The sequence below is a fragment of the Paenibacillus sp. GSMTC-2017 genome (assembly GCF_016019935.1).
Classification (GTDB): Bacteria; Bacillota; Bacilli; order Paenibacillales; family Paenibacillaceae; genus Pristimantibacillus.
The window spans coordinates 634387-692057 of sequence record NZ_JAECMT010000003.1; the positions used below are offsets into that span (position 1 = coordinate 634387).

Here is a 57671-nt window from a genome sequence, read left to right on the forward strand (position 1 = left end):
GTCTTGGAACTGGAAAGAACCATCCATAAGTTGACCAGCCGCATAAATGTATGTGCTGTTACTAGCTAGCTCATTATATTCGCCATCAGCACTAATCCAGCCGCTACCTTTGGATGTAATGATCATGACATGTGCATCTGAAAAATGCCGTAACAGTTCCCATTTATCTTCTCCGCGCCCAAGCCGTTCTATCGAACGTAGCTTCCACCACGTCGTATCGAGCACATCAAGCTGTTCACTATGAGTTGCTAGTATCTTTTTGTACATAAGGTAGCTCCGTCCTGCTGATATGGATATACAGTTGCAACATATACCTGAATTTTGATTTAGTCATTTCGTTGGTTTGCACTGTAATACTAAAGGAGCATTACTAAAATAACAAGAGTCCGTTACTTAAAACAAGTTGATGAGAAATATGTCCTAATTTTGTAAAAACAACTATATAGTGTATAGGTAAATTATGCTAAAATTGAGATGATACAAATTAGATCAAATTGGGTAATTTTTTCTGCAATAGGACTACTATAGATAAGAGGAGAAATGAAAATGTTAAAGAGAATGATTGCACTAATACTATTCATGACCATAATGATCAATGGATCTTCTATACATGGAGAACTATACCCACTGCCACCTGCGTACTTGAAAAGGATTTTTAAGGTGCGAGTGTTGCGAAAGTTAGGTAAAAGAAAAAGTACTGAATCAGCTCGCGTATTAATGGGGCATCGGATGGATGTAGGCGGGCAATATCTTTATCCGTTTTACTGGTAATTGCTACGCAATTCGCGAACTGATGAACTTATTATATTTTAAAGTATGATAAACAAAAAGAACCACATGGGCACTTTACTCCAAGTGGTTCTTAACGTTTTAATTAGTAAGCCTGTTTATGCTTTCTCTTCTACAACTTCTTCTTCATCTTCACCCGTCTCATAAAACCACAAAGGATCGTTATTATCGACTTCACCGTTGTAGTTAATAAGAATTTCCTCGCCTGCTTGGATGTCCGTATGAGCATAGAAGTCGATGGAAAGATTGTCAAAGTTAAGCTCAAACGTTGCGTTTGGTGTATAGGAATGGTTGAATAAGCTACCGTACCCTAAGCAAACAGCACTATGATTAGCACCAAAGTTAAAGGAATAATCAGCAATAATTGTTTTCTCAATATGCTCATGATCCTCGTTTAAATATGTGATCACTGGAGCCACATGAAGAAGAGTACCTTTTGAAATTGCTTGTGTTGCAAATACGCCTCTATTGAACTCACCGCTAAGTGGTCCGCTGCTAAGTTCAGAAATTTTAACTTCAATCATGACTACTTGTCACCTGCTCGCTGTTTAATCTTGAGAGTTCATATGGAACTCAAACGTTACAAAATTGTATCGTACCTTGATAAATAGGGCAAGTCCAGTGTACTATTAGGTTCGCTGTTGTAATCGTAGGAATCGTATCATTCACTATAGATGAAGCGAAACAATTACTCTGGTAGTTGCGCACAACACAGTTGTTTTAATGTAGATGTATATCCTCATACTGGAATAGCGCATCTTAACATAAATAAAGCTCTATTGTAATCGATTGCACATGAAGGACTGATTACAATAAATTACCTTTCAAATAAACTATTGTTTTTTCAATTCTGATGCCCTATGATAATAACCAAGTGAGTTGATAGGAAAAACAGGAATTGCCATACAAAGGAAGTGTTTTCACTGATTGAATTGATTGACATTAATAAACAGTACCGTAGGTCCGACAAATCTTATTTCCATGCACTTAGTGGAATTAATCTCAAGATTGAAAAGGGAGAAATATTCGGCGTAATCGGACGATCTGGAGCGGGCAAAAGTACATTGCTGCGCAGTGTTAATTTGCTGGAGAGGCCATCAAGCGGGACGGTAATCGTCGGAGATAATAACTTGATGTTACTTAAGGAAAAGGAGCTTCAAGACAGACGTAAGCAGATCGGAATGATATTTCAACATTTCAACTTACTATCAACTGCCACAGTGCGAGATAACATAGCATTCCCACTCAAAATTTCGAAGAAATCTTCAAACGAAATTGCAGTTCGTGTTGATGAATTGCTTGAATTAGTTGGTCTAACTAACCATCAGCATCAATATCCTCGTCAATTGTCTGGTGGACAGAAACAACGTGTTGGAATTGCGAGAGCACTCGCCAATGAACCGGATGTACTGCTCTGTGATGAAGCAACGTCAGCACTAGATCCTGAGACAACAGACAGCATTTTAACTCTTCTTAGGGACATTAATCGTAAGATGGGGATTACGATTTTACTTATTACACACGAAATGGACGTCATCCGAGCGGTTTGCGACCGTGTTGCCGTTATGGATCATGGACAAATTGTGGAGTCAGGAACGGTTCTGGATATTTTCCTTAATCCGACGAACAAAGTGACGAAGCAATTCGTATCTGAAGTGTTCGACACTTTAGGCGAAGAAACATTTGGTGCTCGTCAAACACAAGGTAAGATTGTCCGCATTGCATTTCGTGGTGAACAAACGTATGAGCCTATTCTTTACGAAGCAGTGCGTGGAACAGATGCAACGTTTGCGATACTGCAAGGTACAGTGTCTAAGATGAAGGATACCCCGTATGGGCAGCTTGTTGTTGAGCTGAGAGGCAGTAATGCTGATGTAAGCCGGATTATTGCTGAACTTGGACAACGTGGACTTGGGGTGAGTGAACTATGAATAATTTTTTTGAAAACGTCCGCTGGGAACAAATTTTAGAGGCATCCCAAGATACGATGTCGATGTTAGTATTTTCTTTGCTCTTTACACTTATATTTGGTCTCCTGCTAGGCATTATATTGTTTCTAACGTCGGCTGGACAGCTTCTGCAAAACAAGATTTCGTATGCCATATTATCGTTTGTTGTGAACGTGTTTCGCTCCGTTCCGTTTATCATTTTGATGATTATCATTATGCCTTTAACGAAAATGCTCGTAGGAACGTCTATCGGCGTTAAGGGCGCTATACCGCCACTTGTCGTGGCAGCAGTTCCCTTCTTCGCTAGACTTGTGGAGTCGGCGCTGCGTGAGGTAGATCGTGGCGTTATTGAAGCCGCAACTGCGATGGGAGCATCCAAAGCGATGATCGTATTCCACGTACTGCTTAGGGAATCAAGAGGTGGATTAATTGCCGCGGCAACAGTAACGGCTGTAACTCTGGTATCCTACACGGCGATGTCTGGTGCGATAGGAGCGGGTGGACTTGGTGCATTAGCACTCAGTTATGGCTATCAACGATTCCAGCTGGACGTCATGCTAGTAACGGTTGTACTGCTACTAATTTTGGTTCAAATTTTGCAAATGGCTGGAGATTCGTTAGTTCGTTACTTTAGCCGGAAGTAGAATTGACATAGAAAACGTGAGAATTTGGAGGGAATAGAGATGAAAAAGAGATCACAAATTTTGATTGCTTTGCTAGCACTTGTCGTAGTACTTGTTGGTTGCGGAGGTAATGGCGGTAAAAAAGAGGCTGAAGGCGGAACAACAGAAAAGCCAGCTGCAAAGGAAGTAACGATTAAAGTTGGAGCATCGCCTGTTCCACATGTAGAAATACTTAATTCCTTAATTCCAGTACTTAAAGAACAAGGCGTAAATTTGGAAGTAATCGAATTTAATGATTATGTTCAGCCAAACGTGCAAGTGTTCGAGAAACAATTGGACGCAAACTTCTTCCAGCACGTACCATACCTTGATCAATTCAATAAGGACAAAGGATATGATCTAGTTAAAGCTGCTGGTATTCACGTAGAGCCGTTCGGCGTTTACTCAAGCAAAATTAAAAAGATAGACGAATTGAAGGATGGAGCAAAAATTGCGATTCCGAACGATCCGTCTAATGGCGGCAGATCTCTTCATCTTCTTGCTCAGCATGGTCTGATTGAACTAAACGAGGGTGCTGGAGTTGAAGCAACTTTAGCTGATATTAAAAACAATCCGCGTAAATTTGAATTTGTAGAACTTGAAGCTGCTACACTTCCACGTGTACTTGGCGAGTTCGATATTGCTGCTATTAACACCAACTACGCACTTGCAGCTGATCTTAACCCGTTAGAGGATGCTTTGCTTATCGAGGACAAAAATTCTCCTTACGTGAACATTTTGGTAACACGTCCTGACAACAAGGACAATGAAGCGATTCAGAAACTTGTAAAAGCTTTGAAAAGTGCTGAAGTTGAGAAGTTCATTAACGACAAGTACAAAGGTGCTGTAATTCCAGCTTTTGATTAGTAAATTGAAAATATATAAATAGGAAACAGTCTATTCTCATTAGAGGGTAGGCTGTTTTTTTGTACAGAGATGAACGCATGATATCAACCTACTCCCAGTTAAAGTATCTATTGATATAACTTTGGGAGACAAATATTTGGAAATCATCTATTCTTAGTGGTAGAACGTATGTAGCTAGAGCGAGCAACATAATGGAGGGGAAAGTATTGAAGTTATTTGACCCAGAACTAGAGGATGAATGGTTGATACCTGAGCCGATCGTTTCTGATTTTTCATTACAATCATTTTTTACACTTTCAGTGCAAGAGATTGGATCGTTATTAACGTTATTAGATGATGCGATAGATAAGATTGTACCGTTAATGGATAGTGCGGATGACGATGACAATATAAAAAAGTTTACTGCTTTGTGGGAACCATTCGTTGAGCAAAATAATTGGTCTTCGAGTGTAATTATTCAACTTAATTTTTATGCAAAGATGTGTCATGCTTCATGGTTGACCCCTACAGATGATCATAGTAATAGTGACAATTGGCGTTCTTCGTTTGCTAATCATATATATCCGTTGGAGAAATTAATTGAGGTAAGGGAGCTAATCGATAATCTGAAGCATCCCCGAATAGTAACGTATAGGATTGAGAAGTATCTTGAACAAATAAACCCGGTAGCATTCGAGGTAGCTTATCAAGCATTCAATACAATAGTTCAAGCATTACCGCAGAAGAAGTTGCATGAAGATCATTCACGCTGGTTGGAATTTCTTATGATGCCATGGAAGACTATGCTTCGAGAAGCGGAATATGATGATGAGTCGTTCAAAAAAAGGTTTTATTCCCTATACAGCTACGAACGAGTTGCTAAACATATTTTTCGTGAGCCAGCGTATAGCATGTATGATGTGATGCGTGCATGTTGTGAAGGACTAATAAGTGAAAACGAACTATATAAACAAGTACTTATTGGCAAACATAATCGCTATTTCTTAAATGAACTTTTCTGTTCAAGAGCAGAAGAGTATGTGAAGGAGAGCAAGCTAGGTCGCATCCGAGACAACATACTTCAATCGCTAATGGATACGGAATTAGAAAGTTCAGATTATCCAACTGACGCAAGCTATCTTTTGATCCACATGCAAGATGTAGAAGGTATGCAAAATTGGATACGGATTATAGCGCTCTTGGGTGATGATTTGCATCATTATTACTATAAAGATCAGAAGTTCAGCACTGATATTTCTACAAAACGAGAGATGCTCATTCATTTGTTCAGACATATTAATTCAGCGTCAGGAGACGATCCAGTTTTACTTAGACAGTTGATACAACAATATGATATATCTCAGGGACAATTGCTTGATGCTGTTATGTTTCAACCGAGATGGTCTACCATTATCGAAGACTACTTGGAATGGCCTACTATGGCCGATGCAGTGGAGTTAATGAATCTTTACGCCTATTGGCCGCCGGAAAGATGGTTAGAGGAGGAAGATGATATTCGGAAATTCCGTGACGTGTATACGGGATTAGGGGAAGTCCGATTTCGAGCATTGCTTGAGAGTGCAGCCCGGAAAATTGGTAGTGGTAACTTTAGTAACTATACGTCATTAAAGCTTAGAATAGATGCGGTTCTAGGTCAATTGGATATGAAGCTCGTTACAGCATCACTATTAAATGATAGAAGCAAAGAGCATCTATTCGTATATAGTGTTATGCCGATTAGTATGGACATGGCGATAGCTGATCTATACGATAGATATGTTGTTATTAATCGTTTCAGAAATGAGAGCGATCCAAGTGATAGCTCAAATTTTGCGGATGATAGTAAAGCAGCAGATACAGCAATGAATCTACTTGCTGAATGCGCAGGCTATGCGAATGCAACACGATTTATTTGGCATATGGAGAGCGTGAAGAAGGACGGAGCTGATCCCGTTATCGATGTAAGTCAAATGATTATTGAGCTGGAACGATCGATGGAATCGCAGGACCCACTTACGATTGATGAGTTGAACGTTTTATGGCGTAATCCACCTAGTCAAGTCTTACTACGATCCATTTTATTTAGAAACGGGCACGTTGCGGGTTTATTAGATTTGGATAAAGGGTGTGTAAGGGCATTAGATGGAGAGGGGGCACCTATTACAGCTCTTGAGAGCATAGTTGTGGAGCATCCTTATTATTTGCTAGAAAATAGCCTGTTAGATGGGTGGAAGAGCAGGCTACGGGAGATGGGCATTACACAGCCTTTTGAACAAGTGCAACGTGATATTTTCCTAAATAAAATGTGTGCAGGAGCAGATGAATTTTTTATAGATACGTTTCTAAATAAGACAGTTAGACTCAAGGTTATGCTAGATTTGTTGAACAATCATTTTTGGAAAAACGAAAAGGAAAACACATGCAAGTTGTTTCAAATGTTTGGTGTTAAAGCTACAATAGAAACGAAATATAATCCCCATGTAGACGAAGATAAAACTAGCTTAACGTTAAAGAGACTCTATTTTGAAAGCTGTACTACGGGTGAACGAATTGCACTAGAACAAGTACCGTCAGTCGTAATCTCCGAGACATTGAGGGATCTCTATAAGATAACAGAGATACAATGCCTTATTTCGCCATAGCCAAATTCAGAGCACTTTTGAGTAATTTACCTATTTTTAAAATGGTATTCGATTTTCGACGCAAACGATGATAAAATGCTTAAAAGAGCTAATCCACGCGCTATGCGATGGCATGTAGGAGGAAAGACAGATGGAGTACATCAGTACCCGAGGAAAAGTTGGCAAAATTGGCTTTATCGATGCATTTATGATGGGACTAGCGGATGATGGAGGATTACTTGTTCCAAGTGAAATTCCGCATATTTCCACGGAAACGTTAAAATCGTGGCAGGAGCTTAGTTACCAAGAGCTTGTGCTTGCTATCTTCTCATATTATACGAATGGTGAAATTCCAGATGAAGACTTGAAAGAGATGGTTGAAGCTAGTTATTCAACTTTCCGTCATCCTGAAGTTACACCTGTAAGACGTATCAATGATGAGCTGTATCTGCTTGAATTGTTCCATGGACCAACCTTCGCATTTAAAGATATCGCGTTGCAGTTTATGGGTCAGTTGTATACGTATGTCGCAGCTAAACAAGGCAAAAAAATTCATATTCTCGGAGCAACATCTGGCGATACGGGTGCTTCCGCTATTCAAGGTGTGAAAGGCAAAGAGGGTATTAAAATTTGTATTCTTCATCCGAATGGTAAGGTCAGCAAAGTACAAGAACTGCAAATGACGACGGTAGAGGAAGAAAACGTTCTTAATCTATCTGTTGAAGGGAACTTCGATGATTGCCAGCGTATGATCAAAGATTTGTTCGCAGATCTTGATTTCAAATCGAAGAACCATCTTGCAGCAATCAATTCCATTAACTTCGTGCGTATTCTTGCGCAGACGGTCTATTACTTCTATTCCTACTTCCAAGTTGCAAAAGCGACAGGTTCCTTCGAAAAGGTTAACTTTAGCGTTCCGACTGGCAACTTCGGTGATATATTTGCAGGTTATTTGGCGAAGAGAATGGGTCTTCCTGTGAACAAGCTTATTCTTGCAACGAACGAAAATAATATCCTGGAGCGTTTCATCCAAGAAGGCGTATATATGCCGGGTGATTTCCGTTCTACGTACAGCCCATCCATGGACATTCAAGTTGCGAGCAACTTTGAAAGGTACTTGTATTATGTGCTTGGCGAAGACGCGGAACTGATCAATCGTTTGATGGCGCAGTTCAAGTCAGAAGGCGAGATTTCGATTTCAGAAGAAGCACTTAACCAAGTTCAAGCCGAGTTCGCAGCACATGGTGTAGAGGGTCAGGAATGTTTGGACACGATTTCTGATTATCAAGCGAAATACCGTTATTTGCTTGATCCCCATTCTGCATGCGGCGTAGCTGCTGTTGAAGAGTGTGCAGGTGACAAAGAGATTACGATCTCTCTCGCAACAGCACATCCTGCTAAATTCGATGAGGCGATTAAGCTTTGTGGAATTGAGCAGTCGTTCCCTGTGGAGATTTCGTCCCTGTTTAATAAACCGCAGCGCCAAGTGTTGGTAGATGGAGTATTAACGGATGTAGTTGTGGAGCTTGAGAAATTTTATAACGCGTAATTAACGACTCAACACTCATTTTAATGCTCTATTTAGTATGAACTTATTCTAAAATGCTCCTTGCAGAACTGCGAGGGGCATTTTTTGAAAACTGTAAGGGTCAAAAGTACCCTTGCAGCTTTTTTATTAACATCTGGTTTTAGCTTCAAGTACAATCACCCAATAATTAAGATTCCCTCAGCTTGGACGGGGGAATTTTTTTATGTTTTTTGAACGTACGACTGAAGTAATAGATATCATTAAAGCCAGATGCCGTTGCAACCTCAGATACGGTTAATGGTGTGTTGCGCAGCAAATAATCTGCTTTGTCCAGTCTAGCGGCAGTAATATATTCTGTAACAGTGCGACCGGTCAGCTCTTTGAACAATCTACTGAAATGAAAGCGGCTAAGACCAGCGATGCTGGACAATTGCTCAACAGACAATTCATTCGTGCAGTGCTCATCAATGTGCCTAAATACCGGTTCGAATCGCTCCACATTTTTCATCCGTTCAGCATATTGATCTTTGGATAGAACAGTTGCAACATAGCCACGTAGCAGCAGCGTGAGCAAACGGTACAACTCGGATTTGATTGCAAGCTCATAGCCAAACTCTCGATTGCCGAGCTCATGGATAAGGGAGAGCATGCAGGCGGTTGTCGCCTTATCACCTCGTATGTGGTTATGAAGAAGCAGACGATTTTGTGTAATTGGCGCTATAAATTTTGTCTCCGCAGCATCTACGAACTGACTATGAAGTAAAGAAATATGTGCAATTAATACATGATATCTTAAATCAGATGATAGGCTCACGCCATAGTGCAGCTCATTGCTATTGATGACGATTAAATCCCCTGGTTTCGCCATGATAGGTGTCGAACCACATTCGATAACCGCTTCACCAGTTTCAATGTATATAAATTCTAGATGCTCATGCCAATGGTGCGGGAATACGACAGTGCCAGCGTGCTCGAAGTGAGACTTATGCATCTTGATGGGGAATCGTGGGTCGGGCATATCCATAGGCTCACGCAAAGCTTCAAACTTAGTTAGCATTCTAATCGCTCTCCTTCAAATAGCACATTTGTACAAACAAACCGCACACCTTTACATGGCTTTAAATATTGAATCCATTATAATACGAAAGTATATACGTGCAAAGGCTTACAATTTTATAATCCCATTTCGACTCGACAAGGAGAGATTAAGAATGAAACCTGTACAAATCGGAGTTATAGGAACTGGTTCGATCTCATCGTTACATCTTGATTCATATAAGAACAATCCAAATGCAAAAATCGTTGCCGTTTGTGACTTAAATGAAGAGCGTGCACGTGAAGCAGCAGAGAAATATGGTGCCGAGAACGTATACACCGATTATAACGAGTTGCTTGCTAATCCCGAAATCGAAGCAGTAAGTATCTGTACATGGAACAATACACATGCAGAAATTTGCATTGCAGCTGTCAAGGCAGGCAAGCATGTACTCGTCGAAAAGCCGCTTTGTCGTACAGTTAAGGAAGCGCTCCAAATACAAGAGGCTGTTCAAGCCTCAGGCAAAATATTACAAATCGGGTTTGTCCGTCGATATGACGCAAATGCTCAGCTTCTAAAGTCATTAGCAGATAGCGGCGAATTCGGAGAAATTTATTATGCGAAAGCGACTTCACTTAGAAGAATAGGAAATCCGGGTGGTTGGTTTGCGGATATTGAACGTTCTGGCGGAGGCCCGCTAATCGATATCGGAGTGCATGTTATTGATCTTAGTTGGTATTTGATGGGGCGTCCAAAACCGGTATCCGTTAGTGCGAATACGTATCGGAAATTAGGCAACCGCGCAAACGTAGAGGGCTTATGGCGTTATAAAGCAGCCGATTATGATGCTTCTAAAAATACAGTTGAGGATATGGGGAATGCACTCATTCGTTTTGAAAATGGTGCTTCTCTCGCTGTAGAAGCTAGCTTTACAATTCATGCGAAGGACAATGAAGGCTTCGTCAAGCTGTATGGAGAGAAAGGCGGTATGGAAGTTGATCCGGAGGTTGTTATCGTAACAGAGAAATACAATACGATTATAAATTCTTACCCGCAAACGGATCACAAAGGGTTCCATTTCGAAAGCGCATTCCAAAACGAAATTAATCACTTTATCGATAACGTAATTAATGGCACGAAACCGATCAGTCCTGTAGAGGACGGCGTAGAAATGATGAAAATATTGTGCGGTATTTATGAGTCGGCAGCTAAAGGTGTAGAGGTGCAACTATGAAACTAGGAGTCAGCACGTACAGTCTGCATAATGCTTATCTATCTGGCGAAATGACATTACCGGGAATTATTGACTATATCGCAAGCATCGGCGCGGAGCATGCTGAGATCGTTCCAATAGACGTTGCGTTGCCAGATAATCCAAAGTTAATAGATGAAATTCGACTAGCCGCTAAACGTAATGGAATTGAGCTTTCTAATTATGCAGTTGGGGGAAATTTCGTTGGTCTTAATGATGCAGACTGGGAGCTTGAGCTGAACAGATTAAAGCGTGAAGTTGATGTCTGCGCAGCACTCGGAATTACTAGAATGCGCCATGATATCGCCGTTCCGAAAGACTTTACAGCTTTGCAAGACCTCTCTATACGTCATTATCTTTCTGAGTTACCTCGTTTCGTTGAGGTTTGCCGTCAGATTGCAGATTACGCTGCCAAATACGGCATAACAACAAGTATAGAAAACCATGGGTTCTTCGTTCAGCAAAGTGATCGTGTCCAAGCGATTGTAGATGCGGTTGATCGGTCGAATTTCCGAACAACACTCGATGTTGGCAATTTTTTATGTGTAGATGAAGACCCAGCCACAGCTGTTGCGAACAATATCAAGCTCGCTTCAATGGTACATGTGAAAGACTTCTATTATCGTCCGTCCTACCGTAATCCGGGTGAGTCATGGTTCAATACGACAAATGGAAATTGGCTGCGCGGTGCTATTGCTGGGCAAGGGGACATCGATATGCCGCATGTTCTTGGAATCGTGAAGAAAAGCGGCTACGACGGTTATATTTCTATCGAATTCGAAGGTATCGAGGAATGTAAGAGTGCAACTAAAATGGCCTTTAATTATATAGAGAAATTATGGACGGAGCTTTAATAGATAAGCGAAGGAGTGAATGAAACGATGTCATCACCTATTATGACGAACAAAATCGGAGTTATCGTAGATAGCTTTCATGTTGGTGTTAAAGAAGGTTTAGTGAAGGCCAAGAAGGTCGGAGCAGATGGTGTACAGATTTATGCGGTAAAAGGAGAACTTGATCCTGCTAATCTATCGCCTGCCGCAAGGAAAGAGTGGAAGTCATATATTGAATCTCTTGGTCTCGAAATTTCTGCGTTAGTTGGTGATCTTGGTGGTCATGGCTTCCAAGACCCTGCTCAGAACAGAGAGAAAATCGAGAAGTCCAAGCGTATTATGGAGTTAGGCTTTGATCTTGGTACCAATATCGTTACGACACATATTGGTATCGTACCAGCAGACAATAATAGTCGCGTATATGAAACGATGCATAATGCTTGTGAAGAGTTAAGTCGTTTCGCAAGCGATATGAAAGGTTATTTTGCAATCGAAACGGGTCCAGAAACATCTGCACAATTGAAATCATTCCTAGATGGACTAGGGACAAAAGGGGTTTCCGTCAACTTCGATCCGGCTAATATGGTTATGGTGACTGGGGATGATCCTGTACAAGGCGTTTACAATTTAAGAGATTATATCGTTCACACACATGCGAAGGATGGAATCAAACTTGGTCATATCGATCCGCGTGACGTCTACGGTGATTATGGTTATGAGGTAGAGCTTGACCATGAAAAGATTGCTATAATGGCAGAATCCGGATCAGCTTTCCGCGAAGTGCCACTTGGTGAAGGTGGCGTTGATTGGAACGGTTATCTAAAGGCCCTTAATGAAATTGGTTATAAAGGATATCTTACAATTGAACGTGAAGTAGGTACAAACCCAGAGGTAGATATTCAGCTTGCAGTTAATTTTTTGAAGCGGTTTAGAGGATAATTATAAAGGCGTTTCACAGTCGGTTTTCGGCTTGTGAAGCGCCTTTTCTTATATAATTTCAGAAATCTGTCATTTTTTTGCGGTTAATTCATTGTAAAGGTATAGGAATAAGATGAACTAACAGTTATAATCGGTTATAGTATACGATTTGTAACTGAAGACCGAAGCGGGACGGACGTTTCTCGGAGGTCAAAAAAACGATTAAGGAGTATTTGAAATGACAAAAACACTTATTTTTGGTCACAAAAACCCGGATACGGATACGATTACTTCGGCTATCGCATACGCAGAGCTGAAAAGCAAACTGGGTGCAAACGTTGAGGCTGTCCGTCTAGGCGAAATTAACGGTGAAACACAATACGCACTAAACTATTTCGGAATTGAAGCACCTCGTCTTGTTGAGAACGTAGCTGACGAAGCAAAAGACGTTATTCTTGTCGATCATAACGAGCGCCAACAAAGCGCTAATGACATTGATAAAGTACGCGTTGTAGAAGTAATCGATCACCACCGTATTGCTAACTTTGAAACGAGCGGTCCACTTTATTTCCGCGCTGAACCTGTTGGTTGTACAGCTACAATTCTTAACAAGCTATACAAAGAAAACGGTGTAGCTATCCGTAAGGAAATCGCAGGTCTTATGTTGTCTGCAATCATCTCTGACTCTTTGTTGTTCAAATCACCAACTTGTACAGAACAAGATGTTGCTGCTGCACGTGAGCTAGCTGAAATCGCTGGTGTTGACGCTGATGTTTACGGATTGGACATGCTTAAAGCAGGTGCTGATCTTAGCGACAAAACAATTGCACAGCTGATCTCCCTTGATGCAAAAGAGTTCTCGATGGGCAATTACAAAGTTGAGATCGCTCAAGTTAACGCGGTTGACACTAACGATGTATTGAACCGTCAAGCTGAGCTAGAGAGCGCTTTGAACGAAATTATTGCAGCTAAAGGTCTAGATCTGTTCGTACTAGTTGTAACAGATATTCTTAACAACGATTCCATTGCTCTTGCTTTGGGTAACAAAACAGAAGCAGTAGAAAAAGCTTACAATGTAACATTGGACGATAACAAAGCAGTACTTAAAGGTGTTGTATCCCGCAAATCGCAAATCGTTCCTGTTTTGACAGAAACACTAAGCGCAATGTAAGATATGAATTAAATTCACTTTGTGTTAGGCAGTCTGGAGCTTCGTTATGAAGCCTCAGGCTGCCTTTACGTATTTTGCTAGAGATAAGGGGTAGATGGATCATGTTTAGCATTCAAGAATTCAGCATCGAGAAGATAAGAGACCCGTACGGCATTTTGTCAGGAGAACGTTTCGAGCTTCTGCTTGATCTAGAGGTCGAAGATGATGACGAGTTGTATTTGGAAGAAGGAGTCAGATTACGTGTCGTCTATGTAAAAGAGGAAGATGGCAGCTCGCGCATTGTGAAATATGAGTTTCTTAACGCCTCTACGAACGGATATGTAGATATGGAAATGGAAGCTGAAGAACAAGCTTTCGTGGATGCTTTTTGTAAGGAGCAATTGGAGTTGCCTCTTGAAGATTAGTTGTAGTTGTATCCGTTAATATAGTTGCGATAATGAAAAAGGACCTCTTCCCACCTTGCAGTGGGTATAGAGGTCCTTTCGCTTATTTTCCGTAACGATTACAGTTTCAGTTTAAACGACTTTTTCGTCAAAGGGTACAGCCACTTTACACCGCTTGGCGTAAGGGTGTCCGCCACAAGATGAGAAACGTAGCCTAACATTGCTGTTACGGCCAAGCCATTTACGGCAAGCTCCTGTTCAAGACCCCATCCAATCCATCCCCAAAACGGGATAATCCAAATCGTATGTGTCATCCCTCTATGAGCTAGCCAAGGCGCCCAGCCTACGAACAAACCGAGCCCCATTAACCACGTTTGGTCATGCGAAAGTCCATGATAGATAAGATATAGTCCAACGAGACTAACAAGTGCATTTCGTACGAATCCTTGTTTCATGACTAATCCAACTAGGACTGCGGCGAAGCCGCCACCAGCTATAATAGGCGATATGTACTTGTCGGATAGGAAGAAATAAGCGATTAAAATGAGATATACTACTCCTGCCCAAAGTGAAAACTCACGAATCTGTTTGCTGAGCTTCGTTATTTTGCTCGTAAGCATACTTGGACCGTCCAAATCCGCACATAATGCTGAAAATCCAGCGACGCTAGCGAAAAGTGCGATATTGACTAGATCATGTGAAAAATAGATGGCTGAAGCCGCACCAACAGCTGCTCCTATTGCTAGATGTGTTTTTCCTGTCATAATGTCCTCCTGTGTCTGACTTAGATGATTAGGGCGTTTGAAGTGAAATAAAAAAACCTTTGCAAAGGTGCAAAGGTCAGTTACACGGATTCCTCGATTAAAGGTTGTTCTGAATTAACGCACTTACCTTCAATTTATCTAGTTTATTTTAGCATTTTGAAGGATACATTGACAATGAAAAGCTTTCATGTAATTATTCAAGTTAAAATTAGTAGAATGAAGTATTGTATTTCCTTAAGACGTAATTATCGGGTTAGCATGCTATAATGGGCATTAACAATTACAGGGTTGGTGAGATAAGATGGATAACGGAATGACAGTTGCAGCATGTGATGATTCATGTGCGGGGACAGAAGCGGATATCGAAACCGTCAAAAGCAAGTTAGTTGATGATCATACAGCAATTGAACTTGCTGATCTATTTAAGGCACTTGGCGATCCAACTCGGATACGTATTATTGATGCCTTGCTCCAATCGGAATTATGTGTTCATGATTTGACGGAAGTGCTCGGAATGGGCCAATCTGCCATATCTCATCAATTAAGACTGCTCCGTAATATGCGTATTGTGAAGCGGCGTAAAGTAGGGAAAACGGTATTTTATTCACTCGATGATGATCATGTAGAGCAGTTGATTGTGTTGACGCTACAGCATCTTAAGCATGAATAAGAAGTTATATTGATTACTCAAATTCAATTAAACTATGAATCTTTCGAAGACCATATTATTCGTTCGTGCTCGTGTTAAAGAGTATTGACGAATCGTATGGTTTTTTTTGCTATCTAAAATATGAACGGACTACGTCGGCTTTGAATAGTAATGAGTGGAATATAAATCGCAAGGTGTATTCCATAGGCAAAAGAGGGTATTAATAAAAAGAAGTTGCATATAGGAAATCGATACCATATAATACATATGAGCACATATTCATATATTGATATTAACGTTTAATTAGAAGCAGGAGGGTACGCTATGAGTGACAAACATGATCACAAAAATAAAGATGAGCATGAGCACAATCACACTCACGAACATGGGCAGGAGAGCTGTGGGCATGACCATAGCCATAATCACGGACATAGTCACCACCACGGGCATGGACACTCTCATGGCCATGGTCATCACCACCATGGTCCAAACAACAAAGCAGGACTTTTAATTGCTCTTATTATTACTTCAGGCATTATGTTTCTTGAATTTTTTGGTGGATTAATTACGAATTCACTTGCACTTTTATCCGATTCAGGTCATATGCTTAGCGATGCAGCTGCGCTTGCACTTAGCCTCGCTGCGATGTATATTGCTGCGAAAGCGGCTACTCGCAAAAAAACATTTGGATATCATCGCTTTGAAGTGTTAGCTGCACTGCTTAATGGCGTTACATTATTTGTTATCGCAGGATTTATTATTGCGGAAGCAATTGAAAGGTTCAATGAACCTCCGACGGTAGCAAGTGGTTCTATGATGATTATTGCTAGCATCGGGTTATTAGCTAATCTTGCAAGTGCATGGTTTCTCATACGTAAGGGTGATGTGAAAGGTAATTTGAACGTTCGTAGCGCTTATTTGCACGTATTGGGAGATGCACTTGGTTCAGTTGGTGCGATTGTAGCAGGCTTACTCATGCAGTTATTTTCGTGGTATATCGCTGATCCAATTATAAGTGTAGTTGTTGCACTACTTATATTGAAAGGTGCATGGGGAATTATTAGATCCACTATTCACATTTTGATGGAAGGGACTCCTGAATCAATTAATGTAGAGAAGGTAAAGACAACATTGCTGATTATCGACGGGGTCAAGGATGTTCATGATCTGCATATTTGGACGGTAACTTCAGGGATTGACTCTCTTTCTTGCCATTTGCTTATCGAAGATCAGGCTGATAGTCAGCTTATACTGCAACAAGCAATTAAAGAGTTAGAGGAAAAGTTCCAGCTTCAACATACAACCATTCAAATTGAAAAGTCTGGCATTCAGCATGCGGAGTTGAAAATTTAAAAAGTACGGGCGGTGCTTAAGTTAGATTGTTGCGACGGCATAAATGTTTTTTCTAAATGTTGGCATGCTATATGTAGAAGTAATGAACTATATTCTACAGCTACTGAAAGGAAGATGTTCGTTGTCACAGCAATCAGCTATATTATTCGACTTTAGTGATGGCAAAAGCGCTCATTTAGCATGTGATATGTTGCAGGAGCTAGGTTACGAGCCGGTTATGCATAATACTAATCGTATGCATATTCATGTCGAGGGAAGCGACTTGACGTCAGCACTCGAAATCGCCCAGTCACATGGCGGCCAACTAGTGGAGCAAACGGAAATTGGAGCGGAAACAATTACGAATACGGCTTATGCGCTAGATGCTATTACGATACCTGCTCATGTGGTTAATGAAGATTGGATCAATGAAGAGGAGTTTCATAATCGCGATTCTGTAGCAAATAATGATAATGAGTTTCTGCCAGACCCAGAGGAATATAACCATTTCACTGGTGATGTTCACATTTAAGTTGACTTGATGAAATACAGGGATCTAATTAAGGCGATTTTTCATTCGAAGTTGGATGAGAGATCGCCTTTTGTATATTTTTTGTGAAAATAAAACACCGAAGGGACAGATTGATTTACTAATCCTTCGGCGTTTTTTATCTACTATTATTCGATTAAGTCAATTTATTTTCCGCAGCATGTTTACCTGCATTGTAACCAGTTGTGAATGCCGCAGTAATATTATAGCCGCCAGTATAGCCATGGATATCTAATATTTCACCGCAGAAATATAAGTTGTTCATGAGCTTTGACTGCATCGATTTTGGATCAATTTCTTTCAGGTTAACTCCGCCACCCGTAACGAAAGCTTCTTCAATGGACAATGTCCCGTTTACCATAACGGGGAAAGCTTTCGATAGCTTTGATAACTCTATCCATGCTTGCTTCGGAATGTTGTCATATGTGACATGTTCTTGTAGTCCAGCTTGCTCTAGCAGCAACGGGATAAGCTTTTCTGGGAAGTAACCTTTTAGTACATTTTTGATACTTTTGCGAGAATCATTTCTGCACAACTCTAATGTTTGATTGTAAACTTCGTCCGCAGATACATCTGGGGAGAGATCGATCGTTGCTTTTACTTGTTTTCCGCTGTTTTGTTTCATTTCTTTGACGACAAATTGGCTGCAGCGAAGGACGATAGGACCTGAAATGCCCAAATGGGTAAAAATCATATCCCCATCATGTTGAATGAGCTTTTTACCCTTTGCATTCCATATGGATAAAGAAACGCTTCGCAAGGAAAGACCTTGAAGCTCTTTGCTGCGAATAAAAGGTTCCTTTGAAGTTAAAGGTACTTCAGTTGGGAAAAGATCTATAATCGTATGTCCCGCTTGCTCTGCCCACGGATATCCATCACCTGTAGAACCGGTTTGCGGGACAGATTTCCCGCCGACAGCAACAATAACAGCACCAGCACGAATGATTTTACCTGATTTCAACTTAACGCCGACTGCACTGCCATTTTCATAAATAATTTTATCAACAGGACTGTTGACCGAAATGTCCACACCAAGAGCGCGAACTTTGTTTACTAAAGCATCAACAACCGTTTTTGCCTTATCACTAACAGGAAACATCCTGCCATTATCTTCTTCCTTCAGCCGAATGCCAAGAGCTTCAAAGAAAGCCATAATATCGCGATTATTAAAAACAGCCAAAGGGCTATATAAATATCTACCATTTCCCGGAATATTTTTAATTAATTCGTCCATTTCCTTAGCATTCGTAACATTGCAACGGCCTCCGCCAGAAATACCTAACTTTCTTCCTAGCTTGTCTCCCTTATCAAGAAGCAGCACCTTTGCGCCATGTTCACCTGCCGATACACTTGCCATTAGACCGGAAGATCCGGCTCCTACTACTATTACATCATAGTTCATAATCATGCTCCTACAAAATCGATTGTAAACGTTTTACATTTTCACTATTCAAATTCATGGTTTAAAGTATAATTTAATTATAATACAGGGGCAAGGAGGCAATACGGTATGTTGCGTGAAGAATGGGAAACGTTGGGAGCTGGAGCGAAGAGGCTCTATGTACGTGAATGGTTACCGAACGATCAGATTGCTAAGGCAGTTGTAGTTATTGCCCATGGGCATGGCGAGCATGGCGAGCGTTATCAATTTGTAGCCAAGCAATTTACAGAAGCAGGTTATATCGTTGTTGCTTTAGATCATCAAGGTCATGGACGATCTGAAGGAAAACGTGGACATATGATCTCCATAGATGCGGCATTAGATGATACGATGCGTGTTATGGAAGAAGCTCGGAACAGACATCCGGATCTAGCAATGTTCTTATATGGACATAGTATGGGCGGTAATATTGCATTCAATTGCACACTGAGGCATAAGCCAGATATAAAAGGTCTTATACTTACGAGCCCGTGGCTGCGCCTTGCGTTTAAGCCACCTGCAGTTAAAGAATGGCTAGGACGCGGAGTTGCGACTATATTACCTAGTCTACCAATGTCTACACATTTGAAACATGAAGATTTATTCCGTCCGAGTAAGCTTAACATTCCACCAATTGGAGACGATCCGCTTAACCATACCACTATAACGCCAAAAGCGTATTTAGAAGTCCAAAGGGCTGGTGAGTGGGCTCTACAAAATAGAAGCGAGTTACATGTTCCATTGCTTCTTATGCATGGAACAGCGGATCGAGTAACCTCTTATGAAACAAGTAAGCAACTGGCGAAAGATTTAGGCCGGCAATGTGAATGGGTTTCAGTCGAAGATGGGCTACATGAGCTGCATAACGATACGAATGGTGATAAGGCTGTGAAAAATGTAGTGAAGTGGATGAATGCTAAGCTCCCATAAAAAATGAATACAAGAAGGAGGCTAGGCTGGCATTGCTAAAGGATCTGCTACTCCAATTTTTCTTATCCGTCTTACCAGTATTTACTTTTCTTCTTTGGCATGACAAGGAGCGTAGCTGGAAGGGTTACGAAATATTTATTGCAGTAATGAGTGGTATTTCCATGATTCTGTGTATGCTGACGACCTCGATGGCGCACGAAAACGAGGTGGATTTCCGCCTCGTACCTTATTTAATTGGCTCACTTTATGGCGGTTACAGAGGAATTATTGGACTGACTGTTCTTTATACAGCAATGCATGTTGTAACCTTAAATGAATCTATTGAAATTGTGTTATTTACTTTATTCATCTTAATTATTATGACGATCATGCTTGCTATCCATAGTACGTACAGGAATGATCATACGAATCGGAAAAAAAATATCGGAATTTTATTAATATGCTGTATAAGTATATACCTGCTAGTGAGTATGTTTGTATATATGGATGAGCACAACATTCCGCTGCAATCGGAACTTAGCGTTCATTTTTTAATTTCAGTCATTGGACTTATTCTTGCAGGCTGGTTATCGATCTACATCATTGAAAGTATTTATGAGAAGCGGCATCTTATAGGAAAAGTAGAGCTGCTTACAACAAATTATCGCAACGAAGTAGAGAAGCTCCAACAATTTATTGATAAAGCTCCGCTAGGTGTCATGATCGTTGATCAGAAGGGCATCATTACTCATGTTAATGAAGAGTGCTTGAAGCTTCTTAGTGTGGGTGCCCATTATGTAACTGTTGCAGGAATGAAAAATAATAATTATAGGGCAGTACTTGAACCGAAGGATGGGAATGTCAGTGCTAGACTGCTGGAGGAAGCTTTACTTGATAAAGTGAGTACTACTGTTCCGCATATGGAAGATCAAAAGATAATGTTATACACGAACGTAACATTACGTGATTCGACCAGTCAGCATGTCTCGGGAGCTGTCCTCATTGCACAAGATGTAACGGAACTTAGTAGGCTTAGAGACGAGATTGGCCGAATGGAGAGATTAAGTTTAGTTGGACAGATGGCTGCAAGTATAACACATGAAATTCGTAATCCTATGGCAGTCATACGAGGGTTTGTCCAGCTCATTCAAGAGCGAAGTCCGCAAAACCAATTCGAATATTTTAAAATCATATTAAATGAACTTGATCGCACGAATCTTATCATTAGTGACTTTTTATCACTAGCCCAAAATAGGGAGCTTAAACTGGAACCAGCATCATTAAATGCAAGCATAAACGAGATAGCGCCATTGCTTACTGCTGATGCGAATATGAGGGGACAGACAATCGAAGTAGATTTGTACGAAGAATTGCCGCCTATGATGCTTAATGATCGAGAAATTAAACAAATGATTCTCAACATTGCTAGAAATGGAATGGAGGCAATGGGTGAGAAAGGTGTTCTTCGAATTGCTACACGTTATAGTGACGAAGAAATTAGTGTACATATTTCCGATGAAGGAATGGGCATCCCTCAAGATAAGATTGGGAACTTATTTGAACCGTTTTTTACGACTAAAACAGACGGAACGGGATTAGGGTTGCCGCTTTGTCTTAGCATTGCAGAGCGTCATCAGGGACATATAGACGTAAAGAGTGCAGAGGGCGAAGGGACAACTTTTATCGTAACATTTAACATATCAAAAATGGACAAAGGACATACTAACCTTAACCGCATAGATCACTCCGTATCCATAGGAGTGTATAAATGAACGTAATTATTCGGTAAGGAGGAAGGTTCAGTGTCTGGTGGCAACTTAGATGATCCGAAGCTCGATCCATTCGAAATTAACTTTCTTCCTCAGTTCCGTGAAGGAAGAGGCGACAACGCTCCATTCATCAATAGCTATGGTGTATTAATTGGAGACCATGAATATGAGTCGGATCATTCGCCCCTCCAAAATTGGAGTGTAGATACTGATCCTGCTGTAATGGCTGGTGATGAGTGGGTACACCCTTTTAAAGATATCGGATTTCATAGTCCTGTAAATAGAGAGTGGTTTGAGGAAGGGTTACCTCCACATCAAGAAGGCTTCACGCATCCAGAAGAGAATGTTGTTTTTGGAATTGACGAGCCATCCTCAGAAAATGAGTCAAAAATAGAACAGCAACCGAAGTGATGACTTTGGTTGCTTTCTTTTCGTAAGGAACGTTATAATAAGAGCTAAATTCAAGTTATTAAGGAGAGTGTCAGAATGTCGATGTCATTTGAAAGATATATGGTAGATATGGTTCAACCAATGCGTGATGATCTTACAAAGTTGGGTATTGAGGAGCTTCGTACACCTGAAGATGTTGAAGCTAATGTTCCAAATGCAGAAGGTACTGCACTTATCGTAATCAACTCCGTTTGTGGCTGTGCTGCAGGTCAATGCCGTCCTGGTGTTGCACAGGCGCTACAACATTCTGTTATTCCTAACAAATTATTTACTGTATTTGCAGGACAAGATAAAGAAGCTACAGCTAAAGCTCGTGAATACTTTGCACCATACCCACCGTCTTCACCTTCTATTGCATTGATGAAAAACGGTGAGCTTGTTCATTTCATCGAACGTCATTCAATCGAAAATCGTTCAGCGGCTGATATCGCAGCTGATTTGACAGAAGCATTCGATAAATACTGCGTTTAATAGGAGCTGCCTTATGACATTACAAGAGCAAATTATCGAACGTCTCGGTGTGAAGCCAACTATCGATCCAGAAGTGGAAGTTCGCAAACGGATAGACTTTTTGAAAAGTTATGTGCTCAGTTCTGGCACGACAGGTCTATTAATTGCAATCAGCGGTGGACTTGATAGTGCTGTTGCTACTGGTTTGTGCAAACGAGCAACGGATGAATTGAGTGCTGAGTCAGGCAAGGAGTATATTACGTTAGGTGTATTCCAGCCCTATGCGAAGCAAGGGGATATTTCTGATAGCTATGCAGTTGCAGAAGCGTTTGGTCTTACGCATAAGGTTGAAACCAACATTGGTGAAGCCGTTGACGAAATAGCGCTGGAAGTCGAACATAGCTTCAAGTCGCTCGGTATTTCTCGCCATATTAGTCGTGGTGGGAAAGGTAATGTCATGGCAAGAACACGTATGGTCACACAATATGCACTGGCATTTGATTTGAACTTGCTTGTTGTTGGAACAGACCATGCATCAGAAGCGGTTACAGGCTTTTATACGAAGTGGGGAGATGGAGCAGTAGATATCACTCCGCTTAGCACACTTAATAAACGTCAAGTCCGACTAGTAGGCGCTCATCTTGGAGTACCTGATAGCGTTCTAAACAAAGTACCAACTGCTGGTCTTTGGGAAGGTCAGACCGATGAAGATGAACTCGGCATCAAATACGATGAGAACAGCGACTATTTAGAAGGTAAAAAGATTGCTGATTCAACTCGCGAGAAGCTGGAAAAACAATATTTGAAGACAGAACATAAGAGATCTCCGATTCCGGGAATCTAGTTCTGAGCGTGCTTGTTTATTTAAAAACCGTTTCAGACCCTTTGGTCTTGGGACGGTTTTTTTGCGCGGAGGGAGTTGTCACATTCACATATGTTTCACAGTAAAATAGCTCTATCGAGTCATGCCCGAGAGGTGCCGTCAGTGATACGATTAGAGAAGTAGACATTAACCAATGGAGGTTGATTATGTAATGAAGATTCGTAAAAAGGTAATTGGTGTAGCTTTGGCTGCAGTGTTAACAATTGGGGCTGCGGTTCCGGTGTTTGCACATGATGGCTGGTCTCAAGCTAATTCACCAATAATAGCACCTGGACAAGTATCTTATGTTGAACTTATGTTAGGCAATCATTCTAATGAGCATAAAAGTTATCGCATTGCTGGACAATGGAGTGCAGACACGTCCAAAGTGTATGTGACAACACCTGCTGGTGTTAAATCAGATATTACAAGCACACGTTTCTATACGGGTGAAGCTGCAACTGAAGCAGAACCAGCACTTAACAATTATTTCGTTGCATCGTTTAAATCGAATGCTCCTGGTGCATACATAATATCAGTTGAAGGTGATAGTGTATTCAAGCGTGAAGGTGTAGGAAGTCGTACACTTCGCAGTGCCAAATCGTTTGTTGCTGTAGGAGATATTCCTGTACTAGAGCGTGTCAAAGCACTAAAAGGATTCGCTAAGGAAGTAAGCCCTGATCGTGCAGAGTTAATTCCGCACACGAATCCAGCTGCAATTACAACAGGGCAAGAGGTTTCCATCCAATTGCTGCTTAAAGGTAAACCACTTGCGGATACAGCTGTAGATGTTATACGCCGCAGCAACTCTGAAGCTACCCAGCTGAAAACAGATGCTAATGGATTTGTAACGCTTAAAGCAGGCGCAGCTGACTATTATCTCGTTCGTGCAAAACCAGGAACGACAGAAGCAAAAGCTGGTGAATACGATAAAACGAGCTATGAAGCTACACTTACGTTTACTGTGCAGAATGAGTCACCTAAACTGCCAGGAAAAGCAGCTGCTGGAGTACCTCATATTTATGTAAATGGTAACGTCATTTCGGCTGATGCTGGCGTTTCGATCGAAAAAGGGACTACAAAAGTAACAGCGGACTTTGTTCGTAAATATATCACTGCTGATTATAAAGGAGATGACCTTTCAACACTTCGGACAGTAGCAGAAGCAAATGGTGCAACGGTTGAATATTTCCCCGCAGTTGGCGATAATCGTGCAGCTGTTGCGATTTATACGAAGTAACGGATAATTATGAAGAAACCATATATTTTATTTAGCATAATAGTGATGTTGTGGGCATGTTTGCCGAGCTTAGTCTCGGCACATGCCTATATTACTAAGTCGACCCCGCTGCCGAATTCTGAGCTTACGGAAGCTCCGTCATCCATTAAGCTTACTTTCAGCGAAGATATCGATGTTAAGTTAAGCAGTGTGACGTTAGAGAATCGAACAGACGGAACTGAAGTTGAAGGTGAACTAAGTAAAGATGGAGATAAAACACTCATCTATACGATCCCTGTATTAAAAAATGGTAAGTACAAAGTAACGTGGCAAGTACTTTCCGCAGATACACATATTGTAGATGGTTCATTTGTATTTACCGTGGGTGTAGAACTTGAAGCGAATAAACCCGATGATACAGTGTCGTTAGATGGTGGGGGAGAGTCGGACGCCTCAGGTAACGGAAATGTTGGAGCAACTGCAAAACCTACGGTGACTGGAAATAATGTTTCATCGGCGAAGCCGGTTGCTACAGCAGAGTCAGTTGTGTCTCTGAAACCTTCTGCAACTCCGAAGGCTACAGTTACGGCAAATGTGACTGCGAAACCTACTTCGACTGAAACACCAAATCCTTCAGCCGCTGAAACGCCAGTACCTTCTTCGGTTGAAACGGCGAAACCAGCAGAGTCTGGTGGTGTAACTGGTACTGCAAAACCTGAAGAGTCTAGCGTAACTGAAACGATGAAGCCAGGTGAAGCTAGGGCTACTGAAACGATAATAGAACAATCAGATGCATCCGGAAGTGGGCAAAAAAGCACACCTATTGCTAACGTTAATACTGAAGTGAATAATTCACCCGCTAATGAATCAAATTCGGTCGAAGAAACGATCGCGATTGGTGAGAATGAAGAAATTGATGTTGAGTCCGAGAGTCATGATCATGCAGGCGGTCAACGTCTAATGGTGATACTTCGGATTTTTGATGTCTTTGCAGCTATTTTGCTAGGTGGAATATTATTTTTCCGTTTTGGGCTTTGGAGAGGTGTTCAAGGAAAAGCGCCATTTGGCTTCTCCCAAAATGCTGAGCGAGTAGTAATGGTGGTTGCAGCATTGATCTGGATTGCTTCAGGCGGTTATCGAGTCAATATGTTAGTTGAACAATTTGGCGGTATTGAATGGAGCACAATTGTAACAACAACGATGGTAGGTCAAATTGCTTTACTCCGACCAGCAGCGGCATTGTTATTATTCGTTCTGGCATTTGCACCGAGTAGAGATGACGTTTGGTCCAATCCACTAAAAGGAATAATTACGTTAGTAATAGTCGCCACTTTCCCGTTAACGGGTCATGCTTTTGCAGCTTCATCCGGCATGGAAGTATCTATTGTTGCTCATATTGTCCATATGGCGACTGCTGCAATTTGGGTCGGTGGGTTAGCTGGAATCTGGTCGCTGACCTATCAACGTAACGGAATTGAGCAATTAAACAAGACAGCGGAGCGTTTCTCGAAATGGGCGTTAACTAGCATCATAGCAATCATCATTAGTGGTGTCTGGTTAACTGCAACTCAGCTATCAGCTCTAGAACAACTGTGGTCGAGTGAATATGGACGTTTAGCTTTAGCCAAGATCATTATTTTGATATTAGTCATCGGTATTGCGGCCATTCATCGCTCACTCAGAGCGAAAGCTAAAGGTGCAAGAGCATTAATAATCGGTGTAAGGCTTGAAATTGTATTAGCAGTTGGTTTAATCCTGTTAGCTGGTTGGTTATCGACAACATCCCCGCCTCCGGCAAAAGCTATAGCGAGCGGAGAGCCCATCTATTGGCATGTAATGGGTGAAAAAGCTCATATGACGTTAAAGATAAATGTATCTGATGGAAATGAAGTTCAACTGGCGCGGCTAAATGTGTGGACACCAGAAAGCTTAGACGTTCCGAAAATGGTGAGCATTGCCTTTATTCCTGCGGGCGATTCAACTTCATCCTCTAATGGTGAGGTAGTCATTCCAGTTGAGCCTATTGTGTTAGAGAATGAACCATTCTCATTCCCAGGTTTTACGAAACACAACTATGAAGGTGAAGGGATGTTCTTCACTTCGACAGATGCTGGCAAGTTGACGGTTGATATAACGGACGCTGCTGGGGAAGTACATCATTATGAGCGGGAGCTAGGGAGTGAGTAGGAGCGGGATTAAAAACCGTGATTTTTTATGCTATGGTTGACAACCTCTATACCATCTGCTAATGTCACCTTCAAGGAAAAGGCAGGTGTGCGAGTGATTATTGGAATAGGACATGATTTAACGGATGTTCGTCGAATAGCCGAAATGCTTGAAGGGAAAGTAGGCGAACGCTTCCTTGAGCGAATACTTACTTTGCGTGAAAGGGAGCTTGCAAGTAGCTATCGTGGGGCGCGTCTGCATCAATATGTAGCAGGGAGATTTGCTGCTAAGGAGTCGGTTTCAAAAGCATTTGGTTGTGGCATTGGAGCTTGTCTCGGTTTCCAAGATATCGATATTATTCGTGATGAACTCGGAAAACCTGGCTGCGTATTGAGTGATGACGCTTGGAGACGATTAAAGCTAGAATCGGAATCAGTTCGTATCCATATTACGATTACGCATGAAAGTGAAATAGCTTCTGCATTTGCTATCGTTGAACGAATAATGTAGACACCTTTCGCCCATACTTGGAATGTAATAGGTAGTAAGTATGCGGTGAAAGGAGCATGACGATGAGTGGGCATAAGCAGCAAGGGGTAAAGCGTCGGTTCAAGACTGGACATATGGTACAGCATGAAGGATTGTATTCCAATGATTGGGGAGACGATCTCCTGCTAATACAGGGCGATTTGTTCCCTACCCATCCACAGATGGGTGAGACGAACTGGACATATGCTGGCCCATCTATTATGCATCTCTCCAAATCACCGAAAATAAATGGACATTATATCGGCTATTAAGCTACATCCTACGATTAAACAAATATAAATGTAACAATAAGGAAAGGTGCCCTCGGCAGGAATGTCGAGAGCACCTTTTTTAGTTTGTAATTATTTCAAACTAGCGAGCCATTCTGCAAGGGAAGTAATCTCTTCCTGAGTGAGTGAGTCTTTGAAGGCGGGCATTACTAGGTTTTCGCCTTCCTGAATTTGCTTTGTAATATCTTCTAAAGTCATACGGTTACCGATGTCTATCAAGGAAGTGTTCGGACCGACACGCCCTTGTAATTCGCTACCGTGACAGTTTAAACAGCGGGCTTTATAAAGAGCAGCTACATCAGAAGGTGCATCTTGGAGCGTTTTTTTGTCATCATCTCCACAACCGAATAAGGTAGCAAGTAGAAATGCGACTATAAGTATTTTGACAACTTTAATTGGATTACGAAAGGTATACACGAAGAGCACTCCCTTTATTTTTCACACGATGTTCCTAGTTATATAGGCTTATAATTCGTATAATAGAGTATAGTCGTAGAACAAACAACCGATAATGCTCCTCACCCTATGTGCGGATGTGCAAATAACGTCGGAACTGTGAATAGAGGAAGGAACAAGATCATGACAGAGCAAGTAGCCAAAACTTATTTCAGCAAAGAGCTATTGTCATGGTATAGACTGCAGAAGCGGGATTTGCCATGGCGTAAAAATAGAGATCCATACCGTATTTGGGTGTCGGAAATTATGTTGCAACAAACGAGAGTAGACACGGTCATACCGTATTATCACACCTTTATGAGCAAATTTCCAACCGTTCGTTCATTAGCTGAAGCGCCAGAAGAAGAGGTGCTGAAGTGCTGGGAAGGGCTTGGGTATTATTCACGTGCAAGGAACTTGCAAGCAGGTGCTAGAATGGTCGTTGAAAAATATGACGGAATTATTCCCGATGATAAGATGGCAGTATCTGGATTAAAGGGTGTTGGCCCCTACACGAGCGGAGCGATAATGAGTATCGCATTTAATCGTCCTGAACCAGCGGTGGATGGCAATGTCATGCGTGTGTTATCAAGGTACTTCTGTTTAGAAGAAGATATAGCAAAACCAGCTACAAGAGTAGGCATTGAGAAGTTAGCCGTTACTCTTATCCCGGAAGGTGCTGCGGGAGACTTCAATCAAGCGCTAATGGAGCTAGGTGCGTTAGTATGCACACCAAAGTCGCCAAGCTGTCTGCCATGCCCAGTCATGGAGCACTGCGAAGCTAGACATACGGGTAGAGAGCTAGAACTTCCTATCAAAACAAAAGCTAAAGCTCCGCGTAAAGAGTTTAGATCTGCTGTTATCGTATTGGGCAAGGGAGAGAATGAGGGTAAGATCCTCGTTAGACAAAGACCAGCTACGGGGCTGCTTGCTCAAATGTGGGAGTTGCCGCATCTTCAAGTTCCTGATGATAAAAGTCAATGGTTCAGCGATTCTGCTTTGAAAGAGCAAGGTGAGCTTGCTGAGATGCTTAGCCATATGGTTGAAGGGGATACAGGACTACTCATCCGGCCTAGAAATTGGCTGATGGATGCTGATCATATATTTAGCCATATCGTTTGGAAAATGCGTGTGTACGTGACGGATCTTGGAGAAGAGTCTGTAGAGGATATACGGAAGCTTGCTGCCGTCTCTAGTGAAGACTTGCCGATGCTCGCGGCGGAATCGAATGAGGAATACGAAGTGCGAGAAGTTGCGAATACCAATAGTGATGTATTAACATATCGCTGGATTAGCAAAGAAGATATGGAGCAACTGCCTTTTCCTAATTTATTTTTGAAAATATTGCAGTATTATTGGAATTAGAATTGCTAAGCTGTCAGTGAAGGGATGAATGAGATGAGTGAAATGCTGGATAAGCTGTTAGAGCATAAAATTGTCGCTATACTTAGAGGTATTGAGGATCGTCATGCAGATCAAGCTGCAAGGTCTCTCATTGACGGCGGCATACGTTTGATGGAAATAACGATGAATACAGCAGGTGCTGCTAGTATGATAGATCGTTGGCGCACACATTTTGGTGATGAAGCGTCAATTGGTGCAGGAACGGTAATAGATGTTGAATTAGCGAAAGAGGCTGTAGCTGCAGGGGCACAGTTTCTAATTTCTCCTAATTTAGATGAAGAAGTAATTGCTTATGGTCGTGAACGGGGTGTGTCTGTATGGCCGGGTGTTATGACTCCTACAGAAATTGTGAAAGCTTGGAAAGCGGGAGCAGATGCGGTTAAGCTGTTTCCGATGGGGACGCTTGGTATCGGTTATTTGAAAGAAATAAGAGCCCCGTTAGGAGATATCCCAATTCTAGCTACTGGAGGAGTAGATCTTCATAATATTAAAGAATACTTCCATGCAGGGGCAAATGCAGTAGGTATGGGAGGCAAGCTTGTACCAATGGATTCCATAAGGGAAGGTAAGTATGAAATAGTTACTGAACGTGCGCGCGCGTTTGTAGATGCTGTTCGTGATTTGTAATCTGAAGGGGGTTATGGATTCGTGTTAACAGAATGGTGGTTTTATGTGGGAGTTATTGTAGCGTTATTCATCGTTTTCGGAGCATTAATATGGTGGATTGGGGCAAAGAGTCAACAACCGCGTATCGTACCGAACGACAAAGACCCGCAGATAGATACAGGATGGAAATCACTAACTTTTCAAAGCAGCGGGTTCAAAATAGAGGGATGGCTGTTACAGCCTGCGGTAGTTAGTGGGGAAGTTAATGGACTAACACCGATAGTCGTTATCGCACATGGCTGGGGCTCTAATCGGACTCGTGTGCTTCGGTATGCGAAGCCATTGTATGAAGCGGGATATGCAGTACTTATGTATGATGCTAGAAGTCATGGCGAAAGTGATAAGATAAAAGGCCCTTCCGCGCTAATGTTTCGCGATGATGTTATCGCAGCTGTAGCGGAAGCTCGCAAGCTGCCAGGCATAGACCCGCATCGAGTTGCTATTCTAGGACATTCTATGGGCGGATTCGGAACGTTGCTTGCTTTGGATGAAGGGCTTCGTGTGAATGCAGTAGTTACGGATTCGATGCCGGTACATTTTGATACGATGTTGAAAGCAGAGTTGGATAGTAAAAAACTACCGATGTTCCCGCTAGCCTATCTCATTCCAAAGATTTGGATGATTAGGTCAAAAATATCGAAAGAACAATTTGAGAGTGCGAATATTCCAGTTGTCCTAAAAAAGAATGCCGGAGCAGTCGAAGAAGGCAAACAGCCTGTGCTCATGCTTCATTCGTACGGAGACACATTTATTCCTGCGGATGATTTGAGCAAGCTTGTGAGAGAATTACCCCAAGGAACGATTGATACTGTTTTTGTGAACACAGAAGGACATAGCTCATCTGAGCAAGATCCTGGTTTTTGGAAGACTATACTTCCTTTTCTTGAACAAGCGTTTGCTCGGCGAGTGTAGGTACATGAAAGATAGATTGTCTTCTCACAATAAGTGACTTCAACCAGAAATGTTGCTCCTTGCGCATCATTCCTGTATACAAGCATATGATGGTAGGGATAGGAGAGTAACATGTCCGAAGTTTTATCGGTGAGGGGGAACGTATGCGTAAAGCTGTAATAAGACTATTTATGCTAGTGCTGATTATTGCTGGAACATATAGTTTGTATACGAAGATGGACTTGTTTCCAACTGTTAAAGAGTCGAATGCCCGTGTAGAAACGGAAGGCGGCGATGAAATCGTACTTAGCAAATTGGATAGTTCCAGCAAAGAGCTAGCACCTTATGAAGATCTAGTACTTGAGCTTGCCACTGGCTTTCAATCTCGGTCAGATCGCTTTTCTGCGACATTCACGGGAAACAAATCAAAGCTATCTGACAATATGACTGCCATCGTTCGGGCATCGTTAAAGTATGATGATTACTCCGCATATATATTAGACTCCTATTTATATACGATTCGAAGCTGGGGCAATCGTTCTACAATTACAGTGGAAGCTCGTTATCGGGAGTCAGAGGAAGAGACAGCTATCGTAGATCGTAAGGTAGAAGAAGCTTTGAAAAAAATAATTCAACCACGTATGAACGACCATGAGAAAGTTAAAGCCATCCATGATTGGGTCGTTACCAATGTTCAATATGACCAAACGTTAACCTTTTATACAGCTTATGATGCTGTGGCACTCGGGGAGACAGTCTGTCAAGGTTACTCGCTTCTAGGTTATAAAATGTTAAAGGAAGCGGGTATTCCTGTCCTTATTGCGGAGGGATCGGTCAACACTGGTGAGCACGCTTGGAATATGGTTCAGCTTGATGGCAATTGGTATCATCTTGATTTGACTTGGGATGATCCGGTTGGTGCCGAGGACTCTACAATCCGCTACACCTATTATTTGAAAACGGATGAGGAGCTCCGTGCAGATCATCAATGGACGAGGACATATCCTACGGCAAACAAGAACTACTTAGATGTCCTTAATGAGCTAGAGACCAAAAGTGATAAAGTCGATGGACTGCTCTATAATAAGCTCAAGCTTTCGCTTGGCTTACACTGGATGGATAGTGAAAATACAATTACAAATGAAAAGCTACTACGTGAATCGATTCAATCTGCTGTTCATTCCCGTAGCACGCTCTTGCAATTCCGTTATACGAATGGAACAGGGTTCCCCGATGCGCTGAAATCAGCATTTGAAGGAATAGGTGTAGCAGTCGGGTACAGAGCAAGTTATGAGCCATTCGGAAGCGATGATTCTTTGATTGTTAATATTCATTTGAATTATGAGTAGGGTAATTGTCTAGAGTATAAGCTGATTCCTGGATGTATTGGGAATCGGCTTTTTTATTTTATAAGTAAAAACTCAAAATCTCCGTTCTTCTTCCATTATGGAATAGAACGGAGATTTCATTTTGTTAAATAGATCATGCCTAATAGGAACGATTAATAAACTTGCTGCAATTGAGTAGGCCCTATAGCTCCTGAATTTCCTTGAAATTCAAATTTCAAGACATATTTGGTATGAGTGAGGTAACCCACATAAAAATTAAATGGACCTAAGCCAGGTCCAACATTTACGGTTGTACTGAACACGCTATCTAATTGACCAATTGGCCCTTTAGAATAAAGTGTTACCTTCACCGTATCATATGTGTAGTTTTCTAAAGCAGTATCAATCTCATAATAGGCTCCGCCCATGATAGAATACTCCCTAGTTTCTGTATAGCTTGCAAATACGTTAGTATTGAAAGCGAATACAAAAACAAGTACGAGTAGAATGATCTTTTTCATTATTTTCACCTCCTTTCACACTAAAATGATAGTTTAGCGAATAGAAAAGTAAAAATGAACGAATTGAAACAATTAACTAAAAGATTGCTATATTTCTAAATTTTAACATCATATAATTAATCATACGATAACTGTCTTGAGGAATACAATTGTTATTTTCAATGCTTCAACGCAAATGTAGTAATTAAAAGCACATTTATCCTATCCAAATATCGGGATTTCTTTCCGAAGCTTGCACTTTATGAGGATATCTACATTATGAAGCGAAAAGTAATTGATTTTGTTCGTGGTGTCATTACGTCGTCCATGTGCAGGAGGCAGAGGCATCGCCCCTCTCTTCGCGAAGCAAAACGTAGACCTAGTAGCCTTTTTGGCCCTAATAGCCAAAGAAGGTTCAGTGGCGGCTCCATTTAACTAGATATAGGTTAGTGAGGCATGGAATAGTTTGAACAGACCATCCAACATGAATTCCTTGATTTCCCTGTATATGGCTAACTGATAAGTGAGATAACATTCATTATTTTGTTTAACTGGAGTGATGATCTATGTTAATTAGAGTTGCTATTCTTCTAACTTTATGTAGTATGCTTCTTATATCTTGTTCAGTTTCTACGAATACAAACGAGAACCAATCGTTACAATACCCAACGATAGTATATATATATATCTATCGAAGTGACTCGATAAAGCCGCAGCCTGAACTTATATCTGTTATATCGGAAGCTAAATTGCTGGAAACTGTGACTAAAGAGATACAAAATGCTGATCCTCATGCAACTATTCCAACGGCCGAAAAAATAGATTCAATCTTTTATTTCCAATTTTCATACGAAACAAAGGGAATCACCACGAGGACGGAAGATTATATATATGTTAGTGATATGAACGGTAACTACTTCATTAAAAGCTTCAAAATGATGCCGCAATACGACTTTGACAACTATAATACGAGCGAAAAAGAGTTGCTGTTACGAAATATCGGATTTAACGATTGGAAGTCTCTTTCTTCGCCATTATTAAAGATAACGAGCCCGACGCAGTAAATCACAGACTGTTGTCAGTTCATCAGCAAACCCCACAAAAGAACGCTAAGAATTACAACTGCCCATGTCTTGGTGCCTTGTATATTCAAACATAGATTTTTACAATTACTAATTTGTTTAGTATCTTTAGGTAGATTTATTGAATATAAATCAACGTTCTATGAGAGTGAAGATAAAGTGAACTCATTCGAATCCTACTTAATCTCATCCATGGTTAGTACAACAGCTTTCGTATTCCATTTTGTATTTCAATGATTAAAAGACCTCGAGAAAATCTCTCGAGGTCTTCATATTTAAGTATTACTCCTAGTCACAACCTCAAGTTATTACTACCCCTGCCCCCTAGCAGCAGTCATCTGCTGCCACACCGAGCCAGCGGCTTCTTCGCCGCGTAAGATACGCTCTAGAGCGATCTGCGCTTGCAGCTTGATCTCAAACTCCACATCTTCTGCTGCAACTTTTAAAGCTTCAATCGCAGTCTCATCGCCCGCTTCATATAGGAAGCGAGCCGCTCTCCAGCGGACAAGTTTGTTCTTGTCCTTCAGCGATTCGATCATCGGGCCGATAGCAGCTGTATCTCCGATATCAGACAACGTATCGCCAGCCGTCCGTCTTACGGATGTTGAATTGTCCTTCAAAGCCTCGAATAAATAAGGCATTGCTTCCTCTGATTTCAAGTCCCCAAGGTAAATTACAGCAAGTCTGCGGATCGACACGTTTTCGTCACGGACAGCTTTTGCTAGCAAAGGTATACCTTCTGGCGCACTGACATAACGGTCTAGTGCTGCGTACCGTACTTGCCAATCTTCCGAAGCAAACTTCTCTTCTGCTTCTTCGAGTGTTAGCGGAGCAGGTCTTGGCGTAACGATTTCTTCTTGCTGATCAGAAGCGCCCTGTTGTGCAGCTAGTACTAGCGAATCTAATCTCTCCGCAGTAAAGGAAGCTTCAAGCTCACGAACAATTTCTACTGCTATTTCCTCTAGCTCTCCGTACCTTACTCCGTATTCTTCAAGCTTACGCTCTCGAATCATAGATGAACCTGCCGCACGTCCAACTGCATCCCCGAACTGAGGGGGAAGCGCGGAGCGTACTTCATTATCATTCGAGCGAACTCTCACTTGCATCGGTATGCCGCGGAACATCTGAACGAGCACCTGTGCTTCACCGAAGCTTGATGCGATAGCACCTTGCTGATCTTCTTGTGTTGCTTCGCCGCCTGCTGCCTGTAGCAATTGACGTGTATCTGCTAGAATGCGTGCCCAATCTGCACCGGGTTTACGATCAAGCGCGATGAAATCGGCTGTGCGGAACACGCTTCGTACACCATCAATTTGTAACAATCCTTTGAGAGGCTCTGGCGCACTCTCAGCTTCACTTGCCTTATATGTTATTCTTTGTCCACGCGGTAGCACCTCGTCCAAATTAAGTTTCATGGAGTTTGGGCTTGGCGTCGGCTCTATAGAAATAAGCTTCATGGGAAGATTCCTCCTTTATTAAATGCCACTGCTCCTACTATACCATGACAGGTGCTGATAATCCCAGTTTGCATTGTCGCTAACTCTACATGTTGCGTACACTACTAATGAGCTAGCAAATCCCCGAGATGACAAGCTTTATTTGCATTTCACACCTTTGGCTTGGTATCTTTAAGATAAGTCTGGAACAGGATTGGAGGAAGACGCGGTTGCGGATAAGAAGATTTGTGAACCAAGATCCGGTTAAGCAACAAAATTCCTATAATCAACTCAAGAGATGGCAGAAAGAACGAGTCAATAAGCTAAAGCTGAAGGACTATTCGTATAAAGTTCCTAATATTGAGCCAGACGTAACGTTCCTGCAAAATAATAAAATACAACCAACAATTACGTGGATCGGTCATTCGACCTTTCTCATTCAACTTGCAGGATTAAATATTGTTACCGACCCTGTTTGGGCAGGTCAAATGGCTTTCCGAAAGAGGCTTGCACCACCTGGTGTGCCGATTAAGGATATGCCTCCTATTGATATTGTGCTTATTTCACATTCTCATTATGACCATTTAAGTATTAGTTCTCTTAGGCAGTTAAAAGGGGCAAAGCAGATTTTAGTTCCTGCTGGACTCAGCGTCAAGCTGCGCCTTAAGGGCTTTACTAATGTGGAAGAGTTTCATTGGTGGGAAGCTTTGACGATTAGAGGAGTAAAGTTTACCTTTGTACCTTCTCAACATTGGACGAGGCGGAATCCTTGGGATACGAACAGATCTCATTGGGGCGGCTTTGTGATGGAGGTAAAACAGTCATGCGGGGATCAACTTGGACAAGTTGCACCTAGCCGAGAACAGGAAGAAGCTGCATTAGCTCCTTATAGGGAGGCAGCGGTGTCCTCTCACGAAATAACAAGGTTGACCAAAGAGCAAGTCAAAAAAGAAACTCCCCATACTTGTTGCGAACGCCCACTTGTCTCAGCTTCGCCAACGATTTATTTTGCAGGGGATAGCGGTTATTTCGATGGTTTCAAAGAGATCGGATGTCGTTTCGATATTGATGTAGCTTTATTACCGATTGGAGCTTATGAGCCAGAGTGGTTTATGGGTCCTCAACATGTTACACCTGAGGAAGCCCTTCAAGCTTTTGAGGATACGGGTGCACGATGGTTCGTTCCGATGCACTACGGTGCTTTTAAACTTGCTGACGATACGCCTCGTGAAGCACTTGATCGTTTGGAAGCGGATCGATGCCGTCGAACAATAGAGGAACAGAGGCTTGTTGTACTCCCACACGGAGAAACCTGGAAATTAACGGAGCAATAAGCGGATGCCGATCATTATATATAGTGTGTATTTAAACTGGGGGGACTATGAATACGATGAGTCAATCAACCATTACGGTAGGTATTATCGGTGCTGGAGCGATAGGTAATGTTCATATGAGTAGCTTTGCCCAAGTGGAGGGCGCGAAGGTGACGGCTGTCGCTGACACTTATTTGCCGTTAGCTGAGCAGCGGGCAGAAGAATATGGAATAGAGACTGTTCATGCAGATCCACAGACGTTGCTTGAGGATGAGAAAATTGACGCTGTTGTTATTGGTGTTCCGAACCAATTTCATGCTTCACTTGCCATAGAAGCGCTCAAGCAAGGTAAACATGTGTTGCTAGAGAAACCAATGGCGATTGATTCCAAAGCGGCACATTCGATCCTTGAGCAAGCTGAGTTGTCTGACAGAATACTTATGATGTCTCATCAACTTCGATTCAAAGGATTAAGCCGTGCTGTGAAGAAGCTAATTGATGATGGCGATGTCGGACGTATTTACAATGCAAAGGTAGGCTGGCTTCGTAAAAAAGGTATTCCGGGCTGGGGCTCATGGTTTACTCGCAAGGATTTAGCAGGCGGTGGGCCTCTAATTGATATTGGTGTTCATATGCTCGATCTATCCTTATATTTGATGGGTAATCCGAAACCGATCTCGGTGTATGGTTCAACTTATGCTGAGTTTGGTCCAAGTCGCCAAGGTATTGGCAATTGGGGCACTCCTAACTGGGAGGGCTACTATGACGTAGAGGATCTAGCATCTGCACTTATTAAGCTCGAAAATGGTGCAACAATGTCGCTCGATGTAAGCTGGGCTGCTCATTCCGCAGGTTTGACCGAAGATCCTTTTATCCATTTGATGGGGACAAAAGGTGGAGTGTCAATCGTTGGAGATAAAGGAACCTATGTCACGCATGTTGACAATGAGGTTGTTGAACGTGAGATTACACCATTAGAAGGTGAAGAGGATCGTTTCCAAATGATTCGCCATTTCGTGGAATGTATTCGAGAAGGCAAACAGCCAATTACTTCCGCTTTGTCAGGCTACACAAACAATCGTATTTTGGATGCGATTTATGAGTCTTCAAGAACGGGTAACGAAGTAAAGCTTGATTGAATTAACGATTAATGACATTATAATCTCTTATTATGGATTTGCTTGATTAGCTTTATGCATAAGGGAAAAGGCGTGTTAAGGTACAGAGTATGGGTAGTAATTCCAATCCGTACTCTGTTTCTATTATTTTGAGTGATTTTTTTGATGGTAAAACTGGCGATTGATGCGCTTTTCTAGGTATACTATGCTATAATGGTTCGAGAAAATGTGATTTTGTAACGAAGGACGGGATTGAAACTATGATTAGTACAAGTGGCATAACGCTTCGATTTGGGAAGCGCGCACTTTTTGAAGATGTAAATATTAAGTTTACACCAGGCAACTGCTACGGCTTGATTGGTGCAAACGGCGCAGGTAAGTCTACTTTTCTAAAAATATTGTCTGGAGAAGTTGAGCAATCGTCAGGTGATGTGCATATTACGCCAGGCGAGCGTCTTGCGGTACTAAGACAGAATCATTACGAATACGATGATTTCGTTGTTCTTGAGACAGTAATTATGGGTCATAAGAAACTATACGAAGTGATGAACGAAAAAAATGCGCTTTATGCAAAAGCTGATTTTACTGATGAAGACGGCATGCGTGCTGGTGAATTGGAAGCAGATTTTGCCGATATGAACGGCTGGGAAGCAGAGTCGGAAGCGGCTGAGATGTTGAACGGTCTTGGTATTACTCCTGACTTGCACGACAAGAAGATGGGAGAGCTAAGCGGTAACGAGAAAGTCCGTGTATTGCTCGCTCAAGCATTGTTTGGTGCGCCAAACATTTTGCTGCTGGATGAGCCTACCAACCATTTGGACATTGAATCCATTCGTTGGCTTGAAGATTTCCTTTCAAAATATGAAGGTACTGTTGTTGTTGTCAGCCATGACCGTCACTTCTTGAACACGGTATGTACACACATCGCAGATATTGACTTTGGTAAAATCCAAATGTACGTAGGTAACTACGACTTCTGGTATGAATCCAGCCAACTTGCATTGTCGCTTATGCGTAATGAGAACAAGAAGAAAGAAGACAAGGTTAAGGAACTTCAAGCGTTTATCCAACGCTTTAGTGCCAATAAATCCAAGTCGAAACAAGCTACTTCCCGTAAAAAGTTGCTTGATAAAATTACGCTTGATGACATTCGTCCATCCAACCGTAAATATCCGTTTATTCTATTTAAAGGCGAGCGTGAAGCAGGCAAGTCTTTGCTACTAGTTGAAGGTTTGACGAAGTCTGTTGATGGCGTGAAACAATTCGACAACATGACGCTTGCGATTAACAAAGGCGACAAAATCGCTTTCGTAGGGCCGAACAGCTTGCCGAAAACGACATTGTTCCAAGTGCTTGCTGGTGAAGTAGAACAAGAAGAGGGTACTTATTCATGGGGCGTAACAACAACTCGTGCTTACTTCCCTAAAGATAACACTACCTACTTTGAAGGTGTTGACCTGAACTTGGTAGAATGGCTTCGTCAGTACTCCAAAGATCCAGATGAGACGTTCCTACGTGGCTTCCTTGGCCGTATGTTGTTCTCTGGTGATGAGGCAATGAAAAAAGCTAGCGTGTTGTCTGGTGGCGAAAAAGTTCGCTGTATGCTTTCCAAGATGATGCTTGAAGGCGCGAACGTGTTCATCCTAGATGAGCCAACGAACCATTTGGATCTAGAATCCATTACAGCATTGAACAATGGTTTGACTGATACAGACTGTACGATTCTATTTACTTCACATGACCATCAGTTTGTTCAAACAATCGCTAACCGCATCATCGAAATTACGCCTAACGGTGTAATCGACCGTATGATGACTTACGATGAGTACCTTGAAAGTGCTGAAGTAAAAGCACTTCGTGAGCGTTTGTACGCTGAATAATGCGAATATATGAGGTGTCCCACAAGTCTTTGACTAATGGGGCACCTTCTTTTATATGTGTTACTTTTGATAAAAGAGTGATTAACTGTATTTTTACTCTTAGAATTTAGTTAATCAGCTCGATTCGTTAGAATAAACGTATAAATGCGCTTAAAACCCGAAAAGATTAGCTTAACGAAGAAATTAAAAGTATTTTTACGTTTATATTGTGATTGCAACGATTGACATTAGTATAGTTCATAAACTAAACTAAATATATCACAAAGTTGTTCCATACACTTTGTGTTCCTGTTTATAAGGGTGAAATGAAGGTCGAATTATTACCTGGAATAACGAATTGATCTATTTTAAGTCGTGGAAGGGGATAACGGTATTATGGTAAAAGCAACTGTAATATGTGAAAACACTGTTTTTAGCAATCTTGGAGCAATTGCGGAGCATGGCTGGGCGGTTCATCTAGAAACCGGACATGGCAACTTTTTGTTTGATACAGGTCAAGGAAAAGCACTCGTTAACAATATGAACGTCTTTAATAAGAAGTGGTCTGATATATCTGGTATTATGCTGAGCCATCATCATTGTGATCATACAGGTGGGCTTCTTTCAGCTCTTGAAGAAATAAATCAAAGCCATGTGCCCGTATATGCGCACCCTCATTTGTTTAAGAAAGGGTATCTCGTTCGTAAAGATTATCGCTATATCGGAATTCCGCATTCAAAGGAAACACTTGAAGATGCTGGAGCTCATTTTGTATACAACCGTGATTTTGTTGAAATCGCTCCGAACATTTATTTGACTGGGGAAGTACCTAGAACAAGTGACTATGAAATTGGCGATACGGATATTGTGGTTGAAACGAAAGATGGATATGCGATTGATCCAGTAGAAGACGACCAGTCTGTTATCATAAGAACTGAAAATGGTTTATTTATTATCCTCGGATGTTCACACGCAGGCATGATCAACATACTAAATTACGCAAAAGCGATGACTGGAGAAAGCCGCATTCATACTGTTATCGGTGGTACACATCTATGGACTGTAAGTGAAGAGCAGAAGTCAAAGACGATTGAAGCTTTAGTTGAAATGGATATAGAACGAATCGGCGTTTCCCATTGTACAGGATTCGAAGTTAGCTCAAGAATGGCACTTGCCTTAGGAAATCGATTTTTCCATTGTAATGTTGGGATGGTGGTGGAAGTTTAGTCTGCTGCAAAGCTTGACCTTGACATTATGAAGGGCATCCTCTAGTTTGATTATATAATCTATTACGAATCGAGCGTAGAGGACATGTCAAATTTGGAACACAATCATCTGATTGGTCAGTTAATTCATAAGCTTAGAAGAATGGAACGTGAGCCGCGAACATTCGGTGAGGCAGGGGAGCTTACCCCATCCGAGATGCACACGATCGAAGCGATTGGCTGTGGCGACGGTATTCTCATGAGTGAACTTGCGAAGAAATTGAGTATTACAAAAGGGGCAGCGACACAAATTGTGTCCCGCCTAGAAAGAGAACACTTTGTTCATCGTCAAGCTCACCCGTTAGATTTAAGGTCTGTTGTTGTTAGTCTTAAAGAACGTGGGGAAATTGCTTTCAAAGCTCATGAAGTGATGAGCAAAGCGTTGACGGACACATTGCGTGAGGAGCTTGGAGAAGAAGGCTACCGTAGCTTTGAAAGAGGCATTTCCAAGTTTATTGAATCTTTATAATAATGACTAGTTACAACCCGCGTATATCGCGGGTTATTTTTTGTGAGAATAACTAATTGGATAACGTAAATAACTAAATGTAGAATCTAACCTGTCACGAGTGCGGTCTGCTTGCTCTACAATGCATGAATAAAGTCTGTCCTCCGTCCTACTCTTTTGCCCTAGTGCATAAAAGTACGTATTAGGTCAACACTGTTTCTCTAGACCCACACAGGTTCAATCGGGTATGATACCGATAGACATTTTCTAGTGATTGGCAGGAGGGTAATTAAACTGACACAGTATGATGAAATTAAACAGGGCGAAAAGGGTGCCTGGGTCAGCATTGCTGCCTATCTTGCATTATCTGCACTTAAGCTTGGAATAGGTTATTGGTTCGTATCAGGAGCACTTGTAGCAGATGGTTACAACAATTTGACGGATATTGTTGCTTCAGTCGCCGTATTGATTGGCCTTCGCATATCTCAGAAGCCCCCGGATAAGGATCATCCATACGGACATTTCCGCGCGGAGACGATTGCAGCACTTGTTGCCTCATTTATTATGGCGAGTGTTGGTATTCAAGTATTGATAAGTGCTGTGAAGTCTTTGTTTAAGGACGAGTTTGTATCGCCAAATCCAATTACAGCTGGAATAGCACTATTTTGCGCGGCATGTATGTATGGCGTCTATTTGTACAATAGTAAGCTTGCTCGCAAAATAAACAATCAAGCGCTGCTAGCAGCTTCCAAAGATAACTTATCTGATGCTTTTGTCAGTATTGGAGCAGCGGTAGGTATTATAGGTGCGCAGTTTGGGATGCCTTGGCTCGACCCAGTTGCAGCGTTACTCGTTGGTATTATTATTTGTAAAACGGCATGGGGCATTTTTTATAGCTCTACACATGCTTTGACAGATGGCTTCGACGAGAAGGAATTGACAGCGCTTAGAGCTACAATTGCAAAAACTAAAGGTGTAGATACAATTAAAGATATTAAAGCTCGTATACATGGCAGCAATGTCTTGGTTGATGTTATCGTACAAGTCGATCCGGAGCTTTCACTTATTGAAAGTCATCGCATTTGTGATGATATCGAACGACGAATGGGTCGTAAACATAACATATTAAGCGTGCATGTCCATGTTGAACCGCTTGAATATGGTGGGGGTACCGTCCGAATATCCGATAATAGCTCGCAAAAAGGGCAATGAGAACTGATGGTAAATAAGGGGAACTGAGACTCGATGCTCATAAAATAAGTCTTTAGTCCTATATTCTTTATGAGAAGCTCTTAATCTGTATGAGTAAATACTCATAATTAGCTGCTCCAATAAGGTACTAGGTTTAGAGAGTAATGACGATAAAAGGTGAGAAGGCATTCCCGTAATGGGAATGCCTTTTATTAATATTCTCTTAGAAAATTGTGTAATACGATACTCCCAGTTTTGATAACCTCCAATTAGGGACATAGGTCGATGCTTGTACTAGTACGCCCGGCTTACAATGGTTTCAGCGCCGATAACGGCACAGCAACCACTACAAGGGAGGCGTATTCGATGAAATACACCATGAAGAACAAAATCGCAACCGCGACGATTACAGCAGCTTTGTTGTTCGGTTCCGTAACAATTATACCTGCACCATCTGTACACGCTGCACAATCTGCAGAAGTAACTTGGGGCGTTAATATGAGGACATCACCTTCTTCTACAGCATCTGTTATTCGTATGCTAAAGAAGGGTGAGCAAATATCTATTATAGATAAGGCAAATGGCACTTGGTACAAAGTAAGTGATGCTAAAGGCAAGACTGGATATATTTCTTCCTCATCGAAATATACGAAGCTTGGTGCAGACGATCAATCTAATGGGTCTGGTTCTGCCGGTAATGGTTCAACTGCTGGTTCCGGTAATACTGGTAACAACTCAGGATCATCTAATTCGGGTTCAGGTGGAAGCTCTAACGGATCTACTGTTGAACGTCCGTCAACTTCAACAAATAGTTCTGTAGAAAAAGTGATATCTGCAGGAATGAAATATTTGGGCACACCATATGAATTCGGATCAAATAGAAGTACAACAACAACGTTTGATTGCTCAGATTTTACGAAACAAGTATTTAAGGAAGGTCTTGGTATAACGCTACCTTCGGATTCCCGCCAACAAGGCGATTATGTGAAAAACAAGGGCAACGCTGTAACATCAATAAGTAAACTTAAGCGTGGAGATCTTATGTTCTTTATGTCTTACAAAGGAACAGGTGCATCATCATATAGTGGCGTTAACAAGTCGTCACAACGAATTACACATGTCGGCATTTACCTTGGCAACGGCCAGGTTCTACACACGTACTCCAAGGAGAGCGGCGGTGTTAGAACGAACAGCATTACTGGTACGCACTGGGAGCATCGCTTCTTATATGGAGGAAGTGCACAGTAGAGTTGTACAAGCATTACTATGGAGTGATCTATCACCTCATACGAAAAAAAGACCGCCTGGCAGATTGCTCAATCGAGCAACGCGCCTTGCGGTCTTTTACTTTTATGCGTCTTTTTGAATGTTGACGTTATCTGCTGGTGGAGTATAAGATTCCTCAGTTGTTTGCTCTAATTTAGCTTTCTTCTTACGGATTCTGCTTCTAATGAAGAGGAAAAGGCTAATTAAAGGAACTCCGCCGAGGAAAATGTACAAGGAAACATCTTTAACCATTGATTCAGCTGCCCGACCATAAGAGTAGAAGAGGAAACCAACTACATAAAACTTAACTGCACGACCTATAGCAGCGTACGCCATTAGGCGCCACAGCGGGAAGTTTAAACAGCCGGAGAGAATAGTGAAAACTTTAAATGGGATTGGCGTAAACGATCCAATTAGAATAGCGGCTTCGCCGTTTTTCTGAAAACGGGCTGTAGCAGCGTCGATCCACTCTTTTTTTAAAAAACGGTATAATACGGACTTTCCCATTACTTTTCCTAAAAAATAACCTACTGGAGTACCTAATAAACAAGCGATATATCCAACAGTAGCGAGCCATAGTGCAGATGATGGATCCAATAAGCTTAACGAAACCTGCAAGAAAAAGGCAGGGATTGGGAAGATGACTGCATCTAGAAATGAATGCGCGAACAATCCCCAGGGGCCGTAGTCATTCAGAAAGTCTATGATAGCTTGAAACATTAAGTAGGCTCCTTTTCGTTCAACTTTCCAGCTAAGTATAGCACACAGTTGAGTGTTAGTCGCCTTGATAACTGCACATTGGTCACAATTGCTAAATGTCGTCTTCAAGAGCGGGAGATTCGTGAAAGAATAAATTCCACTATAATGGCTACGTCTCAGAAAGCGTCAGGTTTCAATGAATTTAATGGAATAGCTTGATTTGCGCAACAAAATGGGCGATTGTCCTCAATTTTCTCAAAATTGCGCCATATTACTCTTTTGAAGTCGATGTACAGGAGGCGTATAGTTGAACTATGTGATAGTGCATCGGACATATGGAAGTTTACTCGAAGGGAGTAGTATCTCATGCCATCTTGGAAACGTACAATGTGGATTCTATGGTTTGGTGTGTTGTTCTGCAGTTCAAGCTATACGATGTCAGTACCGTTTCTACCTCTGTTTCTCTTTGATTTGGGAGTGGACAAAAGTTCGGTAAATTTATGGGCAGGTATCGTTCATTCATCGGCTTTTTTGATGGGGGCAATTATGGCTCCGCTATGGGGAATGATGGCGGACAAGTTCGGTAAGAGGAAGATGGTTATTCGAGCGGGGCTTAGTCTGACTATTATTTACGCGCTAATTGCTTTTGTTCAAACACCGTGGCAACTCGTAGGTGTGCGAATGATGCATGGGTTTGTTGGAGGATTTGTACCAGCTTCGATGTCAATTGTTGCTTCGATAGCGCCAAAGGAAAAGTTAGGCTGGAGTCTTGGCATGATGCAAGCTGGAGCGATGACTGGAGGTATTCTTGGTCCATTGTTTGGCGGCTTGTTAGCTGAAGCATTCGGCATGCGAAAGTCATTTATAGCTGCTGCTATTATTATTTTAGTTGCTACTGTTGCTGTTATTTGGTGGGTGAAGGAAGGGAAGGCGGGGACGAGTCAGGAGAGTAAGGGAGAAAAAGTAGCTCCGATTACATACCGAATGGCATTCCAAAATCGAGCACTCATCCATATGCTTCTTATTCTTGTATTATTTCAGCTCTCTTTCAATATGATACAGCCGCTATTATCACTTCATATTGCTGATTTACAAGGAGGAGAGAAAGGTGCCGCTTTGTCGGCAGGAATTGTTCTTTCACTCATTGGGATAGCAGGAATAATAGCCTCACCTATATGGGGACGACTCGGTGCCCAAAATGGTTATTATCGTATACTCGTATTATGTTTATTGAGTGCTGGTACAATCGTATGCGTTCAATTCTTTGTTGAGTCGCTTTGGTTGTTCGCTGTTGTGCAGTTTATATTTGGTTTGTTTATGGCCGGTATAAGTCCAAGCGTAAATACATTAATGGTTGAAAGTACGGATGAGCGTTTCCGAGGACGGTCATTTGGGCTTACAGCAAGCGCCAACCAACTAGGTTCGATGTTAGGCCCTCTAATTGGTGGACTATTAGGCTTGTTTCTCGGTATCCATTGGATATTTGTGGCGACAGGCGTAATTATGGCTACTACAGGCGTTGTAATAATGCTCAAGCGGCGTAAAGAAAAAGGGTCGGTTAGTTATTAGAGGGGGTTAATCGGGTTAGTAGCCGAAAGGCGAGCCCTTCTGAGGTCTGCATGTTATAACTTAGCCCAAAAGCCCCTCAAACCAAATAATGTTTGAGGGGCTTTTTCGGCAAATAAAACGTTCACCAGTAACTATTTTTAATCACTGCTCAGCATTTGCTAGTGTAATACAAATGTTTCTACTCACGCACATTACGACGTGACACACCGCTTTGTTGAGCTGCGGCAATTACGCGGCGACGTACTTCTTCAACTACTTTTGCGTTAAATACGCTAGGAATGATGTACATACGATTAAGTTCTTCTTCAGTGATGACGGAAGCAATAGCTTCAGCAGCAGCAAGCTTCATCTCTTCGTTGATGACAGAAGCACGGCTATCGAGAGCTCCGCGGAATATGCCTGGGAAGCACAACACATTGTTAATTTGGTTTGGATAATCCGAACGGCCCGTAGCAAATACACCAACAATGTCTTCTATTTCTTCAGGACGAATTTCCGGTTCAGGGTTAGCCATTGCGAATACAATTGGCTGTTTCGCCATACTTTCAACATGAGCGCGTTTAAGTAGTTTTCCAGCGGATACGCCTATGAAAACATCTGCTCCTTGCAACGCTTCAACTAGTCCGCCTTTGCGACGTTCTGCGTTCGTATTTTCCGCATACCATTGCCACATCGTATTGTCATACGACTCATCCGCATTCAAAATACCAGTACGATCGACACCAATAATATGTTGTGCTCCGCCTGCAATGAGCATCTTCGTACAAGCTGTACCAGCAGCTCCGATACCACAAACGACGATACGTGCTTCGCTTAGTTCACGACCAGTCACCTTCAAAGCGTTAAGCAATCCTGCATATAGAACGACCGCAGTACCATGTTGATCGTCATGGAAAACTGGGATATCTAGTTCAGCACGAAGTCTTTGTTCAATTTCAAAACAACGTGGTGCTGAAATATCTTCTAAATTAATACCGCCGAAAGCAGGCGCCATTTGTTTAACAGCAGTAATAATTTCCTCTGTATCTTGTGTGTCCAAACAAATTGGGAATGCATCTACTTCTGCAAATTGTTTAAAGAGCATCGCTTTACCTTCCATAACAGGCATAGCTGCATAAGGTCCAATATTACCTAGTCCAAGCACAGCACTACCGTCAGAAACAACGGCCACCATATTACGTTTAATTGTAAGGGTATGAGCTTTGGATGGCTCATCAGCAATGGCTTGGCAGACGCGAGCAACATCTGGTGTATAAACACGAGAAAGGTCATCACGATTTTTGATCTTCGTTTTTGGTTGAATCGAAATTTTGCCGCCAAGATGCAGGAGGAAAGTACGATCCGATATATGAAGCAATCGAATGCCAGGAACTGTTCGCAATGCTTCAGTTAGTCGTTCAGTAGCACCTTGCTCCGAAATTTTAACGGTCAAATCGCGAGTACTTTTGTTTTTGTCAGTATGTATGACGTCGATTGCGACGATATCACCTTTAGCTTGCTCAATTGCAGTTGCTGCTTTGCTGAAGTGAGCGACATTCGTATCAATCTCTAGTCGTAAAATAATTGTTTTTCCATCTGTCATTTGTGATTTCATGAAGTTAGCTCCCTTGTAGGTGTACATTCCCGGATTATGTATTCCAAGTTTGTACTGTTGTTTCTATTTATATTAAAAAATATAGCCGTTACTGCATAAACTGCAGAACGGCTTTTGGACATCTCATCGGATCGTACTGCAAGTTGCGCTTAAGCATAAGTTCCTCACGGAATAAGGTTGCAGCTTCTCTGTTATGTATGAGATGAAACCATCTGTCTACTGTATCGTTGGAAGTGAGCATTTCGCCGTAACCACTTTGAATAAAATATTCGCAGTTTTCTTCCTCTTGCCCTGGAATAGGCTCGTAGAATAACATGGGCAATCCCTTGCTCATCCCTTCTGTACAGGTCATTCCGCCAGGCTTTGTTATGAGTAAATCAGCCGCGTCCATCAATTTATGAATTTCGCGGGTAAATCCAACTATTCGAATGTTAGGATGTTGAAATAATGGATCTGCAAGCATCTTTTCCTTCATCTTTTCATTAGATCCTACACAAAATATTAACTGCGTCGTCTCGCGCCATTTCGTCATATAGGATAAAGCATTGTCTTCATATAAGATACCCCAACCTCCGCCCATAACAAGCACAGTGGGAATGTCTTTCAATTCATATTGTATCTGAACTTCTTCTTTAGTGTGTATGTTCCAGAAGTTAGGGTGGACAGGAATACCTGTTACTTCCACTCGATCCTTTTGAACACCCTTTTCAACGAGACGCTGCTTCACTTCATCAGAAGCAACCAAAAAATGATCAACTTCTGGATTAACCCAAGATCCATGCGCGTCATAGTCAGTTATTAGTGTATAAAGTGGTATATTGAGACCACTTCGCTTAAGTCTGCTTACTACCGTATTCGGAATGGGATGTGTACATATGATCAGGTCTGGCTTGAGCTGTGCAATTACTTGTGAAGTTTTTGTATAAAACACACGATGTAGTGCAAGCTGAGCAAAACGATTCGTTGGTTTTTTGTAATTGCTTCGGTACATTAGACCTACCATCTTAGGTTGTGAACTTACCGTTTTACGATAAGCGGATATGATCAAGGGTCCCATAACAGGGTTTAAAAATTTACCTAGTTCTATCACTCTTGCCGATATGTTTGGGCATAACTGCTTGAGTCCAACCGCGAGTGCATAGGCTGCTTGAGTATGGCCAGAGCCAAATCCCTCCGAGAGCAGCAGCACTCTTTTCTTACGCATATATTCACCCACTTTTCTATTTCCATATTACTTCGCATGTCAGGTTAATACAAGTCTTGATGTAAAGCTTGCCAATAAATTAACGTTCATTTACAGTAATCACATATAGAAAAAAGAAAAAGAGCACCATTTTTAAGTTGCTGAATATAAGGAGGAAACAGGAAATGATGAATGACCATTCAGAAAATGAATGTAATATAGGAGATATTGTAAAGATTGAGGTGCGGTCGGGACAATACGCTGGAGAACTTATAGAGTTTTATGGTCCAAGAGCGGTAGTTAAAGTATTGGCTGTGCTTAAGCATCCTGAACAAGGTGACCTGCATAATCCTTATAACCCAGATGTAGCAATGTTCCACGAACGCAGGGCATTAAGCTATACCGAAAAGACGACAGTGCTGCTGAGAGACGTGAAGAGATACAATGGCATCGTGCCAGAATACCATGAATCACTTCACGCCGCAGTTGCAGTTGAAATAGAGAAGTTAGATGCTTTACATCGCTGGACCGCAATGGGTCTAGCGCTAATGGAGCAATTGAAGAAAGAGTATAAATAAACTAGTTGTTTATAAATGCTGTTTTTATCGTATCTCGATAAGTTACTTGCAGGCCGAGTCCTTCCGATAACGCGGCGAGAGGAACGTACGTTTTTTTCTCGCCTGTAAATTGCTGCAAATAAGCAGGTTCTGCGTTTAATGGAAGGGACTCGCCGTTTACTTTAATCGTCTTAGCTCCGATTGTAATCTCTACAGTGCGCCCACCTAACTTAATAGTTGCAGTATTCGTAGAGCCATTCCATGATCTTGTTGCACCAAGTGCGTCAGTAATATCAGCGATTGCAATAAAGGTACGGCCCTTTTTTATAATAGGCGAATATGTAGTGATGATTTCTTTACCCTCAACAACGACGGATATTGGCACATTCGATTTACGAGGTTGTACAGTTTTATAGTCTCCCCACAGAGCTTCAGTGTAAGCTTTACCCATAACCGCATATCCAGCAGCAGTAGGATGTGAATCTGGTTTACTGTTCCCTTCGCTATCTTTAGCACCAATGCTTGTGTTGGTCATTACATTTTTTTCTATTCCAGTTGCGGAATCTGCTATTTTAATTGTGAGGCCTTTGCTTGTGAGCTTAGCGATAACACCTTCTAATTTTTTAAGTAATTGGTCTTGTACATCTAATAGAAAAAGTGCGGTTGAATCTGGTATAAGATAGGTAACTTTTTCTTTCAATATAAGAGAAGGAATAGGTAAGTATTGATTGGAAATAACAACTTCTGCATTCGGCTGAAGCTTGTGAATCGCAGTGAGCGTTTCTTCTAATTCTATGCTGAAAGTGTCCAATAGAGTAGCAAGAGTCGATTTCAGTTCATCTTGCTTCGTTTGCGGCAGTCCACTAAATTCTGTATTCAAATTCATCATACCTACAAGCTGCAAAAAGTCGTTGGCACCAATAGATAATAAAATAAGTTCAGCTTCTTTTAGGTCAGCTTCTAGTTGCTTCGTTTTTGCGACGATTGTTTTCACTCTTGGATCAGGGATATTGGGCTGAATGTCTGCATCTGTTACGGATTTACCAGTCGAAGCTGCACTTATCCAGTTATTAAGTCCATCTGAGCGAAGTCCTAGTATGCCGTAATTGCTGTATTCGGCACGGTAACCGTTGAATAGCGCTTGTTCATAGACATGTTCGCCAAATCCATAGGGTATAGACTTCTCTGTAAAGCCAAGCTCGTAGCCAACTGCTAGTGAATCACCGAGAATAACGATGTCATAAGGTTCTTCACTTTTGTTAGGCGTGTCCACTCCGGGTGCTGCCAATGCTCCAGATAAGGTCGTTGTTGATACTAGCAATCCCGCGATTAAAGCTGTAGCTGTTGTACGAGTTAGCGATTTCCTTAAGTTTCTATACAATAGAACCACTCCCTTTTGTTAAAATAGATGAAAATAAAGACTACTAACGATGCGACATTCCGTTAGGCCACTTCAGCCTGCTAAAGAATCCTTATCACAATAATAAAAATATTAAATTGATTCCGATTTGCCCTAATGTTAAAATCATATAATAATCGCTTAGCAACGGTAGATGGCAAAAGGAATGGCAAGGAGCAGGCCGCTGTGCCTCGCTGACTACCATTCTATGATATTTCAAGCCAAAAATGAAGCCAATTAAGTGATCTAACCTGTTTATTTACTATTCTACATTGCTTACCCAAAAATCTTCTGATAGAAAGGTTGCTCACGATGAGAGAAAATATTTTGGGATTGCCGCCTAAGCAAGGACTTTATGACCCGCAAAACGAGAAAGACGCTTGCGGAATGGGCTTTGTAGCCAGCATTAAAGGGGAAAAATCACATAAGGTTATCCGTCAGGCGCTCACTTTGCTTGAAAATATGGAGCATCGCGGTGGACAAGGAAGCGAACCTAATACGGGTGACGGAGCAGGTATTTTGCTTCAAATTCCACACGCATTTTTTGGCGCTGAAATGAAAAAACAAAGTATCGAGCTTCCGGCAGAAGGGGATTATGCTGTTGGTATGATCTTTATGCCGCAGGATGAAGCTGCACGTTCTGCCATTGAACGTGAGGTTGAAAGTATTGTTGCGGAAGAGAAGCAGTCGCTTATCGGCTGGCGCACAGTACCAACTAACGATGCAAAGCTTGGCAAGTCTGCACTAGCAGTTAAGCCATATGTTCGTCAAATATTTATAGGTAAAAATGCGGATTTAAAAGATAGATTGTCTTTTGAGCGCAAATTGTATGTGATCCGTAAACGTTGTGAGCTAGCGATTCGTTTTGCTGGTAAAGTTGGCGGGGACATGTTTTATTTCTCTAGCCTATCAACAAAAAAGATCGTATACAAAGGTATGCTTACAACGGAGCAAGTACGCTCGTTTTACACTGAATTAAATAATGAGGATGTAGTTTCAGCTATCGCTTTAGTGCATTCCCGTTTTAGCACGAACACGTTTCCAAGCTGGGAGCGCGCACATCCATTCCATTATTTAATCCACAACGGTGAGATTAATACACTTCGCGGAAATGTGAACTGGATGCATGCTCGTCAAACGATGTTTGCTACTGAATTGTTCGGTGAAGATCTTGCGAAGATTAAACCGATCATTAACCCAGATGGTTCTGATACGGCTATGTTTGATAACACGCTTGAGTTTCTACATCTTTCAGGTCGTTCATTGCCGCATGTTGCGATGATGATGGTTCCAGAACCTTGGTCTAACCATGAGAGTATGAGTGATGAGCATAAAGCATTTTATGAATATCACAGTACATTAATGGAACCATGGGATGGTCCAGCAGCAATGGGCTTTACTGACGGTACTCAAATTGGGGCAGTTCTAGACCGGAATGGACTTCGTCCTGCTCGTTACTATGTAACAAAAGATGAACATATTATTTTGGGATCGGAAGCGGGCACGGTTGACATTCCTGCAGAAGATATTTTATACAAAGATCGTTTGCGTCCTGGACGGATGTTGTTAGTTGATACGGAACAAGGTCGAATAATCTCTGATGAAGAAGTGAAGGCAGCAATTGCTTCTGAACATCCATATCGCGAATGGCTTAACGAACATCTTGTCGATCTAGAAGATCTTCCAGATGCACCAGAATTGCCAGAGCCGAGCCACGATACTGTTCAACAACGTCAGCAAGCATTTGGTTACACGTACGAAGATATTCGTAAAGTGCTAGAGCCAATGGCTGGCAGCGGTCAAGAGCCTATTGCTTCTATGGGTTACGATGCTCCACTAGCAATCTTGTCGGAACGTCCGCAACGTCTTTATAACTATTTCAAACAATTGTTCGCACAAGTTACGAATCCGCCAATTGATGCGATCCGTGAGGAAATCATTACGGCAACAGGTACAACGATTGGTCCTGAGCGCAACTTGTTGAACCCTGAGCCGGAGAGCTGTCGTCATATTAAACTGGACACTCCGATTCTATCAAATGAGCAATTCGCTAAATTGCGCCATGTTCGTCGTCCGGGCTTTAAATCCATTACACTTCCGATTTTCTTCACAGCAAGTGAAGGAGAAGAAGGTTTGCGCGCTGCACTGAAGCAAATGTGTGAAGCTGCTGACCGTGTCATTAGCAAAGGTCATAATATGCTGATTCTTTCGGATCGTGGTGTTGATAAGGAAAATGCTGCAATCCCTGCGCTGCTTGCTGTTTCAGCATTACATCATCATCTGATTCGTGAAGGCACACGTACAAAAGTAGCGATCTTGCTAGAATCCGGCGAGCCTAGAGAAGTTCATCACTTTGCACTATTGCTTGGCTACGGCGTTAACGCAGTTAACCCATACCTAGCGTTTGAGTCACTTGACGATATGATTACACAAGGTATGCTAAGAGGCGTATCGCACGAGAAGGCAGTCAAAAACTTTATTAAAGCGGCAACTAAAGGTGTCGTGAAGGTATTGTCCAAAATGGGTATCTCGACGATTCAATCGTATCGTGGAGCGCAAATTTTTGAGGCACTTGGTCTTCGCGAAGATGTAATAAATCAATACTTTACGTGGACGCAATCACGTATCGGCGGTATCGGACTTGATGTTATCGCGGAAGAAACGCTTAAACATCATAACCGCGCTTTCGCTGAGCAAGAGGGCTCTGAGAAAGAACTTGATTCCGGTGGCGATTATCAGTGGCGTAAAGATGGAGAAGATCATCTTTATACGCCGCAGACGATTCATACGTTGCAGATGGCGTCTCGCGCTAATGACTATAAGCTTTACAAGAAGTTCTCTTCCTTGATTCAAGGGGAGAACAAGAAACATTTGACACTACGTTCATTGATAGACTTCAAAGCAGGTAGCGTTTCGGTACCGCTTGATGAGGTTGAGTCAATCGAGTCGATCGTGAAGCGTTTTAAAACGGGTGCGATGTCATTTGGTTCAATCAGCAAGGAAGCACATGAAAGCCTCGCAATTGCGATGAACCGTTTAGGCGGCAAGTCTAATACAGGTGAGGGCGGCGAAGATCCGGCACGTTTCGTATTAGATGAAAACGGCGATTCCCGTAGAAGTGCAATTAAGCAAGTAGCATCCGGTCGTTTCGGTGTTACGAGCAATTATCTAGTTAATGCTGATGAAATCCAAATTAAGATGGCGCAAGGTGCTAAACCGGGCGAAGGTGGACAGTTGCCAGGCCTTAAAGTATATCCATGGGTTGCAGAGGTTCGTGGTTCGACTCCTGGTGTAGGTCTAATTTCGCCGCCGCCGCATCATGATATTTATTCGATTGAAGATTTGGCAGAGCTTATCTACGATCTGAAAAATGCGAATCCTCGTGCTCGTATTAACGTGAAGCTCGTTTCGGAAGTTGGCGTTGGTACAATTGCAGCAGGTGTAGCAAAGGGCCGTGCAGACGTTATTATGGTCAGCGGCTTCGACGGTGGAACAGGAGCTTCTCCAATGGGTTCGATCCGTCATGCTGGTTTGCCGTGGGAGCTTGGGCTTGCTGAGACACATCAGACTCTTATGCTTAACAACTTGCGTGATCGTGTAGTAATAGAAACAGATGGAAAAATGATGAACGGCCGTGACGTAGCAATCGCTGCTTTGCTTGGAGCTGAGGAGTATGGCTTCTCCACTGCTCCACTAATCGTTCTTGGTTGTATTATGATGCGTGTATGTCAACTGGATACTTGCCCAGTTGGTGTTGCTACACAAAATCCAGATCTTCGCAAAAAGTTTATGGGTGATCCGTCTCATGTCGTCAATTACTTGCGCTTTATCGCTGAGGAATTGCGCGAGATTATGGCAGAGCTTGGCTTCCGTACGATTGAAGAAATGGTAGGACGTGTAGATCGTCTTGAAACGAAAAAGCTTCATGATCATTACAAAGCAAAAGGTCTTGATCTGTCTGCTATTTTGTATGAAGGTGATTTCCCTGAAGGTACATCTCGCAGTTGTATTCAGGAGCAAAATCATGGTCTTGAGCTTACACTCGATATGCAACAGCTTCTTCCTCTTGCTGCACCTGCGCTTGAGCGAGGCGAAAGTGTTCGCGGTACGTTCCCGATCTTGAATACGAACCGTGTTGTCGGTACAATACTTGGTTCCGAAGTTACTCGTAAGTATGGGGCTAAGGGATTGCCGGAAGATACGATCTGGTATCACTTCGTTGGAACTGCGGGTCAAAGCTTTGGAGCATTTGTACCAAAAGGAATTACGCTGTCGGTTGAAGGCGATACAAATGACTACTTCGGTAAAGGTTTGTCCGGAGGTAAAATCATTGTAGCACCGTCACCAAAAGCTACTTTCGCTGCAGAGGAAAACATTATTACGGGAAATACTGGTCTATACGGCGCAACTGGCGGTCAGGCATACATTCGTGGTATTGCAGGCGAACGCTTTGCAGTTCGGAATAGTGGTGCAACTGTAGTCGTTGAGGGTGTAGGAGATCACGGCTGTGAGTATATGACAGGCGGAAGAGTCGTTATACTTGGAACAACGGGACGAAACTTCGGTGCAGGTATGTCTGGTGGAGTAGCCTATATCTATGATGAGAAGGGCGACTTCTACAGTCATACTAACCTTGAAATGGTGCTCTTAGAGCGTGTAGAGGAGCAAGTCGATATCGATGAACTTCGTCTAATGATCGAGCAACATGTTCAATATACGGACAGTGCGATCGGTAACCGTGTTTTGAATGATTGGAGCGCTGCTCTTACGAAGTTTGTGAAGGTCATTCCTAAAGATTACAAGCGGATGCTGGAGCAAATTCGTAAAGCTGAGGATACAGGTTTGCAAGGCGGAGATGCTTTGCTAGCTGCATTCGAAGCAAACAAACGTGAGCTTGCGCGCGCAGGCGGCAAATAATAATACGTTTACTCAAACTCGCAATGATGCCTAACGGTGTCATTGCGAGTTTTTTTGTTGCCCTGGATTCAATCGATGGATACTTATATGTAATTTCGATATCCGATTTATTCGGGCAATTGTCGGCATAGCACAACCAGTGTTGCTTTGCTAGAATAGTTATAAAACCTATGATAAGGGAGAGCTTCGTTTAAATGGCTAGAAATACTGAACGTGATCGGCAACAGCGTGAAGAGAGACGTAAACAAATAATGGATGCAGCGAGGTATGTATTTACGAAACGTGGTGTAGCTGCAACGAAGATAAGCGATATTGCGGCTCAAGCTGGACTTAGTCATGGTAACGTATACAATTATTTTGAATCTAAAGAACAATTGCTTGTGACATTAGTTGTTCAAGGACAGCATGGTTATTCGAGCATTTTACAGGAGATGCACAGACAACCTGGAGATTCGATACATAAATTAAGGTGGCTTCTTGTTACCTTTCTAAATTTGGGGCAGGTCGACAGCAATTATTGGATCGTCTTGCAGGCGCAAGCTACGGATGTTCTACCACAAGCTATGAAAGCAGAAATAACCGCTAATATGATGGCAAACCGGAGACTGTTGATTGATCTGGTTGAAGAAGGGCAGAAAGAAGGCACTATTGCAATATGGGATGCAGAAGAACTAACGACCATCTTTATTACAGCGTTCCATAATTTAGCGCTCTGGGAGATTAGAGGTTTCGGAAAGCCGGCTATAACAGTTGTTGAACCTATTTTAAAGCTGCTTCGCCCGTAATATTGATAAAAGTAAATTTTGTAAAAAAAGGATTGACATCCGTTTTGAATGCGATTATGATCTTATCACAGTTACAAAATGATTAAGTAGTCAGTTTGTAACATCTATTGAATAGGAACTGAATCAACTGGACGACCAGAGATTCTTTGACAGCCAGCGCGCGGTTGTCGGAGGGATCTTTTTTTATTGCAATAATACCTACTATTCGGATGAGATTTATAAGTTATTGAGGTGCAGATGCTCGTGCAGATGATTCAAATGTATAGCTAATACAAACGGAGGAGTGTTGAATATGAGTACAGAAGTAGAACAAGGTGTCGCTTCATTAGAGGTACTTAAAATCGGAGGTCGCGTCGGTGCAGAAGTGAAAGGTGTAAAGTTATCAGGCCATTTAGATTTAGAATCTATTGCAGCAATTCGAGAGGCATTGCTTACACACAAAGTTTTGTTCTTCCGCAATCAAGGGCATTTGGATGATGAAGGTCAGGAAGCATTTGCGGATTTGCTAGGCGAGCCATTCGCCCATCCAACGGTGAAGACTAAGGAAGGCAGCCGCTACATACTGGAGCTGGATTCCCATCAAGGCGGAAGAGCAAACGCATGGCATACAGACATTACGTTTATCGATTCCTATCCAAGCGCTTCCATTCTGCGATCTGTAACAGTACCGGATGCCGGAGGAGATACAGTGTGGTCGAATACGGCCGCTGCTTATGAAAGTCTACCTAAAGAACTTCAGCAGCTCGCAGATCAGCTGTGGGCACTGCATACTAACTTGTATGATTATGCAGCAAGACGACCAGATGCTTCAGAGGATGAGGTGAAGAGGTATCAGCGTACATTTGCATCAACCATTTATGAAACGGAGCATCCAGTAGTACGCGTTCATCCTGAAACAGGAGAGAAATCTCTTGTTCTTGGTTCGTTTGTCAAAAAAATATTAGGAGTATCGCAAAGCGAATCTGCGAGACTATATGATATTTTTCAAGGCCACATTACGAGTTTAGAAAATACGGTAAGATGGCGCTGGTCTGCAGGCGATGTAGTCATCTGGGATAACAGAGCCACACAACATATTGCAGTTAATGACTATGGTGATGCCCATAGAGTCGTTCGTCGAGTGACGCTTGCAGGTGAAGTGCCCATCAGTGTAGATGGACAGTTAAGCAACACGTATTTAAAGACCCCAAACGTGCAGATTTAAAGGTTAAAGAAGGATACGTTTTCAACTGATAAGGGAGAGAATGATTATGTCTACAAAAAAGGAAAACAATTTAAAGCATCTATTTCTTATACCCTTATCTCTACTGCTGCTAGTTTTGCTAGCAGGTTGTGCTAATACGGAGTCTCCAAAGTCGCAAGATCGTAATCCGGTTACCGTAAACCTTGCCATTAACGGTGGAACTAATTTGTTTACGAT

Annotated in this window: 54 protein-coding genes (2 of these 54 only partly in view); 42 read left to right on the forward strand and 12 right to left on the reverse strand. The window is 42.0% G+C overall.

The features are described from left to right. On the reverse strand, positions 1–267 hold the 5' portion of the coding sequence (locus tag I6N90_RS14815) for an AraC family transcriptional regulator (protein ID WP_197936370.1). The gene continues 1359 nt to the left of window position 1, outside the view; the window shows 267 of its 1626 coding nt (coding positions 1–267); the start codon lies at positions 265–267; its stop codon lies beyond the left edge, outside the window. A gap of 279 nt (positions 268–546) precedes the next feature. On the opposite strand from I6N90_RS14815, the gene I6N90_RS14820 reads away from it, so the two are divergent. Continuing rightward, positions 547–771 carry a hypothetical protein gene (locus I6N90_RS14820; protein WP_197936371.1) on the forward strand — a complete coding sequence of 75 codons (225 nt, stop codon included), beginning with the start codon at positions 547–549 and terminating at the stop codon, positions 769–771. 116 nt (positions 772–887) lie between these two features. Here the strand turns inward: I6N90_RS14820 and I6N90_RS14825 are convergent, their stop codons facing one another. Further along, positions 888–1313 carry an SET domain-containing protein gene (locus tag I6N90_RS14825; protein ID WP_197936372.1) on the reverse strand — a complete coding sequence of 142 codons (426 nt, stop codon included), beginning with the start codon at positions 1311–1313 and terminating at the stop codon, positions 888–890. Positions 1314–1712: 399 nt separating this feature from the next. Here I6N90_RS14825 and I6N90_RS14830 point away from each other — a divergent pair, with 399 nt between their 5' ends. From I6N90_RS14830 to thrC, 5 genes are all read left to right on the forward strand, one after another. Beyond that, positions 1713–2720 (forward strand): methionine ABC transporter ATP-binding protein, encoded by a 1008-nt coding sequence (locus I6N90_RS14830; protein ID WP_197936620.1) that lies wholly within the window; start codon positions 1713–1715, stop codon positions 2718–2720. Further along, on the forward strand, positions 2717–3382 hold the full coding sequence (locus I6N90_RS14835) for a methionine ABC transporter permease (protein ID WP_197936373.1): 666 nt from the start codon (positions 2717–2719) through the stop codon (positions 3380–3382). The genes I6N90_RS14830 and I6N90_RS14835 overlap by 4 nt, the downstream gene beginning before the upstream one ends. A gap of 39 nt (positions 3383–3421) precedes the next feature. Beyond that, positions 3422–4267, forward strand: coding sequence for a MetQ/NlpA family ABC transporter substrate-binding protein (locus I6N90_RS14840; RefSeq protein ID WP_197936374.1), 846 nt, complete (start codon positions 3422–3424; stop codon positions 4265–4267). 206 nt (positions 4268–4473) lie between these two features. Beyond that, entirely contained in the window at positions 4474–6888 is a 2415-nt protein-coding gene (locus tag I6N90_RS14845; RefSeq protein WP_197936375.1) for a DUF5724 domain-containing protein, read from the forward strand. 130 nt (positions 6889–7018) lie between these two features. After that, a complete protein-coding gene (gene thrC, locus I6N90_RS14850; protein WP_197936376.1) occupies positions 7019–8416 on the forward strand; it encodes a threonine synthase in 1398 nt (465 codons plus the stop codon). Between the two features lie 166 nt (positions 8417–8582). On the opposite strand, the gene I6N90_RS14855 is transcribed toward thrC, so the two are convergent. After that, the gene (locus I6N90_RS14855; protein ID WP_197936377.1) at positions 8583–9452 is read right to left on the reverse strand and encodes an AraC family transcriptional regulator; all 870 of its coding nucleotides are present in this window, start codon (positions 9450–9452) and stop codon (positions 8583–8585) included. A gap of 154 nt (positions 9453–9606) precedes the next feature. On the opposite strand from I6N90_RS14855, the gene I6N90_RS14860 reads away from it, so the two are divergent. The 5 genes from I6N90_RS14860 (at position 9607) to I6N90_RS14880 (ending at position 14009) form a co-directional block, all read left to right on the forward strand. Continuing rightward, positions 9607–10665, forward strand: coding sequence for a Gfo/Idh/MocA family protein (locus I6N90_RS14860; RefSeq protein ID WP_197936378.1), 1059 nt, complete (start codon positions 9607–9609; stop codon positions 10663–10665). Further along, positions 10662–11537, forward strand: coding sequence for a sugar phosphate isomerase/epimerase family protein (locus tag I6N90_RS14865; RefSeq protein ID WP_197936379.1), 876 nt, complete (start codon positions 10662–10664; stop codon positions 11535–11537). The genes I6N90_RS14860 and I6N90_RS14865 overlap by 4 nt, the downstream gene beginning before the upstream one ends. 27 nt (positions 11538–11564) lie before the next feature. After that, complete coding sequence (locus tag I6N90_RS14870; RefSeq protein WP_197936380.1) at positions 11565–12455, forward strand: sugar phosphate isomerase/epimerase family protein; 891 nt, start codon at positions 11565–11567, stop codon at positions 12453–12455. Between the two features lie 217 nt (positions 12456–12672). After that, positions 12673–13605 carry a manganese-dependent inorganic pyrophosphatase gene (locus I6N90_RS14875; RefSeq protein WP_197936381.1) on the forward strand — a complete coding sequence of 311 codons (933 nt, stop codon included), beginning with the start codon at positions 12673–12675 and terminating at the stop codon, positions 13603–13605. A 101-nt stretch (positions 13606–13706) separates the two neighbouring features. Further along, the gene (locus I6N90_RS14880; protein WP_197936382.1) at positions 13707–14009 is read left to right on the forward strand and encodes a DUF6509 family protein; all 303 of its coding nucleotides are present in this window, start codon (positions 13707–13709) and stop codon (positions 14007–14009) included. Between the two features lie 98 nt (positions 14010–14107). On the opposite strand, the gene I6N90_RS14885 is transcribed toward I6N90_RS14880, so the two are convergent. Next, the gene (locus I6N90_RS14885; RefSeq protein WP_197936383.1) at positions 14108–14752 is read right to left on the reverse strand and encodes a metal-dependent hydrolase; all 645 of its coding nucleotides are present in this window, start codon (positions 14750–14752) and stop codon (positions 14108–14110) included. A gap of 301 nt (positions 14753–15053) precedes the next feature. Here I6N90_RS14885 and I6N90_RS14890 point away from each other — a divergent pair, with 301 nt between their 5' ends. The 3 genes from I6N90_RS14890 (at position 15054) to I6N90_RS14900 (ending at position 17265) form a co-directional block, all read left to right on the forward strand. Beyond that, positions 15054–15422 carry an ArsR/SmtB family transcription factor gene (locus I6N90_RS14890; protein WP_197936384.1) on the forward strand — a complete coding sequence of 123 codons (369 nt, stop codon included), beginning with the start codon at positions 15054–15056 and terminating at the stop codon, positions 15420–15422. 303 nt (positions 15423–15725) lie between these two features. Then, positions 15726–16754, forward strand: coding sequence for a cation diffusion facilitator family transporter (locus tag I6N90_RS14895; protein ID WP_197936385.1), 1029 nt, complete (start codon positions 15726–15728; stop codon positions 16752–16754). Positions 16755–16875: 121 nt separating this feature from the next. Continuing rightward, entirely contained in the window at positions 16876–17265 is a 390-nt protein-coding gene (locus I6N90_RS14900) for a hypothetical protein (protein ID WP_232243006.1), read from the forward strand. Between the two features lie 154 nt (positions 17266–17419). Here I6N90_RS14900 and I6N90_RS14905 read toward each other — a convergent pair whose 3' ends face one another. Then, positions 17420–18685 (reverse strand): NAD(P)/FAD-dependent oxidoreductase, encoded by a 1266-nt coding sequence (locus I6N90_RS14905; protein ID WP_197936386.1) that lies wholly within the window; start codon positions 18683–18685, stop codon positions 17420–17422. A gap of 108 nt (positions 18686–18793) precedes the next feature. Between I6N90_RS14905 and I6N90_RS14910 the strand changes: the two genes are divergently transcribed. The 9 genes from I6N90_RS14910 (at position 18794) to I6N90_RS14950 (ending at position 27328) form a co-directional block, all read left to right on the forward strand. Beyond that, entirely contained in the window at positions 18794–19633 is an 840-nt protein-coding gene (locus tag I6N90_RS14910; protein WP_197936387.1) for an alpha/beta hydrolase, read from the forward strand. Positions 19634–19665: 32 nt separating this feature from the next. After that, a complete protein-coding gene (locus tag I6N90_RS14915; RefSeq protein WP_197936388.1) occupies positions 19666–21384 on the forward strand; it encodes a two-component system sensor histidine kinase NtrB in 1719 nt (572 codons plus the stop codon). 30 nt (positions 21385–21414) lie between these two features. Then, positions 21415–21792: a DUF3905 domain-containing protein gene (locus tag I6N90_RS14920; RefSeq protein ID WP_197936389.1), complete on the forward strand. Its 378-nt coding sequence runs from the start codon at positions 21415–21417 to the stop codon at positions 21790–21792. A 75-nt stretch (positions 21793–21867) separates the two neighbouring features. Then, positions 21868–22302 (forward strand): BrxA/BrxB family bacilliredoxin, encoded by a 435-nt coding sequence (locus I6N90_RS14925; protein WP_197936390.1) that lies wholly within the window; start codon positions 21868–21870, stop codon positions 22300–22302. 13 nt (positions 22303–22315) lie between these two features. Beyond that, complete coding sequence (gene nadE / locus I6N90_RS14930) at positions 22316–23125, forward strand: ammonia-dependent NAD(+) synthetase (RefSeq protein ID WP_197936391.1); 810 nt, start codon at positions 22316–22318, stop codon at positions 23123–23125. Between the two features lie 190 nt (positions 23126–23315). Next, complete coding sequence (locus tag I6N90_RS14935) at positions 23316–24383, forward strand: DUF4198 domain-containing protein (RefSeq protein WP_197936392.1); 1068 nt, start codon at positions 23316–23318, stop codon at positions 24381–24383. Positions 24384–24392: 9 nt separating this feature from the next. Further along, a complete protein-coding gene (locus I6N90_RS14940) occupies positions 24393–26549 on the forward strand; it encodes a copper resistance protein CopC (protein WP_197936393.1) in 2157 nt (718 codons plus the stop codon). Positions 26550–26585: 36 nt separating this feature from the next. Further along, positions 26586–27038 (forward strand): holo-ACP synthase, encoded by a 453-nt coding sequence (gene acpS / locus I6N90_RS14945; protein WP_232243007.1) that lies wholly within the window; start codon positions 26586–26588, stop codon positions 27036–27038. A 62-nt stretch (positions 27039–27100) separates the two neighbouring features. Further along, entirely contained in the window at positions 27101–27328 is a 228-nt protein-coding gene (locus I6N90_RS14950) for a hypothetical protein (RefSeq protein ID WP_197936394.1), read from the forward strand. 90 nt (positions 27329–27418) lie between these two features. On the opposite strand, the gene I6N90_RS25280 is transcribed toward I6N90_RS14950, so the two are convergent. Next, positions 27419–27763, reverse strand: a complete 345-nt coding sequence (locus tag I6N90_RS25280; protein WP_197936395.1) for a c-type cytochrome — start codon at positions 27761–27763, stop codon at positions 27419–27421. Positions 27764–27925: 162 nt separating this feature from the next. On the opposite strand from I6N90_RS25280, the gene mutY reads away from it, so the two are divergent. From mutY to I6N90_RS14975, 4 genes are all read left to right on the forward strand, one after another. Further along, positions 27926–29146 carry an A/G-specific adenine glycosylase gene (gene mutY, locus I6N90_RS14960; protein WP_197936396.1) on the forward strand — a complete coding sequence of 407 codons (1221 nt, stop codon included), beginning with the start codon at positions 27926–27928 and terminating at the stop codon, positions 29144–29146. A 33-nt stretch (positions 29147–29179) separates the two neighbouring features. Beyond that, on the forward strand, positions 29180–29812 hold the full coding sequence (locus I6N90_RS14965) for a bifunctional 4-hydroxy-2-oxoglutarate aldolase/2-dehydro-3-deoxy-phosphogluconate aldolase (protein ID WP_197936397.1): 633 nt from the start codon (positions 29180–29182) through the stop codon (positions 29810–29812). Positions 29813–29833: 21 nt separating this feature from the next. After that, entirely contained in the window at positions 29834–30763 is a 930-nt protein-coding gene (locus I6N90_RS14970; protein WP_197936398.1) for an alpha/beta hydrolase, read from the forward strand. 143 nt (positions 30764–30906) lie between these two features. Continuing rightward, a complete protein-coding gene (locus I6N90_RS14975) occupies positions 30907–32091 on the forward strand; it encodes a transglutaminase domain-containing protein (protein WP_197936399.1) in 1185 nt (394 codons plus the stop codon). Positions 32092–32243: 152 nt separating this feature from the next. Here the strand turns inward: I6N90_RS14975 and I6N90_RS14980 are convergent, their stop codons facing one another. After that, on the reverse strand, positions 32244–32591 hold the full coding sequence (locus I6N90_RS14980) for a hypothetical protein (protein ID WP_197936400.1): 348 nt from the start codon (positions 32589–32591) through the stop codon (positions 32244–32246). Positions 32592–32849: 258 nt separating this feature from the next. On the opposite strand from I6N90_RS14980, the gene I6N90_RS14985 reads away from it, so the two are divergent. Together I6N90_RS14985 and I6N90_RS14990 are read left to right on the forward strand one after the other, a co-directional pair. Continuing rightward, positions 32850–33005 (forward strand): hypothetical protein, encoded by a 156-nt coding sequence (locus tag I6N90_RS14985; protein WP_197936401.1) that lies wholly within the window; start codon positions 32850–32852, stop codon positions 33003–33005. A gap of 131 nt (positions 33006–33136) precedes the next feature. Then, positions 33137–33634, forward strand: coding sequence for a hypothetical protein (locus tag I6N90_RS14990; protein ID WP_197936402.1), 498 nt, complete (start codon positions 33137–33139; stop codon positions 33632–33634). 329 nt (positions 33635–33963) lie between these two features. Here I6N90_RS14990 and I6N90_RS14995 read toward each other — a convergent pair whose 3' ends face one another. After that, positions 33964–35109, reverse strand: coding sequence for a virulence factor (locus I6N90_RS14995; protein ID WP_197936403.1), 1146 nt, complete (start codon positions 35107–35109; stop codon positions 33964–33966). Positions 35110–35318: 209 nt separating this feature from the next. Here I6N90_RS14995 and I6N90_RS15000 point away from each other — a divergent pair, with 209 nt between their 5' ends. From I6N90_RS15000 to I6N90_RS15030, 7 genes are all read left to right on the forward strand, one after another. Beyond that, positions 35319–36422, forward strand: coding sequence for an MBL fold metallo-hydrolase (locus I6N90_RS15000; protein ID WP_197936404.1), 1104 nt, complete (start codon positions 35319–35321; stop codon positions 36420–36422). A 56-nt stretch (positions 36423–36478) separates the two neighbouring features. Next, positions 36479–37540: a Gfo/Idh/MocA family protein gene (locus I6N90_RS15005; protein ID WP_197936405.1), complete on the forward strand. Its 1062-nt coding sequence runs from the start codon at positions 36479–36481 to the stop codon at positions 37538–37540. Between the two features lie 239 nt (positions 37541–37779). Beyond that, complete coding sequence (locus tag I6N90_RS15010; RefSeq protein ID WP_197936406.1) at positions 37780–39399, forward strand: ABC-F family ATP-binding cassette domain-containing protein; 1620 nt, start codon at positions 37780–37782, stop codon at positions 39397–39399. A gap of 375 nt (positions 39400–39774) precedes the next feature. Then, a complete protein-coding gene (locus tag I6N90_RS15015; RefSeq protein WP_197936407.1) occupies positions 39775–40605 on the forward strand; it encodes an MBL fold metallo-hydrolase in 831 nt (276 codons plus the stop codon). A gap of 84 nt (positions 40606–40689) precedes the next feature. Beyond that, positions 40690–41112, forward strand: a complete 423-nt coding sequence (locus I6N90_RS15020) for a MarR family winged helix-turn-helix transcriptional regulator (protein ID WP_197936408.1) — start codon at positions 40690–40692, stop codon at positions 41110–41112. A 273-nt stretch (positions 41113–41385) separates the two neighbouring features. Then, positions 41386–42303, forward strand: coding sequence for a cation diffusion facilitator family transporter (locus I6N90_RS15025; RefSeq protein ID WP_197936623.1), 918 nt, complete (start codon positions 41386–41388; stop codon positions 42301–42303). Between the two features lie 345 nt (positions 42304–42648). Continuing rightward, positions 42649–43530 carry a C40 family peptidase gene (locus tag I6N90_RS15030; protein ID WP_232243008.1) on the forward strand — a complete coding sequence of 294 codons (882 nt, stop codon included), beginning with the start codon at positions 42649–42651 and terminating at the stop codon, positions 43528–43530. Positions 43531–43632: 102 nt separating this feature from the next. Here I6N90_RS15030 and I6N90_RS15035 read toward each other — a convergent pair whose 3' ends face one another. Then, positions 43633–44268 carry a YqaA family protein gene (locus tag I6N90_RS15035; RefSeq protein ID WP_197936409.1) on the reverse strand — a complete coding sequence of 212 codons (636 nt, stop codon included), beginning with the start codon at positions 44266–44268 and terminating at the stop codon, positions 43633–43635. 345 nt (positions 44269–44613) lie between these two features. On the opposite strand from I6N90_RS15035, the gene I6N90_RS15040 reads away from it, so the two are divergent. After that, positions 44614–45816 (forward strand): MFS transporter, encoded by a 1203-nt coding sequence (locus I6N90_RS15040; protein WP_197936410.1) that lies wholly within the window; start codon positions 44614–44616, stop codon positions 45814–45816. Between the two features lie 178 nt (positions 45817–45994). Here the strand turns inward: I6N90_RS15040 and I6N90_RS15045 are convergent, their stop codons facing one another. Further along, a complete protein-coding gene (locus I6N90_RS15045; protein WP_197936411.1) occupies positions 45995–47410 on the reverse strand; it encodes an NAD-dependent malic enzyme in 1416 nt (471 codons plus the stop codon). 88 nt (positions 47411–47498) lie between these two features. Continuing rightward, entirely contained in the window at positions 47499–48614 is a 1116-nt protein-coding gene (locus I6N90_RS15050; RefSeq protein ID WP_197936412.1) for an MGDG synthase family glycosyltransferase, read from the reverse strand. Between the two features lie 164 nt (positions 48615–48778). Between I6N90_RS15050 and kapB the strand changes: the two genes are divergently transcribed. After that, positions 48779–49171 carry a kinase-associated lipoprotein B gene (kapB, locus tag I6N90_RS15055; RefSeq protein ID WP_232243009.1) on the forward strand — a complete coding sequence of 131 codons (393 nt, stop codon included), beginning with the start codon at positions 48779–48781 and terminating at the stop codon, positions 49169–49171. 1 nt (position 49172) lies between these two features. On the opposite strand, the gene I6N90_RS15060 is transcribed toward kapB, so the two are convergent. After that, the gene (locus tag I6N90_RS15060) at positions 49173–50531 is read right to left on the reverse strand and encodes a stalk domain-containing protein (RefSeq protein WP_197936413.1); all 1359 of its coding nucleotides are present in this window, start codon (positions 50529–50531) and stop codon (positions 49173–49175) included. A gap of 330 nt (positions 50532–50861) precedes the next feature. Between I6N90_RS15060 and gltB the strand changes: the two genes are divergently transcribed. The 4 genes from gltB to I6N90_RS15080 all read left to right on the forward strand — a co-directional run. Continuing rightward, positions 50862–55466, forward strand: coding sequence for a glutamate synthase large subunit (gltB, locus tag I6N90_RS15065; protein ID WP_197936414.1), 4605 nt, complete (start codon positions 50862–50864; stop codon positions 55464–55466). A 194-nt stretch (positions 55467–55660) separates the two neighbouring features. Beyond that, entirely contained in the window at positions 55661–56251 is a 591-nt protein-coding gene (locus tag I6N90_RS15070) for a TetR/AcrR family transcriptional regulator (RefSeq protein WP_197936415.1), read from the forward strand. 292 nt (positions 56252–56543) lie between these two features. Next, the gene (locus tag I6N90_RS15075) at positions 56544–57455 is read left to right on the forward strand and encodes a TauD/TfdA dioxygenase family protein (RefSeq protein ID WP_197936416.1); all 912 of its coding nucleotides are present in this window, start codon (positions 56544–56546) and stop codon (positions 57453–57455) included. Between the two features lie 46 nt (positions 57456–57501). After that, a protein-coding gene (locus I6N90_RS15080) for an aliphatic sulfonate ABC transporter substrate-binding protein (protein ID WP_197936417.1) crosses the window boundary here: on the forward strand, positions 57502–57671 show its 5' end (the start). 838 nt of this gene lie beyond the right edge of the window; 170 of the gene's 1008 nt are visible here — the first part of the coding sequence; its start codon is at positions 57502–57504; its stop codon lies beyond the right edge, outside the window.

Coding starts and splice junctions, on each gene's coding strand:
- I6N90_RS15030 (WP_232243008.1), top strand. CDS start 42,649: ATGAAATACACCATGAAGAACAAAATCGCAACCGCGACGATTACAGCA.
- I6N90_RS14965 (WP_197936397.1), top strand. CDS start 29,180: ATGAGTGAAATGCTGGATAAGCTGTTAGAGCATAAAATTGTCGCTATA.
- I6N90_RS14865 (WP_197936379.1), top strand. CDS start 10,662: ATGAAACTAGGAGTCAGCACGTACAGTCTGCATAATGCTTATCTATCT.
- I6N90_RS15040 (WP_197936410.1), top strand. CDS start 44,614: ATGCCATCTTGGAAACGTACAATGTGGATTCTATGGTTTGGTGTGTTG.
- kapB (WP_232243009.1), top strand. CDS start 48,779: ATGATGAATGACCATTCAGAAAATGAATGTAATATAGGAGATATTGTA.
- mutY (WP_197936396.1), top strand. CDS start 27,926: ATGACAGAGCAAGTAGCCAAAACTTATTTCAGCAAAGAGCTATTGTCA.
- I6N90_RS15050 (WP_197936412.1), bottom strand. CDS start 48,614: ATGCGTAAGAAAAGAGTGCTGCTGCTCTCGGAGGGATTTGGCTCTGGC.
- I6N90_RS14895 (WP_197936385.1), top strand. CDS start 15,726: ATGAGTGACAAACATGATCACAAAAATAAAGATGAGCATGAGCACAAT.
- I6N90_RS15075 (WP_197936416.1), top strand. CDS start 56,544: ATGAGTACAGAAGTAGAACAAGGTGTCGCTTCATTAGAGGTACTTAAA.
- I6N90_RS14985 (WP_197936401.1), top strand. CDS start 32,850: ATGAAGCGAAAAGTAATTGATTTTGTTCGTGGTGTCATTACGTCGTCC.
- I6N90_RS15005 (WP_197936405.1), top strand. CDS start 36,479: ATGAGTCAATCAACCATTACGGTAGGTATTATCGGTGCTGGAGCGATA.
- I6N90_RS15015 (WP_197936407.1), top strand. CDS start 39,775: ATGGTAAAAGCAACTGTAATATGTGAAAACACTGTTTTTAGCAATCTT.
- I6N90_RS14870 (WP_197936380.1), top strand. CDS start 11,565: ATGTCATCACCTATTATGACGAACAAAATCGGAGTTATCGTAGATAGC.
- I6N90_RS14905 (WP_197936386.1), bottom strand. CDS start 18,685: ATGAACTATGATGTAATAGTAGTAGGAGCCGGATCTTCCGGTCTAATG.
- I6N90_RS14860 (WP_197936378.1), top strand. CDS start 9,607: ATGAAACCTGTACAAATCGGAGTTATAGGAACTGGTTCGATCTCATCG.
- gltB (WP_197936414.1), top strand. CDS start 50,862: ATGAGAGAAAATATTTTGGGATTGCCGCCTAAGCAAGGACTTTATGAC.
- I6N90_RS14995 (WP_197936403.1), bottom strand. CDS start 35,109: ATGAAGCTTATTTCTATAGAGCCGACGCCAAGCCCAAACTCCATGAAA.
- I6N90_RS14975 (WP_197936399.1), top strand. CDS start 30,907: ATGCGTAAAGCTGTAATAAGACTATTTATGCTAGTGCTGATTATTGCT.
- I6N90_RS14875 (WP_197936381.1), top strand. CDS start 12,673: ATGACAAAAACACTTATTTTTGGTCACAAAAACCCGGATACGGATACG.
- I6N90_RS14925 (WP_197936390.1), top strand. CDS start 21,868: ATGTCGATGTCATTTGAAAGATATATGGTAGATATGGTTCAACCAATG.
- I6N90_RS15020 (WP_197936408.1), top strand. CDS start 40,690: ATGTCAAATTTGGAACACAATCATCTGATTGGTCAGTTAATTCATAAG.
- I6N90_RS14840 (WP_197936374.1), top strand. CDS start 3,422: ATGAAAAAGAGATCACAAATTTTGATTGCTTTGCTAGCACTTGTCGTA.
- I6N90_RS15010 (WP_197936406.1), top strand. CDS start 37,780: ATGATTAGTACAAGTGGCATAACGCTTCGATTTGGGAAGCGCGCACTT.
- I6N90_RS14980 (WP_197936400.1), bottom strand. CDS start 32,591: ATGAAAAAGATCATTCTACTCGTACTTGTTTTTGTATTCGCTTTCAAT.
- I6N90_RS14855 (WP_197936377.1), bottom strand. CDS start 9,452: ATGCTAACTAAGTTTGAAGCTTTGCGTGAGCCTATGGATATGCCCGAC.
- I6N90_RS14940 (WP_197936393.1), top strand. CDS start 24,393: ATGAAGAAACCATATATTTTATTTAGCATAATAGTGATGTTGTGGGCA.
- I6N90_RS14835 (WP_197936373.1), top strand. CDS start 2,717: ATGAATAATTTTTTTGAAAACGTCCGCTGGGAACAAATTTTAGAGGCA.
- I6N90_RS14880 (WP_197936382.1), top strand. CDS start 13,707: ATGTTTAGCATTCAAGAATTCAGCATCGAGAAGATAAGAGACCCGTAC.
- thrC (WP_197936376.1), top strand. CDS start 7,019: ATGGAGTACATCAGTACCCGAGGAAAAGTTGGCAAAATTGGCTTTATC.
- I6N90_RS15035 (WP_197936409.1), bottom strand. CDS start 44,268: ATGTTTCAAGCTATCATAGACTTTCTGAATGACTACGGCCCCTGGGGA.
- I6N90_RS14935 (WP_197936392.1), top strand. CDS start 23,316: ATGAAGATTCGTAAAAAGGTAATTGGTGTAGCTTTGGCTGCAGTGTTA.
- I6N90_RS14910 (WP_197936387.1), top strand. CDS start 18,794: ATGTTGCGTGAAGAATGGGAAACGTTGGGAGCTGGAGCGAAGAGGCTC.
- I6N90_RS14820 (WP_197936371.1), top strand. CDS start 547: ATGTTAAAGAGAATGATTGCACTAATACTATTCATGACCATAATGATC.
- I6N90_RS14885 (WP_197936383.1), bottom strand. CDS start 14,752: ATGACAGGAAAAACACATCTAGCAATAGGAGCAGCTGTTGGTGCGGCT.
- I6N90_RS14825 (WP_197936372.1), bottom strand. CDS start 1,313: ATGATTGAAGTTAAAATTTCTGAACTTAGCAGCGGACCACTTAGCGGT.
- I6N90_RS15045 (WP_197936411.1), bottom strand. CDS start 47,410: ATGAAATCACAAATGACAGATGGAAAAACAATTATTTTACGACTAGAG.
- I6N90_RS14950 (WP_197936394.1), top strand. CDS start 27,101: ATGAGTGGGCATAAGCAGCAAGGGGTAAAGCGTCGGTTCAAGACTGGA.
- nadE (WP_197936391.1), top strand. CDS start 22,316: ATGACATTACAAGAGCAAATTATCGAACGTCTCGGTGTGAAGCCAACT.
- I6N90_RS15070 (WP_197936415.1), top strand. CDS start 55,661: ATGGCTAGAAATACTGAACGTGATCGGCAACAGCGTGAAGAGAGACGT.
- I6N90_RS14990 (WP_197936402.1), top strand. CDS start 33,137: ATGTTAATTAGAGTTGCTATTCTTCTAACTTTATGTAGTATGCTTCTT.
- I6N90_RS14890 (WP_197936384.1), top strand. CDS start 15,054: ATGGATAACGGAATGACAGTTGCAGCATGTGATGATTCATGTGCGGGG.